The sequence below is a fragment of the Massilia sp. YIM B02443 genome, from assembly GCF_030411955.1.
Lineage (GTDB): Bacteria > Pseudomonadota > Gammaproteobacteria > Burkholderiales > Burkholderiaceae_D > Telluria.
Genome location: NZ_JASNRA010000024.1, coordinates 1 through 56,917, shown reverse-complemented (window position 1 = coordinate 56,917; position 56,917 = coordinate 1). Strand labels below are relative to the sequence as shown.

Annotated in this window: 50 protein-coding genes and 1 pseudogene (1 of these 51 cut by a window edge); 23 read left to right on the top strand and 28 right to left on the bottom strand. The window is 66.8% G+C overall.

Annotated features, from left to right (window positions below; genetic code table 11):
* Nucleotides 1-1,151: the final stretch of a pitrilysin family protein gene (locus QPK27_RS20555; RefSeq protein WP_290420041.1), read on the top strand. 1,708 nt of this gene lie to the left of the window's left edge; 1,151 of the gene's 2,859 nt are visible here — the last part of the coding sequence; the start codon falls outside the window, past its left edge; the stop codon is at nt 1,149-1,151.
* Nucleotides 1,152-1,403: 252 nt separating this feature from the next.
* On the opposite strand, the gene QPK27_RS20550 is transcribed toward QPK27_RS20555, so the two are convergent.
* The 3 genes from QPK27_RS20550 to QPK27_RS20540 form a co-directional block, all read right to left on the bottom strand.
* Complete coding sequence (locus QPK27_RS20550; RefSeq protein ID WP_290420040.1) at nt 1,404-3,653, bottom strand: hypothetical protein; 2,250 nt, start codon at nt 3,651-3,653, stop codon at nt 1,404-1,406.
* A gap of 290 nt (nt 3,654-3,943) precedes the next feature.
* Nucleotides 3,944-4,216 (bottom strand): hypothetical protein, encoded by a 273-nt coding sequence (locus tag QPK27_RS20545; RefSeq protein ID WP_374047096.1) that lies wholly within the window; start codon nt 4,214-4,216, stop codon nt 3,944-3,946.
* A gap of 35 nt (nt 4,217-4,251) precedes the next feature.
* Complete coding sequence (locus QPK27_RS20540) at nt 4,252-5,052, bottom strand: DNA/RNA non-specific endonuclease (RefSeq protein WP_290420039.1); 801 nt, start codon at nt 5,050-5,052, stop codon at nt 4,252-4,254.
* Between the two features lie 204 nt (nt 5,053-5,256).
* On the opposite strand from QPK27_RS20540, the gene QPK27_RS20535 reads away from it, so the two are divergent.
* The 5 genes from QPK27_RS20535 to QPK27_RS20515 all read left to right on the top strand — a co-directional run bounded on the left by QPK27_RS20535 (nt 5,257) and on the right by QPK27_RS20515 (nt 9,031).
* Complete coding sequence (locus QPK27_RS20535) at nt 5,257-5,658, top strand: hypothetical protein (RefSeq protein WP_290420038.1); 402 nt, start codon at nt 5,257-5,259, stop codon at nt 5,656-5,658.
* An 11-nt stretch (nt 5,659-5,669) separates the two neighbouring features.
* The gene (locus tag QPK27_RS20530) at nt 5,670-5,930 is read left to right on the top strand and encodes a DUF5985 family protein (RefSeq protein ID WP_290420037.1); all 261 of its coding nucleotides are present in this window, start codon (nt 5,670-5,672) and stop codon (nt 5,928-5,930) included.
* 3 nt (nt 5,931-5,933) lie between these two features.
* The gene (locus QPK27_RS20525; protein ID WP_290420036.1) at nt 5,934-6,203 is read left to right on the top strand and encodes a DUF5985 family protein; all 270 of its coding nucleotides are present in this window, start codon (nt 5,934-5,936) and stop codon (nt 6,201-6,203) included.
* 89 nt (nt 6,204-6,292) lie between these two features.
* A complete protein-coding gene (locus QPK27_RS20520) occupies nt 6,293-6,583 on the top strand; it encodes a hypothetical protein (RefSeq protein ID WP_290420035.1) in 291 nt (96 codons plus the stop codon).
* Between the two features lie 123 nt (nt 6,584-6,706).
* Nucleotides 6,707-9,031: an ATP-binding protein gene (locus tag QPK27_RS20515; RefSeq protein ID WP_290420034.1), complete on the top strand. Its 2,325-nt coding sequence runs from the start codon at nt 6,707-6,709 to the stop codon at nt 9,029-9,031.
* 164 nt (nt 9,032-9,195) lie between these two features.
* Here the strand turns inward: QPK27_RS20515 and QPK27_RS20510 are convergent, their stop codons facing one another.
* Together QPK27_RS20510 and QPK27_RS20505 are read right to left on the bottom strand one after the other, a co-directional pair.
* Entirely contained in the window at nt 9,196-10,368 is a 1,173-nt protein-coding gene (locus tag QPK27_RS20510) for a glycosyltransferase family 1 protein (protein WP_290420033.1), read from the bottom strand.
* Nucleotides 10,369-10,842: 474 nt separating this feature from the next.
* Nucleotides 10,843-12,096, bottom strand: a complete 1,254-nt coding sequence (locus QPK27_RS20505) for a hypothetical protein (RefSeq protein WP_290420032.1) — start codon at nt 12,094-12,096, stop codon at nt 10,843-10,845.
* Nucleotides 12,097-12,272: 176 nt separating this feature from the next.
* Between QPK27_RS20505 and QPK27_RS20500 the strand changes: the two genes are divergently transcribed.
* Nucleotides 12,273-13,565: an NCS2 family permease gene (locus tag QPK27_RS20500; protein ID WP_290420031.1), complete on the top strand. Its 1,293-nt coding sequence runs from the start codon at nt 12,273-12,275 to the stop codon at nt 13,563-13,565.
* Nucleotides 13,566-13,780: 215 nt separating this feature from the next.
* On the top strand, nt 13,781-14,590 hold the full coding sequence (locus QPK27_RS20495; RefSeq protein WP_290420030.1) for a YdiY family protein: 810 nt from the start codon (nt 13,781-13,783) through the stop codon (nt 14,588-14,590).
* A 112-nt stretch (nt 14,591-14,702) separates the two neighbouring features.
* Here the strand turns inward: QPK27_RS20495 and QPK27_RS20490 are convergent, their stop codons facing one another.
* The 4 genes from QPK27_RS20490 to QPK27_RS20475 form a co-directional block, all read right to left on the bottom strand.
* Nucleotides 14,703-16,037, bottom strand: a complete 1,335-nt coding sequence (locus QPK27_RS20490; RefSeq protein ID WP_290420029.1) for a VWA domain-containing protein — start codon at nt 16,035-16,037, stop codon at nt 14,703-14,705.
* Nucleotides 16,038-16,310: 273 nt separating this feature from the next.
* The gene (locus QPK27_RS25540; RefSeq protein ID WP_290420028.1) at nt 16,311-16,805 is read right to left on the bottom strand and encodes a GNAT family N-acetyltransferase; all 495 of its coding nucleotides are present in this window, start codon (nt 16,803-16,805) and stop codon (nt 16,311-16,313) included.
* Nucleotides 16,802-18,106, bottom strand: a complete 1,305-nt coding sequence (locus QPK27_RS20480) for an MFS transporter (protein WP_290420027.1) — start codon at nt 18,104-18,106, stop codon at nt 16,802-16,804. Before QPK27_RS20480 ends, QPK27_RS25540 begins: the two co-directional genes overlap by 4 nt.
* On the bottom strand, nt 18,103-18,423 hold the full coding sequence (locus QPK27_RS20475) for a thioredoxin family protein (RefSeq protein ID WP_290420026.1): 321 nt from the start codon (nt 18,421-18,423) through the stop codon (nt 18,103-18,105). The genes QPK27_RS20480 and QPK27_RS20475 overlap by 4 nt, the downstream gene beginning before the upstream one ends.
* A gap of 196 nt (nt 18,424-18,619) precedes the next feature.
* On the opposite strand from QPK27_RS20475, the gene QPK27_RS20470 reads away from it, so the two are divergent.
* From QPK27_RS20470 to QPK27_RS20455, 4 genes are all read left to right on the top strand, one after another.
* Nucleotides 18,620-18,799 carry a DUF3606 domain-containing protein gene (locus QPK27_RS20470; protein ID WP_290420025.1) on the top strand — a complete coding sequence of 60 codons (180 nt, stop codon included), beginning with the start codon at nt 18,620-18,622 and terminating at the stop codon, nt 18,797-18,799.
* Nucleotides 18,800-19,020: 221 nt separating this feature from the next.
* The gene (locus tag QPK27_RS20465; RefSeq protein ID WP_290420024.1) at nt 19,021-19,860 is read left to right on the top strand and encodes a glucose 1-dehydrogenase; all 840 of its coding nucleotides are present in this window, start codon (nt 19,021-19,023) and stop codon (nt 19,858-19,860) included.
* Between the two features lie 114 nt (nt 19,861-19,974).
* Complete coding sequence (locus tag QPK27_RS20460; protein ID WP_290420023.1) at nt 19,975-20,889, top strand: DMT family transporter; 915 nt, start codon at nt 19,975-19,977, stop codon at nt 20,887-20,889.
* Nucleotides 20,890-20,943: 54 nt separating this feature from the next.
* Nucleotides 20,944-21,528, top strand: coding sequence for a M23 family metallopeptidase (locus tag QPK27_RS20455; protein ID WP_290420022.1), 585 nt, complete (start codon nt 20,944-20,946; stop codon nt 21,526-21,528).
* On the opposite strand, the gene QPK27_RS20450 is transcribed toward QPK27_RS20455, so the two are convergent.
* Both QPK27_RS20450 and QPK27_RS20445 read right to left on the bottom strand, forming a co-directional pair.
* Complete coding sequence (locus QPK27_RS20450) at nt 21,470-24,028, bottom strand: transglycosylase domain-containing protein (protein ID WP_290420021.1); 2,559 nt, start codon at nt 24,026-24,028, stop codon at nt 21,470-21,472. The genes QPK27_RS20455 and QPK27_RS20450 overlap by 59 nt on opposite strands.
* Before the next feature lie 98 nt (nt 24,029-24,126).
* A complete protein-coding gene (locus tag QPK27_RS20445; RefSeq protein WP_290420020.1) occupies nt 24,127-26,934 on the bottom strand; it encodes an EAL domain-containing protein in 2,808 nt (935 codons plus the stop codon).
* A 155-nt stretch (nt 26,935-27,089) separates the two neighbouring features.
* Between QPK27_RS20445 and QPK27_RS20440 the strand changes: the two genes are divergently transcribed.
* Nucleotides 27,090-27,578, top strand: coding sequence for a MarR family winged helix-turn-helix transcriptional regulator (locus QPK27_RS20440; protein ID WP_290420019.1), 489 nt, complete (start codon nt 27,090-27,092; stop codon nt 27,576-27,578).
* A gap of 169 nt (nt 27,579-27,747) precedes the next feature.
* A pseudogene (locus QPK27_RS20435) lies at nt 27,748-28,724 on the top strand (IS1595 family transposase); the annotation flags it as partial.
* 9 nt (nt 28,725-28,733) lie between these two features.
* Here QPK27_RS20435 and QPK27_RS20430 read toward each other — a convergent pair.
* Nucleotides 28,734-29,858, bottom strand: a complete 1,125-nt coding sequence (locus QPK27_RS20430) for a YbdK family carboxylate-amine ligase (protein WP_290420017.1) — start codon at nt 29,856-29,858, stop codon at nt 28,734-28,736.
* Nucleotides 29,845-31,071, bottom strand: a complete 1,227-nt coding sequence (locus QPK27_RS20425) for a cation:proton antiporter (protein ID WP_290420016.1) — start codon at nt 31,069-31,071, stop codon at nt 29,845-29,847. Before QPK27_RS20425 ends, QPK27_RS20430 begins: the two co-directional genes overlap by 14 nt.
* 481 nt (nt 31,072-31,552) lie before the next feature.
* Here QPK27_RS20425 and QPK27_RS20420 point away from each other — a divergent pair, with 481 nt between their 5' ends.
* Nucleotides 31,553-32,317 (top strand): ZIP family metal transporter, encoded by a 765-nt coding sequence (locus QPK27_RS20420; RefSeq protein WP_290420015.1) that lies wholly within the window; start codon nt 31,553-31,555, stop codon nt 32,315-32,317.
* 3 nt (nt 32,318-32,320) lie between these two features.
* Here the strand turns inward: QPK27_RS20420 and QPK27_RS20415 are convergent, their stop codons facing one another.
* From QPK27_RS20415 to cyoA, 8 genes are read right to left on the bottom strand one after another with little or no spacing between them, the layout of a single operon-like run.
* On the bottom strand, nt 32,321-32,728 hold the full coding sequence (locus tag QPK27_RS20415; RefSeq protein WP_290420014.1) for a cytochrome c family protein: 408 nt from the start codon (nt 32,726-32,728) through the stop codon (nt 32,321-32,323).
* A gap of 20 nt (nt 32,729-32,748) precedes the next feature.
* Entirely contained in the window at nt 32,749-33,318 is a 570-nt protein-coding gene (locus tag QPK27_RS20410) for a response regulator transcription factor (protein WP_290420013.1), read from the bottom strand.
* Nucleotides 33,305-34,681, bottom strand: coding sequence for an ATP-binding protein (locus tag QPK27_RS20405; RefSeq protein ID WP_290420012.1), 1,377 nt, complete (start codon nt 34,679-34,681; stop codon nt 33,305-33,307). The genes QPK27_RS20410 and QPK27_RS20405 overlap by 14 nt, the downstream gene beginning before the upstream one ends.
* A 20-nt stretch (nt 34,682-34,701) precedes the next feature.
* Complete coding sequence (locus tag QPK27_RS20400; RefSeq protein ID WP_290420011.1) at nt 34,702-35,520, bottom strand: SURF1 family protein; 819 nt, start codon at nt 35,518-35,520, stop codon at nt 34,702-34,704.
* A gap of 8 nt (nt 35,521-35,528) precedes the next feature.
* The gene (gene cyoD, locus QPK27_RS20395) at nt 35,529-35,909 is read right to left on the bottom strand and encodes a cytochrome o ubiquinol oxidase subunit IV (protein WP_290420010.1); all 381 of its coding nucleotides are present in this window, start codon (nt 35,907-35,909) and stop codon (nt 35,529-35,531) included.
* Nucleotides 35,906-36,544: a cytochrome o ubiquinol oxidase subunit III gene (gene cyoC, locus QPK27_RS20390; protein WP_290420009.1), complete on the bottom strand. Its 639-nt coding sequence runs from the start codon at nt 36,542-36,544 to the stop codon at nt 35,906-35,908. Before cyoC ends, cyoD begins: the two co-directional genes overlap by 4 nt.
* Nucleotides 36,537-38,546 carry a cytochrome o ubiquinol oxidase subunit I gene (gene cyoB, locus QPK27_RS20385; protein ID WP_290420008.1) on the bottom strand — a complete coding sequence of 670 codons (2,010 nt, stop codon included), beginning with the start codon at nt 38,544-38,546 and terminating at the stop codon, nt 36,537-36,539. Before cyoB ends, cyoC begins: the two co-directional genes overlap by 8 nt.
* 2 nt (nt 38,547-38,548) lie before the next feature.
* Nucleotides 38,549-39,559, bottom strand: coding sequence for a ubiquinol oxidase subunit II (cyoA, locus tag QPK27_RS20380; RefSeq protein ID WP_290420007.1), 1,011 nt, complete (start codon nt 39,557-39,559; stop codon nt 38,549-38,551).
* Nucleotides 39,560-39,716: 157 nt separating this feature from the next.
* Between cyoA and QPK27_RS20375 the strand changes: the two genes are divergently transcribed.
* The 3 genes from QPK27_RS20375 (at nt 39,717) to QPK27_RS20365 (ending at nt 43,045) form a co-directional block, all read left to right on the top strand.
* The gene (locus tag QPK27_RS20375; RefSeq protein ID WP_290420006.1) at nt 39,717-41,060 is read left to right on the top strand and encodes an MFS transporter; all 1,344 of its coding nucleotides are present in this window, start codon (nt 39,717-39,719) and stop codon (nt 41,058-41,060) included.
* Nucleotides 41,061-41,306: 246 nt separating this feature from the next.
* The gene (locus QPK27_RS20370) at nt 41,307-41,819 is read left to right on the top strand and encodes a ferritin-like domain-containing protein (protein ID WP_290420005.1); all 513 of its coding nucleotides are present in this window, start codon (nt 41,307-41,309) and stop codon (nt 41,817-41,819) included.
* Between the two features lie 131 nt (nt 41,820-41,950).
* A complete protein-coding gene (locus QPK27_RS20365; protein WP_290420004.1) occupies nt 41,951-43,045 on the top strand; it encodes an IS1595 family transposase in 1,095 nt (364 codons plus the stop codon).
* A gap of 289 nt (nt 43,046-43,334) precedes the next feature.
* On the opposite strand, the gene QPK27_RS20360 is transcribed toward QPK27_RS20365, so the two are convergent.
* Together QPK27_RS20360 and QPK27_RS20355 are read right to left on the bottom strand one after the other, a co-directional pair.
* Entirely contained in the window at nt 43,335-44,255 is a 921-nt protein-coding gene (locus QPK27_RS20360) for a ZIP family metal transporter (protein ID WP_290420003.1), read from the bottom strand.
* A gap of 106 nt (nt 44,256-44,361) precedes the next feature.
* A complete protein-coding gene (locus QPK27_RS20355; protein WP_290420002.1) occupies nt 44,362-45,363 on the bottom strand; it encodes a manganese catalase family protein in 1,002 nt (333 codons plus the stop codon).
* Between the two features lie 384 nt (nt 45,364-45,747).
* Between QPK27_RS20355 and QPK27_RS20350 the strand changes: the two genes are divergently transcribed.
* Entirely contained in the window at nt 45,748-46,314 is a 567-nt protein-coding gene (locus QPK27_RS20350) for a hemerythrin domain-containing protein (RefSeq protein ID WP_290420001.1), read from the top strand.
* A 109-nt stretch (nt 46,315-46,423) separates the two neighbouring features.
* On the opposite strand, the gene QPK27_RS20345 is transcribed toward QPK27_RS20350, so the two are convergent.
* The 5 genes from QPK27_RS20345 to QPK27_RS20325 form a co-directional block, all read right to left on the bottom strand.
* Nucleotides 46,424-47,455, bottom strand: coding sequence for a patatin-like phospholipase family protein (locus tag QPK27_RS20345; protein ID WP_290420000.1), 1,032 nt, complete (start codon nt 47,453-47,455; stop codon nt 46,424-46,426).
* 73 nt (nt 47,456-47,528) lie between these two features.
* The gene (locus tag QPK27_RS20340; RefSeq protein ID WP_290419999.1) at nt 47,529-48,278 is read right to left on the bottom strand and encodes an LrgB family protein; all 750 of its coding nucleotides are present in this window, start codon (nt 48,276-48,278) and stop codon (nt 47,529-47,531) included.
* Nucleotides 48,271-48,636: a CidA/LrgA family protein gene (locus QPK27_RS20335; protein WP_290419998.1), complete on the bottom strand. Its 366-nt coding sequence runs from the start codon at nt 48,634-48,636 to the stop codon at nt 48,271-48,273. The genes QPK27_RS20340 and QPK27_RS20335 overlap by 8 nt, the downstream gene beginning before the upstream one ends.
* Nucleotides 48,637-48,887: 251 nt before the next feature.
* Complete coding sequence (hppD, locus tag QPK27_RS20330) at nt 48,888-50,006, bottom strand: 4-hydroxyphenylpyruvate dioxygenase (RefSeq protein WP_290419997.1); 1,119 nt, start codon at nt 50,004-50,006, stop codon at nt 48,888-48,890.
* 40 nt (nt 50,007-50,046) lie between these two features.
* On the bottom strand, nt 50,047-50,952 hold the full coding sequence (locus tag QPK27_RS20325; protein WP_290419996.1) for a LysR family transcriptional regulator: 906 nt from the start codon (nt 50,950-50,952) through the stop codon (nt 50,047-50,049).
* 193 nt (nt 50,953-51,145) lie between these two features.
* Here QPK27_RS20325 and hmgA point away from each other — a divergent pair, with 193 nt between their 5' ends.
* From hmgA to QPK27_RS20305, 4 genes are all read left to right on the top strand, one after another.
* Entirely contained in the window at nt 51,146-52,438 is a 1,293-nt protein-coding gene (hmgA, locus tag QPK27_RS20320; RefSeq protein WP_290419995.1) for a homogentisate 1,2-dioxygenase, read from the top strand.
* A gap of 132 nt (nt 52,439-52,570) precedes the next feature.
* Nucleotides 52,571-53,896: a hemolysin family protein gene (locus QPK27_RS20315; protein WP_290419994.1), complete on the top strand. Its 1,326-nt coding sequence runs from the start codon at nt 52,571-52,573 to the stop codon at nt 53,894-53,896.
* Between the two features lie 166 nt (nt 53,897-54,062).
* Nucleotides 54,063-54,788: an MBL fold metallo-hydrolase gene (locus tag QPK27_RS20310; RefSeq protein WP_290419993.1), complete on the top strand. Its 726-nt coding sequence runs from the start codon at nt 54,063-54,065 to the stop codon at nt 54,786-54,788.
* Nucleotides 54,789-54,810: 22 nt separating this feature from the next.
* On the top strand, nt 54,811-56,886 hold the full coding sequence (locus QPK27_RS20305) for a bifunctional diguanylate cyclase/phosphodiesterase (RefSeq protein ID WP_290419992.1): 2,076 nt from the start codon (nt 54,811-54,813) through the stop codon (nt 56,884-56,886).
* The last annotated feature ends 31 nt before the right edge of the window (nt 56,887-56,917 follow it).

The following is a 56,917-nucleotide window of genomic DNA, read 5'->3' as shown; positions in this document are numbered from 1 at the left end:
CGCTGCCGCTGCTGGTCGATCCGGGCTTCCGCGAAGAAGACTTCCGCCGCCTCAAGGACTCCCAGCGCAATGCGCTGGTGCTGGACCTGAAGGACAACAACGAGGAAGAATTCGGCAAGGAGCGCCTGCAAGCAAATGTGTTCGCCGGCACCCAGTACGGCCATCCGGTGCTGGGCACCGTGGCCGGGATCGAGGCCATCACCCTGGACGACGTGAAGGCCTTCTACCGCCAGGCCTACACCCAGGGCGCGGTGCGCGTCGGCATCTCGGGCGACGTCTCGGATGCCATGAACGCCTCGCTGCAAAAGGCGCTGGCGCGCCTGCCGCAAGGCGCCGGCCTGGCCGCCACCGCCACCCCGCGCGGCCGCATGCCGAACGGGCTGGAAGTCGAGATCGTCGAAAAGAACACGCGTGCCACCGCGATCTCGTTCGGCCTGCCGATCGAGGTCACGCGCAAGCATCCGGATTTTGCCGCCCTGTGGATCGCCAAGACCTGGCTCGGCGAGCACCGCGCCTCGAGCGCGCGCCTGTACCAGCGCATCCGCGAAGAGCGCGGCATGAACTACGGCGACTACGCCTATATCGAAGCCTTCCCGCGCGGTATGTTCCAGTTCTTCCCGAACCCGAACCTGGGCCGCAAGGCGCAGCTGTTCGAGGTCTGGATCCGCCCGGTGGCGCCGCAGAACGGCCACTTCGCACTGCGCGTGGCGCTGCATGAGCTGGGGCAGCTGGTCGACCAGGGCCTGTCGCAGGCCGATTTCGAGACCACCCGCGATTACCTGATGAAGAACGTGTTCGTGATGACGGCGACGCAGGACCAGCGTCTGGGTTACGCCCTCGATTCGCAGTGGTATGGAACGCCGGAGTTCACCGGCATGATGCGCGATGCGCTGGGCAAGCTGACCGTGGCCGACGTGAATGCGGCCATCAAGCGGCACCTGTCGGCCAGGAACCTGTCGGTGGTGATGATCACCAGGGATGGGGCGGCGCTGAAGGAGGCGCTGGTGAGCGATGCGTTCTCGGCGATCAAGTACGACGCCAACAAGCCGCAGTCGCTGCTGGATGAAGACAAGGCGATCGGGGGGATGAAGCTGGATATCAAGGCCGGAGCGGTGAAGGTGACGCCGGCGGCGCAGGTGTTTGCGAAATAAGTCTGCGTGGACTGCGTTGGCGCTGTCTGCACATGGTCAGCGTCTAACCATCCCCACTATCCTGAAAACCGTCGTCCCCGCGCAGGCGGGGACCCAAGTACGTCGCGTACCACTAAAGTCAACGAGAGTGGCTGTGCGAAGTAAACTTGGGTCCCCGCCTTCGCGGGGACGACGGTCTTCAAGCTGACTAAAATGCGATGGCGAGTGGTGTGCCGGCATTGCTCCGGCACTCCAGCGTATCATCCGATGCGCCTAGCGCATCATCCGATCCCACCCCGCGCGCACCGCCGACTTCATCTTGTCCCAGGTCGACTGCTCGGCCGGATAACGCGTATCCCAATCCGTGCGCAGGTCGTTCTCGACGTCGTTCCACTGGCGGCCACGGTACTTGTCGTTCTGCGCCATGGTCGAACCGTACGAATACGCCGGCTGGTAAGTGTCATACGACTCGCCACCCGCGCCGTACACCGAATTCCAGTGGTTGCGGTAGTAGAGGTCATCGTCGTCATTGGTCATGCGATCCCAGCCATGACGCACGGCGGCCTTCATCTTTTCCCAGGTCGACTGGCCGCCGGTCGAATAGCGGGTATCCCAGTCGCTGCGCAGGTCGGCTTCCACCGTGTCCCACTGGCGGCCACGGTACTTGTCGTCGCGCGCCATGCTCGAGCCGTAGGCGTAGGCCGGGCGGAATTCGTCGTACGAGCCGCCGGTGGCGCCGTAGGTCGAGCTGTAGTGGTTGCGGTAGTAGGCGTCGTTGTCATCGTCGTCCGTCATCTTGTCCCAGCCGTGGCGCACGGCGTTCTTGACGCGGTCCCAGGTCGACGGTTCGCTGCTGTCGCTGCCGGTGGTCGAGAATTCGCGGCGGCCGTCGATGCGGTTGTCCCAGCCCGAACGCAGGTCGGTCTCGACGTCGTCCCACGGACGATTGCGGTACATCTCGCTCTTGCGCATTTCGCTGCCGTACGAATAGGCCGGCTTGACGTCGTCGTACATTGCGCCGCTGCCCTCGTAGTTCGAGGTGTAGTGGCTGCGGTAGTAATCGTCGTCGTCATCGCCGGTGATGCGGTCCCAGCCGGCGCGCACGGCGTTCTTCATCTTTTCCCAGGTCGACTGGTCGGCGCTGGACGCGTTGCGGGTTTCCCAGTCGGTGCGCAGGTCGCTTTCGACGTCGTCCCAGGCACGGTTGGTGTAGCGGTCGCTACGGGCCGATTCGCTGCCGTAGCTGTAGGCCGGCAGGTAGTCGTCGTACTTGGCGCCTGAGGCGCTGTAGTTGCTGTCGAAGTGCTGGCGGTAGTAGCTGTCGTCGTCGATGCCCATGCCGGTCGACGAGCTGGCGGCCAGGCCCGAGGTCGGCTGGGAGGCCGGGGTCGAGGTCGAACCGAGTGCCGAACCCGACGAGCTCAGCGAGGTGCCGGTCGCATCCGAAGAGGCGCCCGAGACCGAACCGAGCGACGAGCCCGAGGTCGAGCCCAGCGACGAGCCCGAAGCGGTGCTCAGCGAGCTGTCGTTACGTTCGCGCGAGAAGATGCGGGTGCCGCTGCGCTGCTTGTCCAGGTTGCCCGAACCCGACAGCGAGCTGGAAGTCGAAGAAGCACCGCTGGTGCCCAGGCCAATGGTGTCAGTGCCGCCCAGCGCGGTATCGCGCTGCTGCGAGCCGGTGGTGGCTGCCGCCTGGCCCAGCGAGCTGCCGGCCAGCGGGCTGGTGCCGCTCGTGCTGGTGCTGCTCAGGGTGCCTTCCAGCGACGAGCCCTGCACTGCATTTTCGCGCAGCGTCGACGCTTGCAGCGAGGTGCCGCCGGTGGCGGTCAGGCCGCTCTGGCCCTGCGGCTCCTGGTAGGTGCCTCCCATCGGCTCGGCCTGGTTGATCGACTGCTGCTGGAACAGGCCGCGGTCGCCCGGATTGTCCAGTTCCGGGATCGAACCGGCCTGCACCGACGATGGCGAGGACGCGTTGGCCGAACCGGACAGCGACGACGAAGCCGAGCCCGAGCCCAGGTTCGATGCCGACTGCGCCGACATCGACGACGATTGCTGCATGCCCGCGCTTGCGCCCAGGCCCATGGCGCCGGCGCTCATGCCCATGCCGGGGGTGCCCGACGAGGTTTCGTCGATGTCGGTCGGACCGTAGCGCTCGACGATGTCGGCGGCGCGCTCGACTTCCGGCAGCGAGTCGGCGGTCAGGGTCAGCACGTGATGGCCGCGGTTGACCGCGCCTTCGTAACGGCTGGCGTGTTCGGCATTGTCCGAACCGAACAGGTCGGAGAAGAAATTCTTGATGCTGGCGGTGATGCCGGTGTCGCCGTCGGCGCTGCGGTCGAGGTCGGCCGCGCGGGTGGCGCTGATGCCGTCGCTGCCCAGGCTGCCGGTAGCGTTCAGGTCATCGGTGGCGTCGCCGGTGGAGAGGCGCACGTCGGTACGGGTGAAGCCCGACGACAGCAGTTCGTTCATGGCGCTCTGTGCGTCGGTGCGGTTGTCGAACACCGCTACAAGGGTATGTTGCATGGTCGTTCCTCCATTGAAATGGTCAGGCGCCTGCACGCGGCAAAAAGCCGCATCGTCTGGAGCGCTTTCGTGAACTAGATTACAACATTCCTCTTCAGGCTCGCGCACCATTGACTACCGACAATTAACTGGTGTTTGAGAGTGAAACGCCGCACACATGGAGGAAGAAAGAAGCCGGCGATGGCCGTCGCGGCATGGCCGGCACGGTTGAGCCAGCTCAAGGGGGAGTTAAAAAATTTGGGATATATCCAGCCGGCTACTGCCTTGCTAAAACAGCCGGCCGGACACCTTCAGGCGAAGGGATTGGCGATCGTCTGCACCTCCGGCGGCGGCAGCCGGTCCGGCAGCTCGCGCGCTTCCAGCGCGTCCACGACCTGGCCCAGCAGCGCGTGCAGGCGGCGCGCCTGCTCCAGGCCCGGCTTGTCGGCGGTCAGGTCGACGTCGCCCGAGATGGTGATGCGGTCGACCCGGTTTTCCAGCATCAGGTTGCCAATGCCGGCCACGTCCGCCTCGTTGGCGAACGGGGTGAAACTGTCGTTCTTCTTGCTCATCTTCTTGCCCATGTTAGCTCCAGTCTTCTGAGGTAGCGGCGATGCCGTTACGAGCGGTTCTTGCGCCCCTTGATCTTCGGCAGGCGCAGCATGCGTTCCTTCTGCTGCTGGCTGAGCGACGGCAGCAGTTCGATGCCGACGATGCGTTCCAGTTCGGCCACGGGAATCACATTGATCGGGGCGTCGCCGCGGTTCTCGGTGAACCAGGCGGCGGCCGCCTTCTGGCGCGGACTGTACACCACCTTGTACATGTGGCTCGGCACGATCACGTTGCCGACCTTCTTCAGGTTGGCGCCGAGGAAGGCCGGGCCGGTGATCACGTACAGCGAACCTTCCTTCTTGGCCATGGTGCGCACCGCGCCTTCGATCGGGGCCCAGATGTGGCGGTTATGGTCGCGGTCCTGCGGCACCATATTGGCCAGCGAAAAACTTTCGCGCTGGGTGCGGCGGTCGGGCATGTCGGCGTTGGGCGCCAGGTGGCCGCGGTCGAAGCCGCTGCGCGCATAGTCTGACAGCTCGGCGCGCTGCCCGCGCGGCAGCCGCCCTTCCGGATGGAATTTGTCGTCGCGGTCCAGGCCCTTGGCGCGGTCGAGGTTATCGGCGCGCAGGTATTCGGCCGACCACAGCGGGGTGCGGGTGACGCCGGAATGGACGATGCCGAACACGCCATAGCACAGCTCACGGGTGGCGGCATTCAGCTTCTGGTTGCGGATTTCGGGAGGGCGGCCGTCCAGGTAATGGACCGGGCAGCTGGCGGCCTGGGCGCCGGCGGCCGCGAGACTGGCCGCGACGAGCATGCCGGCAGCGGCTAAGCCGCTGGCCAGGCGGCGGAGGGTGTGACGAAACATGACTTAAGACAATATTTAAGAGACCCGGCATTTTAGCTGTTTGAGATTACTCAAGCATAAAAATTCCGGGACGTGCCCATGCACGCAGGCGTGGCCGCTATGCATGCCACACAGACGCGCACGATTGACTGGGCAGTTGGGCGCGCAATCGATTAAAATTGCCGTTTTCTCAAGTTGATTTTCCTTTTGGGAAACTAGTTTGTCGTGACCACCCCGCCGATTCCGGAAGACGTACGCCGCTTTGTGCTGACCAGCGTGCCTTCCGTCCCCTTCCTGGAAGCCTTGCTGCTGCTGCGCGCCGATCCCGGCTGCGAGTGGGACGGCACCATGCTGGCCGGCCGGCTGTACGTGCGCGAGCGCGTGGCGCAGGACCTGCTCGACGCCCTGTGCACCGCCGGCATGGCGCGCCGCTGCGATGCATCCGGACCGGGGACCAGACCCATCCTGTGCTGCTATGCGCCGGACGACGCGCTGCGCCAACGGATCGACCGCCTGGCCGAGGTCTACGCACGCCAGCTGGTCGACATCACCCACCTGATCCACTCTTCCCTTGACCGCAAGGCGCAGCAGTTCGCCGACGCGTTCCGACTGCGAAAGGACGCCTGAGGCGCATCCATATGGGCGAACTGATCTACACTCTCTGCATGCTGACCTCGCTGGCCTGCACCTGGCTGCTGCTGGCCAGCTACCGGCGCACGCGCTACCGCCTGCTGTTCTGGAGCGGCGCCTGCTTTGCGGTGATGACGCTGAATAATTTCCTTCTCCTGCTGGACAAGGTGGTGTTCCCGACCCAGGTCGACCTGCTGCCCTGGCGCCAGGCCAGCGCGCTGGTCGCCTGCCTGCTGCTGCTGTACGGACTGATCTACGAAAAGGAGTAGGCGATGAGCTTTCTGCTGGCCGGCGCGATCGCCATGGCTTCCCTGACCATCGCCCTGTTCTTCCTGCGCTTCTGGCGCAGCAGCGGCGACCGGTTCTTCCTGTATTTCGCGCTGTCGTTCGCGATCGAAGGCCTGCACCGGATCTATGCGGTGATGCGCGACGGCGGCGGCGAGGATTCGCCGCTGCACTACCTGATCCGGCTGCTGGCCTACGGTCTGATCATCTGGGCGATCCTGGAAAAGAACCTGCCGCGAAAGGAACGCGAGCGCTAGCCGCTGGTCGGCCGGGCTCGAACCGTGCGCCCGGCGGCCATGGCCTGGGACATAATCGCCACATGTCAAATCGTCATCAGGAGACCAGCATGAGCGATTCCAACCAGCAGAAATCCAGCCAGGGCGCGCAGCAAAAGGCGCCGCAGAGTCCGGATCAAGGCCAGCCGGCAGCGGGCGGCCAGGACAACCGTTCCGACAACCTGCTGCCGGGCGACGACGGCGCCGAGGACGGCCGCTTCGACGTCGCCGAAGAAGTCAGCCTCGACCAGAATTCGGACCAGGCGCGCAGAATCGGCCAGGCGCCGGACGGCATCGCCGACGCCCTGCCGGACGCCCTCAAGACCCCGCCGGCGACGCAGCCGGTGCCCGACAAGTCCTGAATCCCGGCAAACGGGCGTTGACAGCGCCCGTCCTGCGACATACATTGCCGCAATGTCCATATTTGCAGGCCCTTTCACTTTGCCGCGACCGATTTTCCTTTCCAGAGCGCCGGGCGGCGCGCCATGCTGAGCGGCCGCGGCAGCATCCTGTTCGTGTGCCGGCGCGAGATCGACGATCCGCTGCTGATGCAGGTGGCAAGCGAACTGGGGCAGACGGTCGAGCGCGCCTGGACGCTGGAGGAAGGCCTGGCCAGGATCGACGAGCGCGCGTTCGCGCTGATCCTGGTCGGTTATTCGGGCGACGCCCCGGGCATGCTGGCCGCGGTGCGCGCCCTGCGCGCCCATCCGCGCGCCCTGCACACTCCGCTGGTCGCGATCGGCCTGCCGCAGCCGGCGCCGTTCGACCAGGAGCAGCTGTACGAAGCGGGCGCGATCGCGGTGCTGCACGACCCGCTGTCGCCGACCATCCTGCGCGCCAAGGCGCGCTTCTACATCGACGCCTTCGACAGCCAGGTCGAGCGGCGCCGCGCCGAACTGGCGCTGGTGCAGACCCAGGCGCGGCTGGAAAGCATCATCGAGGCGGCCGAGCTCGGCGTCTGGACCTGGGAAGTCGGCGCCGACCGGGTCGACGCCGACATGCGCATGGCCGAACTGTTCGGCGTGCCCCACGACGCGCGCGGGCGGGCGCCGCTGGCCAGCTACCTGGCCGCGATCCATCCCGACGACGTCGGCGCCACCCAGGCCCAGATCGACCTCGCCGTCGCCAACAAGGGCGGCTATGCCTCGACCTACCGCGTGCGCCGTCCCGATGGCGGCTGGCGCTGGGTAATCGCTCGCGGCCATGTCGAGCAGCACGGCGCGGTGCACGAGCTGCGCGGCGTGGTGATCGACGCCACGCGCCAGCTCGAGGCCGAGCAGGAACTGGCCGCCACCGAAGAGCGCTACCGCACCGTGTTCGACTCGATCGACGAAGGCCTGTGCGTGATCGAGATGCTGTACGACGCCCACGGCAAGCCGTGCGACTACCGTTTCATCGAGGCCAATCCGGCCTTCATCAAGCACACCGGCCTGGTGGACGCGGTCGGCAAGACCATCCGCCAGCTGGCGCCGGGCCACGAACAGCACTGGTTCGACATCTATGGCCAGGTGGCCGAGACCGGCGAAGCGGTACGCTTCGAGAACGAGGCGCGCGCGCTGGGGCGCTGGTACGACGTCTATGCCGCTCGCCTGGGCGGCCATGGGCAGCGCCGGGTGGCGGTGCTGTTCAACGACATCACGGCGCGCCGCCAGTCCGAGGAAGCACTGCGCCAGATGGCGCACGACCTGGCCGAGGCCAACCGCCGCAAGACCGAATTCCTGGCCACGCTGGCGCACGAGCTGCGCAACCCGCTGGCGCCGATCCGCAGCGGCCTGCAGTTCATCCGCCGCGCGCCCGCCGATGCGCAAGGCACGGCGGCGGTGGCGCGGGTGCACGACATCATGGAACGCCAGCTGGGCCACCTGGTCAACCTGGTCGACGACCTGCTCGACGTGGCGCGCATCACGCGCGGCCAGATCGCGCTGCGGCGCGAACGGGTCGACCTGGCGGCGGTGCTGTCGGCCGCGGTCGAATCGAGCCTGCCGCTGATCGAAGCCGCGCGCCACGGGTTCGACGTGCGCCTGCCCAACGAACCCTTGACCCTGGACGCCGACCCGACCCGCCTGACGCAGGTGGTCAGCAACCTGCTCAACAACGCCGCGCGCTACACGCCCAAGGGCGGGCGCATCATGCTGGCGGCCGAGCGCGACGGCGACCAGGCGGTGGTGGCGGTGTCGGACAACGGCATCGGCATCGCGCCGGAAGCGCTGGAACAGGTGTTCGGCATGTTCACCCAGGTTGGCCAGACCCAGCAGCCGGGATCAGGCGGACTCGGCATCGGCCTGTCGCTGGTGCGCAGCCTGGTCGAGCTGCATGGCGGCACGGTGCGCGCGGAAAGCGCCGGGACCAATGCCGGCAGCGTGTTCACGGTGCGCCTGCCGCTGGCGCCGGCACTGCCGGGGGCGGCGCCGTCTTCGGCCTCCGGCGCCGCGCCCGAGCCGGCTGCGCGGGCCGGGCTGCGCGTGCTGGTGGTGGACGACAACCGCGACGCCGCCGAGACCCTGGCCGCCCTGCTCGGCCTGCTCGGCCACAGCGCGCCGGTCGCCAACGACGGCCACCAGGCGCTGCGCATGCTCGACAGCTTGAACCCGCAGGCGGTGTTCCTCGACCTGGGGATGCCGGGCATGTCGGGTTACGAAGTGGCGCAGAAGATCCGCGCGCAGCGGCGCTACGACGGCATACTGCTGGTGGCCCTGACCGGCTGGGGCGGCGAGGCCGACCGTGCGAAGACGGCGGCGGCGGGGTTCGATCGGCATTTGACCAAGCCGGCGACGGTGGAAGCGATCGAAGCGGTATTGGCGGCTATCTAGTTGTTTGAGGAGTGACGGCCGCGGTTATTTCGGTACCTTCAAAACGTCATTCCCGCGGAGGCGGGAACCCAGGTTCGTTGCATAACCACTTCGTCGAAACGTAGTGGCATGTGTGAAAACTTGGGTTCCCGCCTGCGCGGGAATGACAGTATGAGGGTGGTAGCTTAGCCGGCCACCGCCACCTTCTCCACCGGCGCCGCCACTTCCTGCTGGCTGGCGGCGAAGAAACGCTCGACCTTGTTGCTCTGCTCGGCGCTCTGGATCAGTTCGTGCATGCGCGAGGCGGTCAGGTCCCACGAGGTGCCGGCCACCACTTCGCGCATGCGCTGGGCCATGGTCTGGCGCGCGTCGTCGCTCAGGGCCAGCTGGCGTTCGCAGGCGGCGATGTAATCCTCGTACGATTCGGCGATCTCGACCACGTCGCCGTATGGCACCTTGACGTCGGTGATCGGGGTCGACACCGATGGCTTCTCGGCTGCCATGTATTCGAGCACCTTGGTCGGCGAGATGAACTTGGTCGACTCGTTCATCGCGAACGGCAGCAGGCAGACGTCCCAGCCGGCCAGGAATTGCGGCAGCTGGTCGTAGGTGCGCTGGCCCATGTAGTGCACGTTCGGCTGCTTCGGCAGCGAGGCCGGGTCGATCTTGACCACCGGGCCGACCAGCACGATCTGCCATTCCGGATGGGCGTCGGCCATGGCCTTGACCAGTTCGGTGTCGAAACGCTCGTCGATGACGCCGTAGAAGCCCAGGCGCGGATGCGGGATGTTGGCCTGTTCCGGGTGCGAGATCGATGCATCCTGCGCCTGGCGGAAGTGCTTGGCGTCGACGCTGCTCGAGAAGCAGTGGGCGTTGGCGTGGCGGTCGCGTTTCGACTGGTACAGGCTCGGGCCGCCGGTGAAGACGACGTCGGCGATGTTCAGCAGCGCGCTTTCGCGTTGCAGCAGCTGCTTCGGCGCGTTCTTGAACGCGGCCAGCTCGTCCATGCAGTCGTAGATGACTTTCGACGGCTTGAACAGCTGCAGCAGCGGCAGCGCCATCGGGGTGTAGAACCACACGATCGGCGACTCGTCTTCCGGCACCAGGTCGGCCAGCAGCGTCTGCAGGACCGGCAGCTGGTCGTCATGGAAGCCGAACTGCTGGATCGGGGTGTGCGGACGGCAGACGGTGATGTTCGCGGCGACTTGGTTTTTTTCCAGGCGTGCCTCGCCCTCGGTATGCATCGGCTCTTCCACGAAGAGGATGTTGTAGTGTTCGGCCAGACGGGTCATCAGGTGCTGGGGACGCTGGAACACGAAATCCCAACGCAGGTGGCAAAACACGATCAGGGTCGGCATGTTGATTTCCTTTCGCCTTGCTGGAGCTATAGTTGTTGGCAATGTGAAGCCGGGCCGGTTCTTCTCTCTCTGGACGCCGCTGCGGCGGCCGGTCGTGGACCGGGGCGCAGGACGGCGTGTCCGCTGCATGCGGGAACCTGGCCGACCTCAGAATCGTAACATGCAATTTTCCCAATATTTTCATTTATGCGAGGCAACATTGCAACAAAAGCAATTTGGAATGCGCTTCGTATGGATGAGCTTCATAGGGAGAGCCCGGCTCGTGTGCTGCACCATGTAGGGGGCTTCCTACACTCTGACGCGGAAAGCAACTACGAGAATTTGGCTTTTTTTTGATTTACCACCAGCCTCGGCCAGCCGGAAATGCCGGTTTCCGGCACTCCGGGCCGGATTCCGGCGTCGACCCTGTTGCCGAAGGGCAGCAAGAGCGCGCCAGACGGCGCGCCGGGACCGCCCGACAAAACCACGCGCGGATTACACCGCGTGGTACGGTTCCGCGCCTTCGGCGTGACCGTCTTCGCTGAAGCCGGTCGCCACCGACACCCCTTCCAGGCCGAGCGACAGCAGCGCGTCGCACAGTTCGTCGACCTCGTGCGCCAGGTCGGCCGCCAGGTCGACCGGCTTCTCGACGCTGCCCCATGGACGGCCGCCGTCGAGCGCGTACAGGTTGGCGCGCAGCAGCACGTGCTCGCCCATGTCGAGCGGGGCCACGGTAGCGTGCACCGCGTCCGGCGCCAGGTCCTTGGCCGCCAGCAGGCGCTTGGCCTCGGCCAGCAGGCCCAGCATGGCCAACTCGGCCACCGCCTGTTCCTTGGCGCCATAGAACAGGTCCTGGTACAGGAACGACAGTTCCAGGCGCTCGGGTTCCCGCGCCAGGCAACGCGCCAGCAGCGGCGCGGCCGATTCGGTCCACGCGCGATAGCGTTGCATGCGCGCTTCGAAATAGGCGTCGCTGCCGGCTTCGTCCTTCGGCACGCGATAGAACGGGTCGTCGTCGCGCTTGAGCGAGAAGCCGAGCAGGAAGCGCAGCTCGAGCGCGGTCTCGTCGGGCGCGACCGGCTCCCCGGTCCAGCCGCGCATGCTGGCCTCGATGGTCGGCGCCGGCTGCAGCTTTTTTTCCAGCAGCGACGCGGCCGCTTCGCGCAGCATTTCGTGCAGCGTGCCGTAGCCGATATGGTCGATCTCGGCCAGGTCGAAGGCGTGCTGCAGCAGCACCACTTTCGCCTTTTCGCTGTCCAGGCCGGCGCTCTGGAAGCTGGCCGCCAGGGCCCTGAACGCCGCCTCGTCCTGGAAGGTTTCCAGCGCCGCCAGGCCGCCGCGGCTGCGCACGAACAGCGGCACCAGGAAAGCGTCGATTTCGTATTCGACGTCCTTGCCGTCGGCGTCGCGCCGGAAGCGCCAGGTGGCGGCTTCTTCTTCGATGCGCGCGCGCAGCAGGCGGCAGGCCAGCGGGTCGGTGTAGCGGGCCAGCTCGATGGCTTCGTACAGCACCGCGTCGGCGCCCTTGCGGCCGCCCTTGCGCACCGCGCGCCGCACCGCGTGGGTCAGGGCGGCGTCCGGATCTTCGTCCTCGAGCGGGCCGAGACCGGCGGCCGCGGCGTCCTCGCGCTCGGCGATATCCAGGGCCAGGTCGGCCAGCTGGCGGGCCTGGGCATCGGTGTCCCGCTCTTGCGATTCGTCACGCGTGTTGTTCGAGGTGCGGGGAGCGGGACGCTTGTTCTTGGGCATGTCATACTTGAAGAAATTGATCGAGTTGGCATGGTATCACCGCGCGCCGCCCTTGCGAAACGCTCGGAAGGCCCGGGAACTTCCGAAGAGCCGCGCACGCGCCGCCTGCCGGAGTGATAAGCTTCGGGCCAAACATAACAACGTGGCGCCCAGCTGCGCGCTCAGCGACCGAATTCATGCTCGACCGACTCTTCAAACTCCGCGACAACCACACCGACGTGCGCACCGAACTGGTGGCCGGCCTCACGACGTTCCTGACGATGGTGTACATCATCTTCGTCAATCCCTCGATCCTGGGCGACGCCGGCATGCCGAAGGAATCGGTGTTCGTCGCCACCTGCATCGTAGCCGCGCTCGGCACCGCGGTGATGGGCCTGTACGCCAACTATCCGATCGCGATGGCGCCCGGCATGGGCCTGAACGCTTATTTTGCTTATGCCGTGGTCATCGGCATGGGCTTCACCTGGCAGGCGGCGCTGGGCGCCGTGTTCTTGTCGGGCTGCCTGTTCGTCGTGGTCACCCTGCTCGGCCTGCGCAGCATGATCGTGGACGGCATTCCACGCTCGATGCGGGTCGGGATCACGGTCGGGCTTGGCATGTTCCTGGCCCTGATCGCGCTGAAGAACGCCGGCATCGTGGTCGCCAATCCGGACACCCTGGTGAAAGCCGGTGACCTGCACCATCCGGCGGCGCTGATGGCTGCCGCCGGCTTCCTGGTTATCGTCGCGCTGGATCGCCTGCGCGTGCGCGGCGCGATCCTGATCGGCATCGTGCTGGTGACCGTGCTCAGCTTTTTCTTCGGCGGCAATACCTACCACGGCGTGTTCTCGGCGCCGCCGTCGATCGAACCGACCTGGTTCAAACTGGACATCAAGGCCGCACTGTCGGCCGGCATCCTGAACGTGGTGCTGGTGTTCTTCCTGGTGGAGCTGTTCGACGCCACAGGCACCCTGATGGGCGTGGCGCGCCGCGCCGGCCTGCTGGTCGAGGGCAAGATGGACCGCCTGAACAAAGCCTTGCTGGCCGATAGCGGCGCGATCCTGGCCGGCAGCGTGCTCGGCACTTCCAGCACCACCGCCTACCTCGAGAGCGCCTCCGGCGTGCAGGCCGGCGGGCGCACCGGCCTGACGGCGCTGACGGTGGCGGCGCTGTTCCTCGCCTGCCTGTTCATCGCGCCGCTGGCCGGCGCCGTGCCGACCTACGCCACCGCGCCGGCGCTGCTGTTCGTGGCCTGCCTGATGCTGGCCGACCTGGGCGAGATCGACTGGGGCGACACCACCGAGAGCATTCCGGCCGCGGTCACTGCGCTGGGCATGCCGTTTACCTATTCGATCGCGGAAGGGATTGCCTTCGGCTTCATCACCTACGCGGCGCTCAAGCTGCTGACGGGGCGCGCGCGCCAGGTCAAGCCGGTGGTGTGGGTGATCGCGGCGCTGTTCACTTTCAAGATCGCCTACGTGGGCACCTGACAGCGTGCTGGCAGCGTGACCGGAGTGTGACCTCAGAGTTACTCAGCAGCAAGCCAGGTGCGCACGAATCATGCCCGATTGCATCGCATCTCGCTGTCTTTGGGATACAATGTCCGCCAATCCGCGACGCCCTGGCGGCCGCGCAATTTCCACCAACGACGGGCCGGACCGCCCTCGCCTGAGGTTCCACGCGAACGGCGGCCGCACAGAAGCTGATGAAATCCACCCCGATCCCTGCGCTTGTCCTGGCCCTGGCCACAGGCGGCCTGCACGGCGCGGCATGCGCCTCCCCCGATCTTCCCCAAGTGATCGACGTCCACGCGCCGCTCACGGTGGTCAAGCCGCCAATTCCTGATGGCGGCTGGTTCACCTCGGCCGAGCTGGGCGCGATCAGCACCTCGGGCAATACCACCGGCACCTCGGTCACCGGCAAGATCGACGCGCGCCACGAGACGCCGCGCTGGAGCCATGAGTTCCTGCTCAGCGGCTACTTCAAGGAAGACGAGTACGACGACGAGAACGGCGAGCGCCAGCACGTGCGCTCGGCCGAGCGCTGGGCCACCTCGGCCAAGGCCTCGCTCAAGCTGCTGCGCGACGGCCGCCGCGCCTTCGTGCTGGGCAGCCACGTGAACGACAAGTTCGGCGCCTATACCCGCTACTCGACGCTGGCCGTCGGTTACGGCTCGCGTGTGCTGACGCGTCCGGACAAGAGCCTCGATGTGGAAATCGGTCCTGGCTATTTCGCCGGCGAACGCGAGACCGGCGAGGACGAAGATGGCCTGACGGTGCGTGGCGCGGCCCAGTTCCGCTGGCAGGTCAGCCCGTCGGCCTTCTTCGCCCAGACCGTCAGCGTCGAGAAAGGCACCTCGAACACCCACTCGGTGGCCGAGACGTCGCTCAGCACCAAGATCAATGGCACCATGCAGATGAAGGCCGGCTTCTCGATCCGCAACGATACCAGCGTGCCGGACGACAAGAAGAACACCGATACGCAGACCTCGCTGACGATGGTGTATTCGTTCTGACGTGCGGCAAGCCGTCCCCTGGCGCGCCCTGAAGCCCTCCGGCTTCCCGCCGATCGACTGCGGCGCCCATCGTCGATAAGCAACGCTGCGCCTGCCCTTGCCGCGATCCTGGCTAGCCGATCAGCCCGTGGCGCGATGCTTGCGCCACCCACTGCGGGTATTCGGTCATCAGCAAATCGTACAGGGCGGCGTCGGAATGTTCGTCCGGCGCCGCCACCGAGAAGAAGTCGGCGTTGTCGATCAGGCGCCCGTCGAGTTCGTCGAGCTTTTCCAGGAACGGGAAGTCGGAGTCGGCGAAGTTGGCCAGCGCCTTGCTCTTCGACTTGCGGCCCTTGCCGATGCCCATGAATTGCCAGAAGACCGGCTCGCGGCTGGCCCAGCGGATCTGGCGTTCGGTCAGCGGCTTGTCCGAGGTCGAGCCGTCGGTCACGAACATCACGTACACCGGCACCTGCGACTTGTGCGGCGTGTTGCGCGCGCCGCCGCCGCCATCCGGGAAATAGTGGCGGCGCACCGCTTCGATCGCGGCGCCGTAGCGGGTGTCGCCCTCGAGCGGATGGCGTTTGATCATCCGCTCGATGTAGTCCGACCAGTTCGACAGGCCCATCGGCGCGCCTTTGTGCACGTGTTTGCCGAACAGGAAAACGTCGATTTCGCCGTCGTCGTCGAAGCGGCAGCCCAGTGCCAGGATGCGTTCGGCGAAAGCTTGCACCGCCCCGCTGCGGTACAGCGCGCTCATCGAGCCGGAGATATCGAGCACCAGGCAGACCTTGGCGCGGTGCTCGGACAGGCCCGCTTTGGCCAGTGACACACCGGCGGATTTCACCAGGCTGACCAGCTTGGGAGCGGATTGCTCGACGCGCTTTTCCAGATTGATGCGGGCCGCGTTGCCTGCGCCTGGCGCGGAACGAGCCGGCGCTGCGGGCGGCGTATCGGCAACGGTGCCGCCGAAATGGCGTACCAGCGCGTCCAGCCCGCCGTTGAAACCCTGGCCGGCGGCCATGAAGCGCCATTGGCCGTCCTTGCGGTACACGTCACCCAGCATTACCGCCCGCTCCTGCGCGAAGTCCCTGCCTTCGAACGCAAACCGGGCGAACGCGCCGCCCGGTCCGTGCAGGCACAGGCTGCCGCTGCGTAGTTGCGACATCGCGGCGCCCTCACTGCTGGCGACGATGCTCACGCGTTCGACCCACGCCGGCAAGCGGCCGAGGTCGAAACGGAAGCCATCCCGATCGCCGCCGACCGCCGCCAGGGTCACGGCGCCGCATGGCGTGCCCGGCTGGTTGAAGAACGTCATATAGCGTTCGTCGGCCAGCTTGCCGCCGGCATCGAGTGCGAAACAGGCGAAGTCGAGATCCAGCCCCTGCGCCGGCAGGCCGACCTGCAGCATACCGCCCGGAACCTGTTGCGCCAACGGCAGGCGTTCGCCGCGCGAGAGTTGTTGCATGCTGCCTCCGGTTGCATCGTGGATGTTATTGGATGGGTATAAGCCGCTGCCCTCATTCTGGCTGATGAGTTCCCGGCCTTCAAGTTTTTTCGGTATCTCTGCTGGCACGCGTCTTCGCCCTTGCCTCTTTCCTGATGGCTTGTGTGGTGTGTGTTTGTGTTGTTTGAATTGTTAGCGGTGAATGAATCAGGTTGGGGAGATATTTATGTTGGTTAGTTACGTTTTATGAGATCGGACTAATGCACCATGGCTCCTTGCACCATCCTCATATCGTCATTCCGGTTGCGAATCGTCTGTCCATGCAAGCTCCAGGACATCGCCCTGATCCTGCACCAGTCCGAATCCGAGACGCGCATACAGTGTCCGTGCAGGGCCGTTATCGGCCCGCACCCGCAGCGCAATCGCGTCCTCTTCCCGCTGCAGGGTCGTCAGTACGGCCAGCGCCACGCCCTTCCTGCGCTGCCCGCCAGCGACTGCCAGGTCCACGACGCGCACGCCCGATGCTGCCCTTGCCAGCAGCACCCAGCCCAGCGGCCCCTCTTCGCTTTCCAGGAGCCAGGATTGCGCCTGAGGATAGCGCAACGCATAGTCGGCATCGCGCTGCCCCTGCTGGTGCCGCGCAATGGCGCTGATCACGCTGCGCGGCACCGGCAGCGCCCCCAGGTCCGGTCGGCAGGACAGGTACAGCTCGGCAAGGAAGCCCTCGTCCCGCTGCCCCGGCGTGCGCCCGGACAGCGCGCCGAAGCGCCTGGTCGCCGATGCGTTCACGCGGCCCGCGTCTGCTTGCCGGCGGCGACCAGCGCAAACAGGCTGATCAGCGCCGCCGCGCTCAGGTAGTAGCCGACGTATTCCAGCCCATAATTGCCCCCCAGCCACATCGCGATATACGGCGCCAGCGAGGCGCCGAGGATGCTGGCGAAGTTGAAGGTCAGCGAGGCGCCGGTATACCGCACCTCGGCCGGGAACAGCTCGGCCAGCAGCGTGCCCAGCGGACCATAGGTGAACCCGACCAGGCACATTCCCAGCACCATGAACAGGGTCACCGCGACCCAGCCGCCGGACCCGAACAACGGCCCGTACAGCAGGCCGAACACGGCGATCGCGCCGCTGACCAGCATCATCGCCGTGCGCCGTCCGCGGCTGTCGGCCAGCAGCGCCGACGGCGGAATCGTCAACGCGAAGAACAGCACCGCGAACAGCTGCAGCAGCAGGAACTGCTGGCGCGTGAAGCCCAGCTGCGCCGTGCCCCAGCTGAGCGCGAACACCGTCATCAGGTAGAACACGACGAAGGTGGCCAGCGCGATCAGGGTGCCCAGCACCAGCGCGCGCCGGTGGTCGCGCATCACCGCCACCATCGGCACCTTCACGCGCGCCTTACTGTCGAGCACCTTCTGGAAGTCGGGCGTCTCGGTGATCTTCAGGCGCACGTACAAGCCGACCGCCACCAGCAGCGCGCTGGCCAGGAACGGGATGCGCCAGCCGTAGCTGAAGAAGGCGGCGTCGCTCATCAGTTCGCCCAGCAGCAGGAAGGTGCCGCCGGACAGGAAGAAGCCGATCGGCGCGCCCAGCTGCGGGAACATGCCGTACCAGGCGCGCTTGCCGGGCGGCGCGTTCTCGGTGGCCAACAGCACCGCGCCGCCCCATTCGCCGCCCAGGCCCAGGCCCTGGCCGAAACGGCACAGGGCCAGCAGCAGCGGCGCCGCCACGCCGGCCTGGGCATAGGTCGGCAGCAGCCCGATCAGGACCGTGGACAGGCCCATGGTCAGCAGCGCCGCCACCAGCGTGGCCTTGCGGCCGATGCGGTCGCCGAAGTGGCCGAACACGGCCGAGCCGACCGGACGCGCGAAGAAGGCAATCGCAAACGTCGCCAGCGACTGCAGCACCGCCGCGCCGGGGTCGCCGGCCGGGAAGAACAGGCGCGGGAACACCAGCACCGCGGCGGTGGCGTAGATATAGAAGTCGTAGAACTCGATGGTGGTGCCGATCAGGCTGGCGAACAGTACGGTGCGCGGCTTGTTGGCCGGGACCGGATTCGCGCCCGGCGCCGGAGTCGATGATGCAACGCTCATGCGCCGGCCTTGGCCAGCGCTTCGCGCACCGCGTCGGCGCTGTCGGGCCGCACCACGCGCGCCACTTCCTGCCCGTCCTTGAGCACCACCACGCTTGGCCACAGCTTGATGCGGAACGAGCGTCCCAACGGACGTCCCGGACCGTCCTCGACCTTGATGTGGCGTGCCTGCGGATAGTCGGCCAGCCCCTGCGCGATCAGCGGCTCGCCGGCGCGGCAGTAGCCACACCAGTTGGTGCCGAAGTCGAGGGCGACGATGCCGGGCGTGGCGTCGATGCTGCTGCGTTCGGGCTGGGCGGTTTCATACGGTGCGGTCATGGCTCGGTCTCCTTTGTTATAGCTTCATCAACGCCATAAGCCTACCCGAAAACCGGCACGCCGGCACGGGCGCCGCACGAAGCGGACCGATCATCTCGAAGCGGGTCGAATGTGAGTCATCGGAATGTGAGGCAGCGTACGGAAGACGCCGCTTGCGGGTGGCACGCTGGACCCAGCTTATGCAAAGGAGATAGCCATGTCAGACAATCTGAACGACCGAGGCCAGCAGGACCGCTCGCGCATCAACGTGCACGAGGAATGGGAAGTGCGTCATTGGACCGAAGCGCTGGGCGTGAGCCGCGAGCAACTCGAAAGCGCGGTGCGCCAGGTCGGTCCGAGCGTGAACGCGGTGCGCGAGCATCTCGGCCGCCACTGATCTTCCCGCAGCAGGCCGGCGTGCTTTACAGCATTGACCGGTAGCGCGGCCCCGGCAGCTTGCCGCGGCCGCGCCTTCGATTTTTACGGCGCTCTGGCACCAGAACCGGCACCAGCCTGCCGCGGTCTACACCACATTCCCCGGGGCGCGAGCCTGAGACTGCGCGCTCCGTTCCCTGCAGCATCCCAACCAGCAATCAACCAGTGACAAGGAGCGATTGAATGAACATGCCCAAGCAACAGCAGCAGCCACCCGGTAGCGAGAAGGAACTGACCCCGCAGGCCGACCACGGCGAGTCCAGCTACCGCGGCTCGGGCCGCCTGCAGGACAAGGCCACCGTGATCACCGGCGCCGACAGCGGCATCGGCCGTGCGGTGGCGCTGGCGTTCGCGCGCGAAGGCGCCGACGTGCTGATCTCGTATCTGAACGAGCATGACGACGCCAGGGAAACCGCGCGCCTGGTCGAGGAAGCCGGCCGCAAGGCGGTGCTGGTGCCGGGCGACCTGGCCGATCCGGCCCACTGCCGCGCCATCATCGACAAGGCGGTGCAGGAATTCGGCCGCATCGACGTGCTGGTCAACAATGCCGCGTTCCAGATGTCGCACGAGTCGATCGAGGACATCCCGGACGACGAGTGGGATTACACCTTCAAGGTCAATATCAGCGCCATGTTCCATACCTGCAAGGCGGCGGTCAAGCACATGAAGCCGGGTTCGTCGATCATCAACACCACCTCGATCAACTCGGACAAGCCGGTGCCGACCCTGCTGGCCTATGCCACCACCAAGGGCGCGATCGCCAACTTCACCGCCGGCCTGGCCCAGCTGCTGGCCGAAAAAGGCATCCGCGCCAACTCGGTGGCGCCGGGCCCGATCTGGACCCCGCTGATCCCGTCGACCATGCCGCCCGACCAGGTCGAGAGCTTCGGCAGCCAGGTGCCGATGAAGCGCGCCGGCCAGCCGAAGGAAGTCGCGCCGGCCTTCGTGATGCTGGCCTCGGACGAAGCCAGCTACATCTCGGGCGCGCGCATCGCCGTCACTGGCGGCACACCGATCCTGTAACACGCTCCCCCGCGGCGCGCACGCGCGCGTCGCCCGCGCTTGTCCTGCGCCCTCCCTTAACGGGCGGCGCCGGGCGTGGCATACTGACCAGATCATCAGACTGGAAGCGCCACCATGAACCAGCAAGCGCGCTCGCCGCAACCCGCCACGGACGCCGGGCGCGAGCAACCTCCCCTGCCCGCCCTGCTCCCCGTGCTGACCTGCGTCGCCATGCTGGCCTTCGCCGGCAACTCGCTGCTGGCCCGCCTCGCCTTCCAGACGACCGGCATCGACGCCGCAGCGTTCACCGCCATCCGCATCGTCGCCGGCGCGCTGACGCTGCTGGCGATCCTGCGCTTCCAGCGCGGCAAGCTGGCCGTCGGACGCAACGCATGGTGGTCGGCGGCGCTGCTGTTCACCTACGCGGCGGCGTTTTCCTTCGCCTACCGCGACATCGGCACCGGCGCCGGCGCGCTGGTGCTGTTCACCTCGGCCCAGCTGGTGATGATCGGCTATGGCCTGGTCAAGGGCGAGCGGGCCAGCATCGCCGGCATGCTGCTGGCGCTGGGCGGCATGGCCGCGTTCCTGCTGCCTTCGGCCTCGGCGCCGTCGCCCGGCGCCGCCCTCCTGATGGCGCTGGCCGGCGCCGCCTGGGGCGGCTTTTCGCTGCTGGGGCGCTCGGCCGGGCCGCCGGTGCTCAATACCGCCGTCAGCTTTTTGCTGGCGGTGCCGCTGGCGCTGTTGCTGTTGCTATTGCTGCTGCCGGCCGCACGCGACGCACCCGTGTTCGACCCGCCCGGCGCCGTCTACGCAGTCGTCTCCGGGAGCATCACCTCGGCGCTCGGCTACGCGGTCTGGTACTGGGTGCGCAGCCGCCTGAGCGCGATCGGCGCCGGCGCGGTGCAGTTGTCGGTGCCGGTGATCAGCGCGGTCATGGGATTGCTGTTCCTGGGCGAACGGATGAGCGCATGGGGCATACTCGCCGGGCTGGCGACGCTGGCCGGCGTGGCCTGGGTCATGCTCAGCGCGAAGAAGGCGCCGCCGAGGTAGCAATCGGGACAAGCGTCCCCATGTGCCTTGCATGACCATCGTTACCGATACGCCATGCGAACCTTCATGCGCAGTCTTGTTGTTGCGGTTTTCCTGATCCTGGGCTGGGGCCTGCTGGAACCGGCCGTCGAACGCGCCATGTACACCGCGCGCCTGCTGGCCATGCCCGTGCCCGAGACGCTGGCGATGCCGGTCGAGGGCGTGCGCCGGCGCGAGCTGCGCGACACCTGGCACGGCGCGCGCAGCGAAGGCCGCAAGCACGAGGGCATCGACATCTTCGCCAAACGCGGCACGCCGGTGAAATCGAGCACCCAGGGCATCGTGGCGCGGGTCGGCACCAACCGCCTGGGCGGGCTGGTGGTGTGGGTGCTCGGCCCGGGCGGCCAGCGCCATTACTACGCCCACCTGGAGCGCTACGCCGGCGTGTCGCCGGGCATGCGCATCGAGGCCGGCCATGTGCTGGGCTACGTCGGCAACAGCGGCAATGCCGCCGGCACGCCGCCGCACCTGCACTACGGTGTTTACGAAGCCGGCGGCGCGATCAATCCCTACCCGATGCTCAAGGCCGAACCGGAAAGCGTCAGAACAGGTCTTCGCGCCGCAGGCGCGGCGTCTCGCCCGGGACCGGAACCGGGATAGCCGCGGGCGCAGGGGCAGGTGCCGGAGCAGGCTGCACTTCCAGCGGCGGCGCCGGCGGCGGCACGTCGACCGGCTCGAACGATTCGACCGGCTCGCTCGATTCGATTGCTGGTGGCGGGGTGACTTCCTCGAACGACTCGTCGTCGGCGAATTGATCGGGCACCTCGTACACTTCTTCCGGCGCTTCCTCGTAACGGCGCGGCTCGGGCTTGCGCGCGCCAGGGAACCGAGCTTGCGCATCGATACTGCCGCCATCCAGCGCGCTCTTGAAGAAGTCGCCCACCAGCAGCGCCGCATTGTGGCCGCCCTGGCCCCAGTAGGTGCTGCGAATCGCCACGCGGTTGTCGTTGAAGCCGACCCAGGCCCCGGCCACCAGGTTCGGATGCATCAGGATGAACCAGCCATCGGTGTTGTTCTGGGTGGTGCCGGTCTTGCCGGCGACGTCGCCATAGATGCCGAAGCGGTAGCGCACGCCGCCGCCGGTGCCGCGGTTGACCACCCCGCGCAGCATGTCGATCAGCGCCAGCGCCGACGCCTGCGACATGGCGCGCTCGGGCTGGCCGGTGCTGAAGTCGGCGACGATCTGGCCGTCGCGGTCTTCGATGCTGCGCACGATCACGGGCTTCCTGTACTGCCCCTCGGCCGCGATGGTCGAATAGGTGCTGACCATCTCCAGCAGCGTCACCGGGCTGGTGCCCAGCGCCAGCGACGGCACCGCTTCGAGCCTGCTCTGGCGGATGCCCATGCCCTGCGCCAGGCGCACCACCGGCCCGACGCCGACTTCCTGCATCACCTGGGCGGTAATCGTGTTCTTCGAGAACACCAGGCCTTCGCTCATCGGCATCATGCGTCCGCTGTTGCCGCTCATGTCGGTCGGCTTCCACACGCTGCCGCCGGCGCCGCGGAATTCCTGCACCACGTCGCGGTAGGCCTGGTCGGGCGGGATGCCGCGTTCCAGCGCGGCGCCATACACGATCGGCTTGAAGGTCGATCCCGGCTGGCGCGCGGCCTGGGCCACGTGGTCGAACTGGTCGCGCTCGAAGTCGCGGCTGCCGACCCAGGCTTTCACCTCGCCGCTGGTCGGATCGACCGCCACGAAGCCGGCTTCCAGGCGCGACTTGGCGCTCTTGAGCGTGCGCATGAACTGGCGGTCGCCTTTGAGCCGCTTGAGCGCCGCGGCCGGCGCCTCGCCCTGCTCGACTGCGTTGCGATATTCGCCGCTCTCGCGCACGAAGGCGTCCAGGATCTGCGGGTGCGAATTCCAGTAGTACCTGAACGGCTCCAGGCTCTGGCGCATGGCCGTGTACATGCCGGTCGAGGTCGAGCGCGCCACGCTCGGCAGCGCCCACTCGACGTCGGCGATCGCCTGCAGCGTATTCGCCTGGCGCTCGACCGCGCGCTCGGCCGCGGCTTGCAGATTGCCGTCGAGCGTGGTGCGCACCACCAGGCCGTCCAGCTGCAGGTCGTAGTCGTTGTCGTCGGCCCACTCCTGCAGCCACTTGCGCACGTAGGCGGTGAAGTGGTTGTCCTTGCCGCTGCGGTCCGGAAGGCGCGCGAAGCGCAGGCGCAGCGGACGTTTCACCAGCGCCCGGTAGCGCGCTTCGCTCAGCACCTCGTGCTTGCGCATCTGGCCCAGTACCACGTTGCGGCGCGCCTTCGAGCGTTCCGGCTTGGTCACCGGATTGTAGTAGTGGGTGCCCTTCAGCATGCCGACCAGGGTGGCCGACTCCAGCACGTCGAGCTTGAGGGCGGGTTTACCGAAATAGGTGCGCGCCGCCATCTCGATGCCGTAGGCATTGTACAGGAACGGCACGGTGTTCAGGTAGGCTTCCAGGATCTCGGTCTTGCTGTAGGTGTTCTCGATCTTGATCGCGGTGATCAGCTCCTTCATCTTGCGGTTGATGCTGCGGCTGCGCCCGATCTCTTTCGGGAACATATTGCGCGCCAGCTGCTGGGTGATGGTCGAGCCGCCCTGCGAGTCGCCCTTCAGGGTGGCCCAGGCGGCGCCGGCCACGCGCCGGAAGTCGACGCCGTGGTGGCGATAGAATCGGTGGTCTTCGGTGGCGATCAGGGCCTCGATCACGCGCGGCGAGATCTGCGACAATTTGACGCGCTCCTGCAGGCCCTGCTCGAAGGTGCCGAGCTTCTTGCCGTCGCTTGAGAGGATCACGGTCGGGCGCGAGGAACTGGCCTGCTGCAGGTCGTCGATGCCGGGCGTGAGTGGGATCAGGACCAGCAGCCAGGCCAGGAACAGCGACAGGCCGGCGGCCACCGTCCACAGCGACAGCAGCGCCAGTTTCACCGGCAGCGGGCGGCCATGCAGCCGTTGGCGCGCCCCGGCATGCACCGCCCCAGCGCGGTGCGAGGCCGATGCAAACAGGCGGCGCCCGAGCCGCAGCGCCCGTTCCTTCAGCGATTCCGGGCCGCTCGCGCCATCGGCGGCGCGCGCATGCGCTGTCTGTTCCTGGTCGGTGTTCTTGTTCTCCTGATGCTGGTCCACGCGTGTTCCTTGCCTGCGAATTCGTCAATATTCGGCAAGTATAGCCGACCGGCCGCGCGTCCACGGCACGGCTCGGCGGCGCGGCGTGCGGCCGCGCTTCAGGCAGTCGGCGCCGGCTCCACGCGGCGCGCGCGCAGCAGCGGTTCCAGCGCCTCGACCGGCTGCGGGCGGCCGTAGATGTGGCCCTGTACCTCGTCGCAGCCGCAGCCGCGCAGGCAGTCGAGCTGCTCGAGCGTCTCGACGCCCTCGGCGATCACGCCCATGCGCAGGCCGTGCGCCAGCGAGACGATCGCTTCCACCAGCGCCGCGCCGTCGGCGCTGCCGGCGATGTCCTGCACGAACGAGCGGTCGATCTTGAGCACGTCCACCGGCAGGCGCTTCAGGTACGACAGGCTCGAGTAGCCGGTCCCGAAGTCGTCGATCGACAATTTGACGCCCATGCGCTTGAGGCACAGCATGGTCTGGATCGCGGCCTCGACGTCGTTCACCATCATGCTCTCGGTCAGCTCGATCTCGAGCGAATTGGCCGGCAGCCCGGTTTCGTCCAGCACCTGCGCCACCGTCGCCACCAGGTCGGGCTCGGCGAACTGGCGCGCCGACAGGTTGACCGCCACCCGCAGCGGCCCGAAGCCGGCGCGCTGCCAGCGCCGGTTCTGCTGGCAGGCGGCGCGCAGCACCCAGGCGCCGATCGGCACGATCAGGCCGGTCTCCTCGGCCAGCGCAATGAAGCGGTCCGGGCGCACGCTGCCGAGCAGCGGATGGCGCCAGCGGAGCAGCGCCTCGGTGCCGACCACGGTGCCGCTGGCCAGGTCCACCTGCGGCTGGAAGTGCAGCTCGAACTGCCCGGCCTCCAGTGCATGGCGCAGCGCGCCTTCCAGCGCCAGGCGGTCGAAGGCGTGGGCGTTCATGTCCGGCGCGTAGAAGCGCACCCCGTTGCGGCCGATGGTCTTGGCGCGGTACATGGCGATCTCGGCGTGCTTGACCAGGGTGTCGGCGTCGCCGCCGTCGGCCGGCCAGGCGGCCACCCCGGCGCTGCAGCCGAGCACCAGGGACTGCCCCTCGAGTTCCAGCGGCAACGCCACCGCGTCGCGCACCTGCTGCACGCGGGAGGCGGCCTGGCGCTCATCGGCGCAGCCGGCCAGCACCAGCACGAAGTCGTCGCCGCCGACCCGCGCCGCGGTATCGCTCGGACGCAACGCACCGATGATGCGCACGGCCAGCGCGCGCAGCGCGGCGTCGCCGGCGCGCCGGCCCAGGGTGTCGTTGATCAGCTTGAAGTGGTCGATGTCGAGCGCCACCGTCCACACCGGCAGCGCGCCGGCGTTCGCGATGGCGCGTTCGAGGCGGTCGGTGAGCAGCGCGCGGTTGGGCAGCCCGGTCAGGGTGTCGTAGTGGGCATGGCGTTCCAGCTCGGCCTCGTAGCGCCTGGCGGTGGTGACGTCGTACACGATCACCACGAAGTGCGTGGTGAGGCCGGCAGCGTCGCGCACCGGCGCCACGTACACGTCGCTCACCAGTTCGGCGCCGTCGCGGGTGCGCTGGGCCACCAGCGCATGGCCGGCGCGCTGCTCGTCCAGCGCCTGGCGCAGCTCGCCCAGCGCGGGCAGGTCGGCATCGAGCCCGGCGACGGTGCGCAGCGGCTGGCCCGCCAGCTCGGGCGCGGGAATGCGGAACACCTGCTCGCAGGCCGGGTTGACGTATTCGATCGGATACCCGGACGAACGCGCATCCACCAGCAGGATCGGATTGACGGCCGCGTCCATCGCCTGGCGGTACAGCCGCAGCGCGCCGCTGGCCCGTTCCAGCGCCGCGGTGCGCTCGCCGACCAGCGCTTCGATGCGGCGCGTGCGCCGCACCCGGCCCTGCACCAGCGCAGCGGCGGCAAAGCTCAGCACCAGGCCCAGCGCCAGCGTGGTCAGCTCGGCGGTGTGGCTGGCCAGCGGCGGCGGCGGCTCCTGGACCACCAGCTGCCACGGGCTGCCGGCGATATTGAATTCCTCCACGTGGCGCAGCCCTGCGCCGCCCAGCAGCGCATCCCAGCGCCCGCCCGGCGCGGCCAGGCTGCCATGCTGGTAGGCGGTGACGATATTGCCGTGCATGTCGGGCGCACGCAAGGACATCGCCACCCCGTTGCCGTCGAGCAGACGCACCGCCGACAACGTGCCGCCGACCAGCAGGCCGACGTCGAGCACCACGGCAGTGTCGCCGACGACGCTCGCGCGCCGCTCGGCCATGGTCGTGGGGAGCGCGCCGGCGCGGTACACCGGCAACACGATCAGCAGGCCCTGGCGCCGGCCGCCGCCCTGCAGCAGGGTCATGATGCTGCTGGCGGCCGGCTCGCCGCTGTCGATCGCGCGCCGGGTGAAAGCGCGCTGCTGTTCCGACGACCAGGCGTCGTAGCCGTAGGTGACCTCGTTGCCCTCGATCGGCGCCACGTAATCGTTGACCAGGTAGCGCTCGCGCCTGGCGGCGCGCACCAGTGGCCCGGCGGGGCCGCGCTCCCGGATCGCGAAGCCGGGCCAGTCGCGCGCGCGCTCGGCCTCGAACGCGGGGCGCTCGGCGTCGCTGACGAAGCGGTGGAAGGCCAGCGCCAGCAGGTAGTCGTGGCGCGCCGCCAGCGGTGCGGCGAAGGCATCGAACTCGGCGCGGGTCACGTTTTTCGACGCCCGCAGGAACAGATTCACGGCGCGCAGCGACTCGGTCGCCTCGCCGAAGGCGCGCGTCACGCCCGCCACCCGTACCGCGGTGCGCTGCGCGAATTCGGCGCGGGTGCGGTCCGCCTCCATCGTGCGCACCGCGCCGCACAGCAGCGCCGTCAGCGCCAGGCCGAGCGCACACGTGGCCAGCGCGGCCCGCGACAGGTCGCGACTACGGTGCAGCAGACGGCTGGCGAATGCGTGTCGCATGGAGGCGATGCTAGCGCATATCCGGGCGCTCCGGCGAACCGCACGCCAACTGCGCGCATGCAAAACCGTAACGCCTGAAGGTGCGGACTGGATCCGGCCCGGCCGTCACTCGACCGCATGCTGCGCAGCGCGCGCCGATCGTTTATCATCTCGCCATGCCGCCCGATTCCCTCACCTTGCCCAAGGACGCACCGCCGCAGCGCGTGCTGCGCCAGTTCCGCATTGTCTTCAATGCCGTGAAAACCCATTTTCGCCAGCTCGAACGCGAGTCCGGCCTGGGCGGGGCCCAGGTGTGGGCGCTGTCGGTGATCGACAGCCAGCCCGGCATCGGCGCCACCAGCCTGGCGCGCGCCCTCGACATCCACCAGTCCACTGCCAGCAACCTGGTGCGCGGCTTGGTCGAGCGGGGCTACGTGGGCGCCGCGCGCGAAGGCAGCGACCGCCGCAGCGTGGCGCTGCGCATCCTGCCGCCAGGGAAGGAAATCCTGCTGCGCGCGCCGGCGCCGCTGGCCGGCGTATTGCCGAACGCCCTGGCCAGCCTCGACGACGAGACGCTGCTGCGGCTGGAGCACGATCTGGCGCGGCTGATCGCGCAACTCGACACCGACGAATCGGCCGGCAAGATCCCGCTCGCGCAGTCGTAAAGCGGCGCGGCGCTCAGGCGCAACCGATGCTGCGCTCAGGCGCAACCGAAGCTGCGCCCTCGTCCCGATCCAATCGTCAAGGCGCTGTACTCGTTAGCTGTGGATGAGGATTGAACTGCTGAGTTGATCCGCGGTCCAACTCCGGTCGTCGTTCCCCGGGGAGAGGATCATGAAAGCGCCGCGCTTTGCCAGGCTGTTTGCCCAACTGCCCTCGCTGAACCAGCCCCAGCGGCTGCAGGTGCTCGCGGCCCTGCATCCTGCTGCCGGACTGGATCGCATCATCGGCCTCATCCACGAGATCCGGTCGGTCGGGCGTCACTGCCCGCACTGCCGATGCGACAAACTGGTCCGGCATGGCCATGCCAACGACCTGCAACGCTTTCGCTGCCGCCGGTGCGGCCGCACCTTCAACGACCTCACCGGTACGCCGCTGGCGCGGCTGCGGCTGCGCGCCAAATGGCCGGACTACCTCGATGCGCTGCTCGCGGCGAAGCCGGTGCGAAGTGCCGCCAGGCGCGTCGGCGTGCACCGCAACACCGCGTTTCGCTGGCGCCACCGCTTCCTCGACCGGGTCAAGCATGACCGCCCGGCGCAGTTGAGCGGCATCGTGGAAGCCGACGAGATGTTCCTGCTCGAATCGCAAAAAGGGGCGCGCAACCTCGATCGCCCACCGCGCAAACGTGGCGGCGCCGCGCCGCTGCGCGGCGTTTCGCGCCACCTGGACTGCATCCTGGTCGCGCGCGACCGCAGCGGGAACACCATCGACGCCGTGACCGGCCGCGGCGCCTTGAAAGCGACGCAGCTGGTGCGGCATCTGCTGCCGAAGCTCGCGCCGCAAGCGTTGCTGGTGACCGACGCCAACGCCGCCTACCGCGCCTTCGCCCGTGAACAGCGTATCGCACACCAGGCCGTCAATCTCCAGGCCGGCGAGCGGGTCCGCGCCAGTACGGCCGGCGCCATCCATGTCCAGAACGTGAACGCCTACCACCGGCGCTTGCGGGAGTGGCTGGCGCATTTTCACGGCGTCGCCTCGCGCTACCTGCCCAACTACCTGGGTTGGCATTGGGCGCTGGATGCTGGGCGGGTCACTTCCGTCGAACAATTGCTGCGCATCGCAATCGGAGTCATCCATACCTTACGGTGACAGCGCCATCGTCAATCGTCGGCGCCGCGGAAGCGCCGCAACGCCAGGTTGACCAGCGATTCCACGCTGCCTTCACGCTCGTGCACCGCGCGCAGCCGCCAGGCGTCGCCGCCCTCCTTCGCCACCCGCGCCAGATGGGGCAGCGCGGCGCCCGCGCCGAGCCGCTCGGCATGCGGCGCGATGCGTTCGAGGGTGGCCAGGATGTCGTCGCGCAACAGCACCGACTCGTGACTCTGCGGCAGCACGATGGTGCCGTCCAGCCCGAAACGGCAAGCCTGGAAGCGGTTGTAGTTGTAGACCAGGTAGTCGTCCTCGCGCGCAGGCGGCTCATTCTCTTCCAGCAGATAGCTGCACAGCGCCTGCAGGTAGGCCGCCAGCGCCGCCGCGTGTTCGACGGTGAGCGGAGTGTCGCACACGCGCAGCTCGATGGTGCCGTATTCGGGCTTCGGGCGCAGGTCCCAGTAAAAGTCCTTCATGCTGCGCACGATGCCGGTGTCTTCCATGCGCTTGAAATAGTCGCGCTCGAAGTCTTCCCACCTCAAGAGAAATGGCGCGCGGCCCGACAGCGGGAAGGCGAACACCGAGTTCAGGCGCGCCGACTGGAACGCCGTGTCGCTGCCCTGCAGGAAGGGCGACGAGGCCGACAGCGCGATGAAGTGCGGGATGTAGCGGTTCAGCGCGTGCAGCAGGAACAGCGCCTGGTCGCCATTGCCGCAGCCGATGTGCACGTGCTGGCCGAACACGGTGAACTGCTTGGCCAGGTAGCCGTACAGGCTCGACACTTCCTTGAAGCGCGGCTTCTCATAGATGCGGCGCTGCGACCATTGCTGGAACGGATGGGTGCCGCCGCCGGCCAGGCCGACGTTCAGGCGGTCGCCGGCAGCAAGCAAGGTATCGCGGATCAGGTGCAGCTCGTCCACCAGCGGCGCGTAGCCGGTATGCACGCTGCTGTTCACCTCGATCATGCTCTGGGTGATCTCCGGCGTCACCGCGCCGGGGAAAGGTTTACGGTTCAGCAGGTCGAGCATGTCGGGCGAGGCCGGCGCCAGATCGAAGTCGGACAGGCCGACCAGCTGCAGCTCGAGCTCGACGCCCATGGTGAGCGGAGAGGATGCGGCGAATTCAGGCAGTGGCATCGTGTTTTTCCTTTGGCTTGTTCGGCGGCAGCGCCGGGTGCTGGCTCGACTCCTTGGCCTGGGCCAGCGCGCGCTGGGTCAGCACCGGCGCCAGCACCTCGGCCAGGATCGCCATCGCCGCCAGCGGCGCCAGGCTGTCGAACAGGTCCACTCCCAGGCGCCGGGTCTGCTCCACCATCACGATCGTGAACACCGCCATCGGCATGATCGCGACGCCGGTCAGCGCGCCCTTGCGCGCCGAGATGCCCGAGGCGCGCGCGGTGGCCGTGCACGCCGCCACCTTCACCAGCGCGCGCACCAGCAGCAGCAACAGGCCGAGCATGAAGCCGTCGAACACCGAGCGCCATTCGACCGTGGTGGCCACGAAGAAGAACAGCAGCACCGCCAGCAGGTCGCCCAGCGCGCCGAAATTGCGTTGCGCCGGGCTGAGCGTGATGCGGCGGTGGCGCGCCACCAGGCCGAAGGTCAGCGCCGCCAGCACCGGCGACAGGCGCAGCTCGTGGGTCACCGCCACCAGCAGGAACACGGCCACCGCAAAGGTCAGGGTGGCGTCCGCGCGCGCATGACCCACCAGGCGCTGCCACAGCGGCACCAGAAAGCCGAACGCCGCGCCCAGGCCGCTCGAGGCGGCCAGCACCACCAGCCCGGTCCAGCTGGCGTGCACCACGTCGCCCGAGGTCTGGAACACGCCGACCCCGACCGTGACGTTGAACACGAACACCGCCAGCACGCAGTTCATGGCGGTCAGGTGCATGGCGCGCTCGGTCACCTGGCCCGCCCCACCCTCTTCGTTGATGACGCGTAGCAGGCCGGCGGGCGAACTGGCCATCGCCAGCGCGGCGAGCAGGCAGCTCGACAGCGGCGCCACGTTGCAGGCGCGCGCCACCAGGTAGACGGCAATCCAGGTCAGTGCGGATTCGAGCAGCGCGGTGAGCGGCAGCCAGGGATTGGTGCGCAGCCAGCGCAGGTTGATGCGGTAGCCGAGCTCGAACAGCATCAGGCCGAAGCCGAGGTTGGCGAGCATCAGGAAGGCGTCGGCCTGGGCCGGCGGCAGGTAGCCGCTGGCGAGATTGCCGAAGATGAAGCCGCACAGGCCATACACCGCGATGCGCGGCACCGAGGCCCAGCGGTACAGCAGTTCGCCGGCCATCCAGGCCAGCGTCAACGCCAGCGGCCAGGCCAGGGCGTCGGTCAGGGACAGCAGTTCACGCATCGATGGCATCCAGGTGAATGCGCAAGCGCGCGGCGGGTGGCCGCACGGCGCGGTGGTCCGGCTGGCGTGAACGCGGCGGGTGGCGCCATATCAGGCCAGGGTCGCGGCATGCTGCGGCAAGCATGGCGGCGGCACGGCGACCGTCGAAAAAATGTCCCCCGGCGAACGCCTGGGGGACGAAAAGAAACGGTGTGAGCCGCCTCATCGCTGATCGGGCAACCGGAACTGCGGGCCGGTCGCCACTCAGCTATATTGCCTCAGAAATATAACGAAGGCAACCCTATTTGTGGAAATGTGTTTACGTCCGTCGCAGCGCCCCGCGGTGCGATGCAGCAATTTTGCATTGATATCGCGACCGTAGCCGGCGCGAAGCCGTATCTTGCGGCGCAGCATCGTGTCGTGCGCTTTGACAGTTTTTGTAAGGTGCGGGCATGTTCTTGAGCTCGACAATATCATCCAGGCCATCGACAAGGAGAAACGTATGGACGCACTACCCGGTTGGCTGCAGGCGGGACTGTGGGGTTTGCTGGCCGGCGGCGCCCTGCTGCTGGGCGCCTTCGCCGGCGTGCGCTTCGCGGCGCCGCAGCGCCTGGTGGCTGCCGTCATGGCCTTCGGCAGCGGCGTGCTGATCTCGGCGCTGTCGTTCGAGCTGATGGACGAGGCGATCGCGACCGGCGGCTTTGCCGCCACCGCCGCCGGCTTCCTGATCGGCGCCGTGATCTACACCGGCGCCAACTGGCTGCTGGCGCGCCAGGGCGCGCGCCACCGCAAGCGCTCCGGGCCGCACCAGCCATCGGAACGGGAGGATGGCGGCAGCGGCACGGCAATCGCCATCGGCGCCCTGCTCGACGGCATTCCGGAATCGATCGTGATCGGTTTGTCGCTGCTGGGCGGCAAAGGCGTGAGCATGGCAATGGTGGTGGCGGTGTTCCTGTCGAACCTGCCGGAAGGCTTGTCGAGCGCCTCGGGCATGAAGCATGCGGGCCGCTCGCCGGCCTATGTCTACGGCATCTGGAGCGGCATCGCCCTCGCCTCCGGCGTCGCCGCGATGCTGGGCTACACCGTGTTCGGCGACCTGCCGCCCGCGATGCTGGCGGCCACCACCGCGGTGGCGGCCGGCGGCGTGCTGGCGATGGTGGTCGACACCATGATTCCGGAGGCGTTCGCCGAGACGCACGACTTCGCCGGCCTGATCACGGTGACCGGCTTCCTGGCGGCGTTCGCGCTCAGCAAGCTCGGTGGTTGAGCGCTACTTGCGCGGTGCGGATGCTGGCGCTGCCGCCGGCCTGGCCGGCGCCGCGGCGATGGCCGGATTGGCGCGCAGGAAGACCATCAAATCATCCAGCTGGCGCTGGCTGAAAAAGCCGAAGAAGCGCATCTTGTTACCCGGGACCACGTCGTCGGTATCGCGCAGGAAGGCGGCCAGGTTGCGTTCGTTCCAGACCACGCGCGAGGCCTTCATCGCCGAGGAATAGGCGTAGCCGGGCACGCTGCCGGCCTGGCGACCGAGCACGCCGTTAAGCTGCGGCCCGAACACGTTGCGCGCATTGGCGCCGACCTCGTGGCAGTTCAGGCAGCGCGCGAACACGCGCTTGCCCGCCTCCACCCGGTCGGCCGCCTGGGCCGCGCCCTGCAGGCTCGCGAGCAGGCCCAGCATCGACAAGAGCGCCCGCATCCTTATTTGACCCGCTGCTTCTCGAGCTTGCGCGCCAGCGTGCGCCGGTGCATGCCGAGCCGGCGCGCCGCTTCCGAGATATTGAAATCGGTCTCGGCCAGCACGGCGTGGATGCGCTCCCATTCCAGGGTCTTGATCGAGGTCGAGCGGTTGGTGACCTCGATGTCGGTGCTGCCGGCGATGTGGCCGAACGCCGCCTCGATGTCGTCGGCGTCCGACGGCTTGGCCAGGTATTGCACCGCGCCCAGCTTGATCGCCTCGACCGCGGTGGCGATGCTGGCGAAGCCGGTCAGCACCACGATCAGCATGTCCGGATCGTGCTCGTGCAGCAGGTTGACGCAGGCCAGGCCCGAGGTATTGCCCTTGAGCTTGAGGTCGACCACGGCGTAGCCGGGCGTATGGTCCTGCAGCAGCGCCGCCGCTTCGTCATGGCCGGTGGCGGCGATCACGCGGTAGCCGCGCCGCTCGAACGAGCGGCTCAGGGTGCGCGCGAACGCTTCATCGTCCTCGATGATGAGCAGCAGCGGCTGTTCGCCGCCCAGCTCGAGGGGGCCGGGTTCACGCTTGTCCATCGCTCAATTCCTCTTCCAGTTCGATCGCCGACATCGGCAGGGTCAGTTGTACTTCGGCGCCGCCACGGTCGCCCGGGTCGCCGCTCTCGCCCGGTCCGCGGTTGCGCGCCGTGACCGCGCCGCCGAGTTTGCGCGCCACGTTCACCGCCAGGAACAGGCCGAGGCCGCCGCCGGGACGGCCCTTGCTCGACTGGTACGGTTTGCCCAGCTGGGCCAGCATGGCAGGCGCGAAGCCGGGGCCGCGGTCGCGTACCGTCACCACCAGGTTGCCGTCGGAGATGTAAGCGTCCAGGCTGACCCAGTTGGGCGACGCCTCGAGCGCATTGTCGAGCAGGTTGTCGATGGTCTGGCGCAGCGCCGAGTCGGACGCCACCGGCAGGTCGTCGGCGACGCGGTTATTGTAGGTGAAGGTGCGCACCGGACGGCTGGCCTGCCAGCCCTCGACCACGCCGTCGAGAAAGGCGCGCACCGTGGTGCGCTCGGCCGATTCGCCGCGCGCCTCGCCGGCCGACAGCAGGATGCCGCTGACGATCGACTTGCAACGCTTGAGCTGGGTCTGCATCTCGGTCAGTTCGCCCAGCAGTTCCGGGTTGTCGCGAAACGGCGCCATACGCTTCCAGTCGCCCAGGATCACCGAGACCGTTGCCAGCGGCGTGCCCAGTTCGTGGGCCGCGCCCGAGGCCAGCAGGCCCATGCGCACGATATGTTCTTCCTCGGCGGCGCGCTGGCGCAGCGCAGCCAGTTGGGTCGCCTTGTCGCGCACCGTGTCCGAGATGCGCGAGATGAACAGCACCAGCAGCGCCGCATTCAGCGCGAAGCACACCAGCAGGCCCTGCACGTACAGGCTGGCCATGCCGCGCGCGTGGTCGAACGGCAGCGCCAGCGGCTGGGCGTACACCGCCAGCCCGGCCATGCAGGCGATGGTGATGGCCACGATCGACCAGGTCCACAGCACGTCCAGCAGCACCGCCGAGATGATCACCTGCAGCAGGAACAAAAAGGCAAAGGGATTGGTGGTGCCGCCCGACAGGTACAGCAGGACGGTCAGGCTGAACACGTCCACCAGCAGCGCCAGGAACATCTCGCCGTTCGAGACCGGGCGCCGTTCGTGCCAGCGCAGGTGGCTGGCGACGTTGAAGGCGATCAGGCAGGCCAGCACCTGCAGCATGTGCACCAGCGGCAGCGCGATGCCGAACAGGCTGATGGCGGCGGCGATGGTGGTGATCTGGCCGACCACGGCGATCCAGCGCAGCTCGATCAGCTGCAGCATGTTCTTGTGGCCGGCCGCGAACTCCACGTTCGCGGCGGCGGCGGACGGCGACAGGCGCGCCGCCCGGGCAAAGAAGTCCAGCGGTGATTGCATCGGAACCCGTTAATCAGTCTCTAGTCGTCGGTGCGGCGCACGCCGTGGCGGACGATCCACCACCATGCGCCCGCGACCATGAGCGCGAGAGCATACCAAGTGAGCGCGTAAACGAGGTGATTATTTGGGAAAGAAATGACGGTCAGGCCGCCGACCGGCTGGTCGGGCGCGCCCTGTGGGTCCTGGCCTTTGGCCGCGTCGACGAAATACGGCGCCACGCGCGAGGGGTCGAAGCCGCGCGCGGCGGCGAGCGCCGCGACGTCGCGCGAATACCAGCGGTTGTTGGCGGGGTCGTTATCGCGCAGGAAGCCGCCCTTCGGTTCGGGCAGGCGCAGCAGACCGGTGAGCGTGACGGGCGCAGCGCCGCCGGCGACACAGGCGTCTGCCGGCGCCCTGGTGCCCGGATAATCGGCCGCGACGGTCCCCCTCGAAGGGATGAAACCGCGATTGACAAGGATGATGTGGCCCTCCGCCGTGCACAGCGGCGTGAGCAGCCAGAAGCCTGCGCCGAGTTCCGATAAAGCCTGGACCGGCGCCGTATAGGCATACAGATAGCGGCCCGACAGGCGCACATGCCTGTATTCGTCGGACTCGCGGGAGACTTGCGGCCATTGCGCCACCGCGGGCGGCGCAACGGGATCCGCGTGCACGCGTGCGTCGACGCGTGCGATCAGGTCCAGCTTCCATTGCAGGCGAACCACCTGCCAGGTGCCGAGACCGGCGAACAGCACGAACAGCAACAGGGCCAGCACCCCCGCCAGGCGCCGCGCGAAGGCGGAGCGTGGTTGGTGGTTTTCTACTGGCGCCGAACCCTGCGGCGGTACGTGCGTGTTCGCCATTCAGAACATCAGGTCATGGTGTGGGTGCTGTTCGGACCCATGCCAGGCATCATGTTCTCGTTCATGTGATGCATGACCCAGATCGAGCCCGACATCACGATGACCAGGATGACGACGGTCAGCAGCAGCGCCATCATGTTCCAGCCGCCTTCCGACTTCGAGCTCAAGTGCAGGAAGTAGATCATCTGGACGATCAGCTGCACGGCAGCGAAACCGAGGATGACGTAGCGGGTGGTATCCGGCGCCAGCACGTTGCCCATCACCAGCCAGAACGGGATGATGGTCAGGATCGCCGCCAGCACGAAGCCGGTCAGGTAATCCTTGGTGCTGTAGTGCGTCACGTGGACGTCATGCCCGTGGGCGTCATGATCGTGGTGGTGGTCGCTCATGGCAGCACTCCCATCAGGTAGACAAAGGTGAAGACGAAGATCCAGATCAGGTCCAGGAAGTGCCAGAACAGCGACAGGCACGACAGGCGACGGAAGTTCTCCGGGGTCAGGCCGTGTTTGCCCAACTGGAAGAACAGGGTCACCAGCCAGATGATGCCGAAGGTCACGTGCAGGCCGTGGGTGCCGACCAGCGCGAAGAACGCGGTCAGGAAGCCCGAACGCTGCGGACCGGCGCCGATATGGATCAGGTGATGGAACTCATACAGTTCCACGCACAGGAAGGCCAGGCCCAGGATGCCGGTCACGACCAGCCACAGGCGGGTCTTGGCCAGGTTCTTGGCCTGGGCCGCGATCATCGCGAAGCCGAAGGTCAGCGACGACACCAGCAGGAACGTGGTGTTGAGCGCGATCAGCGGCAGCTCGAACAGCTCGGCGCCGGTGGGACCACCGGCATACGAGCGGCCCTGCACCGCATAGGTGGCGAACAGCGACGCGAAGATCAGGCAGTCGCTCATCAGGTAGAGCCAGAAGCCCAGCAGCGTGCCCTGCTCCGGATGGTGGTCGCGGGAGATGTAACGCCCGCTCACGTCGTCGGCGATGCTGCCGCCGGTGATGGTTTGCTTAATTTCAGACATGGCTTTCCAGCATACGGGTACGCGCTTCTTCGGTCCGGGCGACTTCGTCGGCCGGGATGTAGTAGTCACGCTTGTAGTTGAAGGTATGGATGATGATCGCCGCCATCATGGCCACGAACGACACCACGGTGAACGCCCACATGTGCCAGATGATGCCGAAGCCCACCGCGCACGACAGTGCCGAGATGATGATGCCGGCGCCGGTGTTCTTCGGCATGTGGATCGCCACGAAGTCCTTCAGCGGACGACGGTAGCCGTTCTTCTTCATGTCGGCGAAGGTGTCGTTGTCGAACACCACCGGGGTGAAGGCGAAGTTGTAGTCCGGCGGTGGCGACGAAGTCGACCATTCCAGGGTACGGCCTTCCCACGGGTCGCCGGTGAAGTCGCGCAGGCGTGCGGTGTTGCGGTCGCGATAGCTGACATAGATCTGCATCAAGAGCGCACCGATACCACCGGCGATCATCAGGGTGCCCAGGAACGAGATCTGGAACAGCCACTGCACCGACGGATCATCGAAGTGGCTCACGCGGCGGGTGTAGCCCATGAAGCCCAGGATGTACGGCGGGGTGAACGCGACCCAGAAGCCGATCGACCACAGCCAGAACGAGACCAGGCCCCAGAAACGGTCCAGCTTGTAGCCGAAGGCTTTCGGGAACCAGTAGTTGATACCGGCGAAGATACCGAACACCACGCCGCCAATGATGACGTTGTGGAAGTGCGCGATCAGGAACAGCGAGTTGTGCAGCACGAAGTCGGCCGCCGGAATCGCCAGCATGACGCCGGTCATACCGCCGATCACGAAGGTCAGCATGAACGACACGGTCCACATCATCGGCAGTTCGAAGCGAATCTTGCCGCGGTACATGGTGAACAGCCAGTTGAAGATCTTGGCGCCGGTCGGGATCGAGATGATCATCGTGGTGATGCCGAAGAACGCATTGACGCTGGCGCCCGAACCCATGGTGAAGAAGTGGTGCAGCCACACCAGGTACGACAGGACCATGATGACGCAGGTCGCGTACACCATCGAGGTGTAGCCGAACAGGCGCTTGCCGCAGAAGGTCGAGACGACTTCGGAGAAGATACCGAACGCCGGCAGGATCAGGATGTACACCTCGGGGTGGCCCCAGATCCAGATCAGGTTCACGTACATCATCGGGTTGCCGCCACGGTCGCTGGTGAAGAACGCGGTGTCGAACAGGCGGTCCATGCCCAGCATTGCCAGCACGGCGGTCAGGATCGGGAAGGTGACCACGATCAGGATGTTGGTGCACAGCGAAGTCCAGGTGAACACCGGCATCTTCATCAGGTCCATGCCCGGAGCGCGCATCTTGATGATGGTGACGATCAGGTTCACGCCGGACAGGGTGGTACCGACGCCCGCCACCTGCAATGACCAGATGTAGTAGTCGACGCCAACGCCCGGACTTGCCAGGATGCCCGACAGCGGCGGGTAGGCCAGCCAGCCGGTACGGCCGAATTCACCGACGAACAGGGAAGCCATCACCAGCACGGCGCCCATGGTGGTCATCCAGAACGAGAAGTTGTTCAGGAACGGGAAGGCCACGTCGCGCGCGCCGATCTGCAGCGGCACCACGTAGTTCATCAGGCCGGTCACGAACGGCATCGCCACGAAGAAGATCATGATCACGCCGTGGGCGGTGAACACTTGATCATAGTGGTGAGGCGGCAGGAAGCCGGCGTTGTCGCCAAAGGCGATCGCCTGCTGGGCGCGCATCATCAGGGCGTCGGCGAAGCCGCGCAGGAACATGACCAGGCCCAGGATCATGTACATGATGCCGATTTTCTTGTGGTCGATACTGGTAATCCAGTCGCGCCACAGGGTGCCCCACAGACGGAAGTAGGAGATCAGCCCGAACAGGGCCAGACCGCCGACGATCACGCCTGCGAAGGTAGCGATCAGGATCGGCTCATGGAAGGGAATCGCATCCCAGCCAAGCCGACCGAAGATAAACTTCGTCAAGTCGAAAGAGTCTTGCATGGTTACTTCTTCACAGTATTAAAAGGGGCGACACACATTTCGATCGCTTCGGCCAGCACGGATTTGCTGCCGTCCTTCGGCAGCTGGCGGATCGCCGCGGCCATCTGGTTGCGCTTGGTGTCCTCATGCATCTGCTGGTTCATGCACATCGAGCCTTCGGCCACGCAGCGGTTCACCACGCGGTTGAACAGCGCAGGCTCGACCTGGCCGTAGTGGCGCACCGGCTCCTTGGCGCTCGGCTTTTCCAGCACCAGGTAGTCGGCGCGGTCCAGCACGCCCGGGTTGTTTTTCATCTCGGCGACCCAGGCGTCGAACTCGCCGGCGGTCACGCCCTTGTAGGCAAACTTCATGTGCGAATAACCGTCGCCGCTGAAGTTGGCCGACAGGCCCTGGTAGTTGCCGGTCTTGTTCAGCACCGCGTTCAGTTCCGTTTCCATGCCCGGCATTGCGTAGATCATGCCGGCCAGGGTCGGGATGTAGAACGTGTTCATCACGGTCGAGGCGGTGATCTTGAAGCGCACCGGCACGTCGATCGGGGTCACCAGGTGATTCACCGAGGCGATGCCCTGTTCCGGATAGATGAACAGCCATTTCCAGTCGAGTGCCACGACCTGCACTTCGAGCGGTTTGACCGATGCCGAGATCGGACGGTTGGCGTCGATGCGGTCGAGCGGACGATAAGGATCGAGCTTGTGGGTGCTGACCCAGGTAATCAGGCCCAGCACGATGATGATCAGGAGCGGCGCGCCCCAGATGATCAGTTCGAGCTTGGTCGAGTGGTCCCAGTCGGGTTCGTACTTGGCATTGGCGCCACTACGGTAGCGCCATGCGAACACGACGGTAAAAATCATCACCGGAATAATGATGATCAACATCAGCCAGACCGACACGGCGATCAGGTCGGCCTGCTGCTTCGCGATATCGCCGGTAGGATTCATCACGACCGTGTTACAGCCGGACAGCACTGCAGCAAGGAGTAATGGGAGTCCGCGGCGGACAATTTTAGGAATCATGCTAGGTATCTAACGTTACATGGAATGAGAACATGCTACTTTAGCGTCAACGGTCGCCGAAGAACATTGGACAGTTTGTCCCACCCTTTGCTCTAGTGCAATTTTAACAACGGTTTGAACCAAACCAGCGACCGTGAACACCACTTGGAGAACATATATGCAAAGCACGACAACATACGGCGGCGCAGGGGCCGCTCCAATCACAAGCCCGAACAGCGGGGCCCGCAACATCAACGCCCGCGACGCGCACGTTTCCCCAGGTGACATCGCCGTCGGTGTGGTGGTCGGCCGTTCGGCCGAATACTTCGAATTCTTCGTGTATGCCATCGCTTCGGCCCTGGTGTTCCCGTCGATCTTCTTCCCCTGGGCCGATCGTCTTGACGCGACCCTGTATTCGTTTACGATATTCGCGTTGGCATTTGTAGCGCGCCCGCTTGGGACCGTGATCTTCATGGCGATCCAGAAACGCTGGAGCCGCGACATGAAACTGCTGATCGCCCTGTTCATGATGGGCACCAGCACCGTGGCCATCGCGCTGATCCCGACCTATGCCGAAATCGGCGCCACCGCCATCGTCGTGCTGGCCCTGCTGCGCATCGCGCAAGGCGTGGCGCAAGGCGGCTCGTGGGACGGCCTGCCGTCGCTGCTGGCGCTGTCGGCCCCTGAAGGCAAGCGCGGCTGGTACGCGATGCTCGGCCAGCTGAGCGCGCCGCTCGGCTTCCTGATCGCGGGCGGCGTGTTCGCCTTCCTCACCGCCAACCTGACCCAGGAAGAGTTCCTGACCTGGGGCTGGCGCTTCCCGTTCTTCGTCGCCTTCGCCATCAACGTGGTCGGCCTGTTCGCCCGCATGCGCATCATCTCGACCACCGAGTACGCGAAACTGCTGGACGATCACCATTTCGATCCGGCCCCGGTCGGCGAACTGGTGAGCAAGCAAGGCACGAATATCGTCATCGGCGCCATGGCCGCACTGGCCAGCTACGCCCTGTTCCACCTGATCACGGTGTTCCCGCTGTCGTGGATCCAGCTGTACGACACCCGTCCGATCGAAGACTTCCTGCACATCCAGCTGTGGGGCGCAGGCCTGGCCATGGTCGCCATGCTCGCTTCCGGCGTGATCGCCGACAAGGTCGGCCGCCGCACCACGCTGGGCACGCTGGCGGCCCTGATCGCGCTGTTCTCGGCCTTCGTTCCGACCCTGCTCGACGGCGGCACCGCCGGCCAGAACACCTTCATCCTGATCGGCTTCGCCCTGCTCGGCCTGTCGTACGGCCAGGCCGCCGGCGCCACGACCTCGAACTTCCAGAAGCAGTTCCGCTATACCGGCGCGGCGCTGACCTCGGACCTGGCCTGGCTGGTCGGCGCGGCCTTCGCCCCGGTGGTGGCACTGGGCCTGTCGGCGCACTTCGGCCTGGGTTATGTCAGCCTGTACCTGCTGTCGGGTGCGGTCGCCTCGCTGGCGGCGCTGAGCCTGAACCGCAAGCTGGAGATTCGCGAGTAAGCAATCTGCATGTGTTCATGAAAATGGCCCTTCGGGGCCATTTTTTTTCCAGCGTGCGCTAGGCGTCGACTTCGTGCCTCGCCTGCTTCGGGACTTATTACGCACCAGTGTGTATCACTTAACAAACGTCGAGCCCGAAGTCTGCGAAGGTAGTACCAGGAAGCGCACTCGCCCGGGCACGGCATGGCACTGCTGCTGCCGCCCGCTCCTGCTGCGTTCATCACCAACCAACCTGACGGAGGAAACATGTCGACTTCTGCAAATGACAACCTGAACGACTGGCTGCGCGACGCGCACGCGATGGAACAGCAAGCCGAAACCATGCTCAAGGCCCAGGCCGAGCGCCTCGAACACTATCCGGACCTGCGCGCCCGCATCGTCCAGCACATCGAGGAAACCCGTGGCCAGCAAAGCATCCTGGACGAGATCCTGGCGCGCCGCGGCGTCAGCAACTCGGTGCTGAAGGACCTGGGCGGCAAACTGGCCGCCTTCGGCCAGGGCGTCGGCGGCATGATGACCAGCGACGAGGTGGTCAAGGGCGCGATGGCCGGCTACGTCTTCGAGAACCTGGAAATCGCCAGCTACACCTCGCTGATCGCCGCTGCAAAGGCCGTGGGCGACAGCGCCACCGCCGCCTCGCTGGAACAGATCCTGGTGCAGGAAAAGGCGATGGCCGCGTGGCTGCTGGAGCACCTGCCGCAAGTCACCCAGGCCTTCCTGGCGCGTTCGGCGACGCCGGGCGTGGAAGCCAAAGTCTAAGCTTTGCCCGATCCAGTCAAGTGGCCCTGCGGGGCCATTTTTTTGGCGCTGTCACCGTTAGCTGTGGATGAGCACTGAACTGTCGAGCTGCCTCGCGGTCCAATCCGTATCGACACTGAGACGGAGCGCGCATGAAAGCCCCCGGTTTCAAGAAGTGGTTCGCGCGTTTGCCCGCGCTCAACCAGCCGCAGCGCCTGCGGGTATTGCACGCGCTGCGGCCGGCGGCCGGCCTGGCGCACATCGTCGCACTCATCGAGCAGGTCAGGTCGGCCGATCGTCGCTGCCCACGCTGCCAGAGCGTGCACTGGCAGCGGCATGGCCACGCCAACAACCTGCAGCGCTATCGTTGCCGCGACTGCGGCCGTACCTTCGACGACTTGACCGCCACGCCGCTGGCACGCCTGCGCCTGCGCGAAAAATGGGCCGATTACCTGCAGGCGCTGCTGGCATCGAAGCCGGTACGCGGCGCGNGCGACTGCGGCCGTACCTTCGACGACTTGACCGCCACGCCGCTGGCACGCCTGCGCCTGCGCGAAAAATGGGCCGATTACCTGCAGGCGCTGCTGGCATCGAAGCCGGTACGCGGCGCGGCCGACCAGGCCGGCGTGCACCGCAACACGGCGTTTCGCTGGCGCCACCGCTTTCTGCAGCGGGTCAAGGACGACCGGCCGCGGCGGCTATGCGGCATCGTCGAGGCCGACGAAATGTTCATGCTCGAATCGCAAAAAGGGTCGCGCCAGCTCGACCGGCCGGCACGCAAGCGCGGGGGCGCGGCGCACAAGCGCGGCATCTCGCGCGAGCTCGACTGCATCCTGGTCATGCGCGACCGTGCCGGCCAGACCGCCGATGCCGTTACCGGACGCGGGCCCTTGACACTGCGGCAGGCCGAGCGCCACCTGCTGCCGCTGCTCGAGCGTCAGGCGCTGCTGGTGACGGACGCCAATGCCACCTACCGCAGTCTGGCGCGCAAGCACGGCATCGCGCATCAAGCGGTCAACCTGCGTGCCGGCGAGCGGGTACGCGCCGCCAGCGCGGGCGCGATCCACGTGCAAAACGTCAATGCCTACCACCAGCGCCTGCGCGAATGGATTGCCCGCTTTCACGGCGTCGCGTCGCGTTACCTGCCCAATTACCTGGGATGGCGCCGGGCGCTCGATGGTCAGCGTATTGCTTCTGCTGAACAATTGCTCTGTATCGCAATCAAACCCATCAATAGCTTACGGTGACAGCGCCATTTTTTTTGTCGGGCGCCCTCGCGGCTGTCAATTCCCGTCACACGGCACGGCCATTAGCGCGCTGCTGGAAGCCAACAGGCCACATCGCAGCGCCGGACGCGCGCGGCGAGCTGGCGCTGCGGGCGTTTGAGAGCGTCAACTTCGATGTGACGGTCAGCAAGCTGGTACGACGCTCGCAGAATGGCTTTGTGCTCGCTGGCAACGCCCAGGCATCCAGCCCGCGCACCAACGAAAACGGCGCCTCGCGGCGCCGTTCGTCAATCCAGCCCTGCACCCGGGTTCAGGACAATGCCGTATCCAGCACCGTCATCAGGATGAACCCCGCCACCAGCGCGATACTGGCCTGGGTGCCGTTGCCGGCCTGCTGCGACTCGGGAATCACGTCGTGCACGATCACCAGCAGCATGGCGCCGGCGGCGGCGGCCAGGGCGAACGGCAGCAGGCCGGCCGAGATGCCGATCAGCGCCACGCCGAACACGGCCGCGATCGGCTCGATCAGGCCCGACATCACGCCCATCGCGACCGCGGTCAGGCGGCTGTAGCCGACCGTGTGCAGGGCCAGCGCCACCACCAGGCCTTCCGGCACGTCCTGGATCGACACGCCGGTGGCGAGCGAGGTCGCCTTCTCGACGTCGATGCCGGCGTAGGCGACGCCGATGGCCAGGCCTTCGGGCAGGTTGTGCAGCGCCACCGCCCACACGAACAGCCAGGCGCGGCGCAGCGATTTGTTCTCTTCTTCGGAGGTCAGGATGCCCTCGGTGCGCACCGCGCGGCCGAGCAGCAGGATGGCGCCGGCGCCGGCCATGATGCCGGCGCCTGCCATCAGGCTCGCTTCCCAGTTGCCGGCGCCGGAGGCCTTGGCTGCCGCCAGGGCCGGGATTACCAGCGAGAAGGCGGTGGCGCCCAGCATGACGCCGGCGCCGAAACCGAGGAAGCAATCATAGGTGCGCTTCGTGAAATTCTGTGCGAACAACACCGGCAAGGTGCCGAGCGCGGTGGCCGCGGCCGCCGTGGCGCCGCCCATCAGGGCCGCCATCATCTTGGGATTGGCGTTCATGAGTTGCTCGACCATGCTGCCGAGCAGGACCAGGAATCCGACCGCGCAGATGCCGAAGCCGAGTGCGCGGCGCGGGGTCAGCCAGCTGGGCGCGAAGCGCGAGGCCACACGGGTATCGTCGGCTTTATCTGTACGAAAATTCATGCAAATCCCTGTGCGAACGCCGCGCCGGGGCCGCGAGGATGGCGACGCCTTCGGCGCGGCAACGTGGCCGAAGCCACGGTAGAACCACTATCGGTTCAGCGGACCATCACTTGAATGGCTTGCCGCTGCCCATCGGGTTGCCCAGGCCGGTATCGTCGAGCGGACCGCCCTTCGAACCGACGTTGGCGTCGCCCATCGCATTGCCGCTGGAAGCACCCATCGTACCACCAGTCGCCGATTGCAACATGCCCAATTCCGAGCCGGTGCGCGGGGTGGCGTTCGGATCCGACATCGTGCGCATCGCCATCTGTTTCAGCACGTCGATGTCGCCGTCCGGCAGGGCCACTTCGGCCTCGCCCGAACCGCCGTCGACCGCCATCTGCTTCTCGCGGTCGCTGACGAAGTCCCAGTCGCCGCCCTGGTTCCACGGGCCGCGCATTTCGCCCGGGCCCTGCGACATGTTGAAGTAGACGCTGGCGAAGCGCGGGTCCACCGGCATTTTGCCTGGCGGGAAGTTCGGCTCCATCGAGTACAGCGCTTTCTCGAACGATTTCATGTGCGCCACTTCGCGCGTCATCAGGAAGCCCAGCGCTTCTTTCACGCCCGGATCGTCGGTCAGCGCGATCAGGCGCTCATAGACGATCTTGGCGCGCGCCTCGGCGGCGATGTTGGAACGCAGGTCGGCGGTCGGCTCGGTGATCGAGTCGATATAGGCGGCGGTCCACGGCACGCCGGCCGAATTGATCAGTGGAGTGCCGGCCCCGTACAGCACTTGCGTGATGTGGCTGTCGTTGCCGGGGCCGGTGATCGACTTGTACATCTCGGCTTCGGTGTCCACCGCTTCGGCCAGGCGGCCCTTTGCGCCCTTGTTCAGCATGGCAATGATGTGGCCGATGACTTCCAGGTGGCTCAGCTCTTCGGTCGCGATGTCGAACAGCATGTCCTTGCGGCCTGGATCGTCTTCCGATACGGCCTGGGTGAAGTAGCGCATGGCGGCGGCAAGCTCGCCTTGCGGCCCACCGAACTGTTCCAGCATCAGGTTCGCGAGGGCCGGATTGGGCCCGGCGACACGGACTGTGTATTGCAACCGCTTGTTGTGTGCAAACATGACAGGGTTCTCCGATTTGGTTGGTTATCCAGGCGTGACGCGTCAAGCGCTCACTGCCTGCGAGGTAGCTACCGCCGGGAACGGCAGCTCGATGAGTCCATGTTGGCAGTAGGACGATGACTAGTCATCAGGAGCTTGCGCCGTGCGCTTGTAGGACTAAAGTGACAATCTGCTATGCCAAGTTAACAATTCAAAATGGCAATAACCCTTTTATCGGAAGTGCCATCCCAGATACGCGGCACAGGACGATCTTCGCTGACAGCCGCCCGGCACGGCGTCCTACAGTAAAGCCGAGCCGGCGCGCACTACCATGTTGGTCAAACAACCACGAACGGGGGTATTACCATGTTTAACCTGAAACAACTGAGCCCAACCATTACCGACATGATCCGTTTCGATCACTCGCACGTGATGGTGACCTTCCACCAGTATTCCAAGGACAAGAGCCCGCGCGTCAAGAAGGCGCTGGCCGACACCATCTGCGACGCGCTCGAGATCCACGCCACGCTGGAAGAAGAAATCTTCTATCCGGTGATGCGCCAGCGCGACGCCAAGGAGCCGTTCATCCACGAAGCCGAGCCCGAGCACGATGAAATGCGCCGCATCATCGCCGAGCTGCGCCGCACCAGCGGCGCCGACCCGCGCCATGACGACCTGGTGATGGAACTGATGCGCGACGTGATCCACCACGTGGCCGACGAAGAAACCACGCTGCTGCCGCAGGCCGAAGCGATCCTGGGCAAGCAGCGCCTGTCCGAGATGGGCGCCGACATGAACGTGCGCCGCATGCAACTGCTGGGACCGAAGGCCGGCAAAGTGGCCAAGGAACACGTGGTGGGGTTCTCGGGCAGCACCGCCGCGATGGTGGTGGGCGCAGCCGGGGCGCTGCTGGCGGCGTTTGCGCTGGTGCCGAAGAAGGAGACGTGGAAGTCGAAACCGGCGTCGGTGTAATGCCACGTGCGCGTTGATCGCGCACCCTCAAGAGCGTCATTCCCGGACCAGGCGTCCGGGAATGACAGCTTTACGGATCGCGGTATCGAGATTTATCGCGGACAAGCACTTACCGCTGGTCCGCAAAAAACACCGGCTGAATATCCAGCGTCGACTTCACCCCGACATTCCCGCCCTGCTCCTTCAGCCAGCGATCCGCTGCCGCAAAGCCCTGGTCGTGCAGCATCTGCAAGAACGGCATCTCCGCATTGAACTTGGCCGAAATCCCGTGGTCCTGCAGCTGCTCGTTGCCGCTGATCAGGTGCAGCCGCATCGTGTTCGGCATCATCCCCGCCCCGCGGCTTTCTTCCGGCACCCCGTTCAGGTACTGCAGCGCGCTCACCTCGCGAATGAAACTGATGTTGAACGCAATCTCGTTGGCCCGGTTGGCGATGTCGGCCATGGTGCGCGGCATGTCGCTGCGCGCGATCGGGTTGTTCTGGACGATGATCAGGTCGCCCGCAGCCGAATGTTCCAGCAGCGGCGCCAGCGGCGGATTGGCGACGTAGCTGCCGTCCCAGTACATCTCGCCCTCGACCTCGACCGCCGCGAACACGGTCGGCAGGCAGGCCGAGGCGACCAGGCGCTGCACGTCCATCTCTTCGCGCCGGAACAGCTTGCCCATGCCGGTACGGACATTGGTGGCCGCGATGATCAGCTGCAGCTCTTCGCAGTCGCGCACGCGTTCGAAGTCGATGGTGGCAGAGAGAAAATGGCGAAGCGGATTGAGCGTCACCGGCCCCTCGCGCACCGGCCCGGCCAGCGCACCGGCCAGTTCCAGCAGGTGGTAGACCGGCGAGAATTCCATGGTGAAGGTCGGCGCCATGCGGTCGAGCGGCGTGCGCTGTAGCGGACTCAGGGTGGCGGTGCTGCCGAGCGCGCGCCAGAACTTGTCGAGCGCCTTGCGCGCGCCCGCGCGCCCGCCGCCGCGGGCGTAGCCGTCGGCCACCACCACCGCGTTGATGGCGCCGGCGCTCGAGCCGCTCAGGGCGTCGAGCGCCAGGTCGTCCTGCTGCAGCAGCCGGTCCAGCACGCCCCAGCCAAAGGCGCCGTAGGTTCCCCCGCCCTGCAGGGCAAGGCTGATTGTCTTGAACGTGGTCACGGTAACTCCTTGGGTAGATGGCCTCAGCCTACCCGGAGATGCCGTTTTATGTCGCAGCGCACAATTCAGGAGGTTACGCGGTCCAGGCCAGCACCAGCGGCACCAGCCACGGCGCGAACAGCGCCGTCAGCGCCCCATTGAGTCCCATCGCCAGGCCGGCGAAGGCGCCCATTTCGGGGCTGAGCTGGAAGGCGCGCGCGGTGCCGACGCCGTGCGCAGCCAGGCCGAGGGCGAAGCCGCGCGCGGCGTCGTGGCGGATGCGCAGCAGCTCGAACACGTAACGCGAGACGATGGCGCCGAAAATCCCGGTGCCGATCACCAGCGCCGCCGTCAGCGCCGGAATGCCGCCCAGGCGCTCGGAGACCGCCATGGCGATCGGCGAGGTGGCCGACTTCGGGCCCAGCGTGGCGGCCAGCTGCGGCGTCGCGCCCAGCCAGGCGGCAAGCGCCACCGCCGACACGATCGCCGTCACGCAGCCGGCCAGTAGCGCCAGCGTCAAGGGCAGCCACGAGCGGCGCAGGCGTGGCAGCTGGCGCACCAGCGGCACCGCCAGCGCCACCGTGGCCGGCCCCAGCAGGAAGTGCACGAACTGGGCGCCGGCGAAGTAGCGCTGGTACGACATGCCGGACAGCCACAGCACGGCGCCGATCAGCACGATCGAGATCGCCACCGGATTGGCCAGCGGCGAACCCTTGCAGCGCACAAAGATCCACTGCGCCGCCAGGTAGGCGCACAGCGTCATGGTCAGGCCGAGCAGTGGTGAAGCGGAGAGATAAACCCAGAAGTGGCTGAAATCCGGACCAAGCTTGCTCAGGTCAAGCATCGCCATCCTTCGCCTTGGCCTCGTCTGCGCCGCCAATGCCGCGCAGGATCAGGCCGGTCACGGCCAGGGCCAGGATGGTGCTGACCGCCACCGAGACCAGCATCGCCAGCCAGTGGCCGCTGCCGCTGGCGGCGGCGACGATGATGCCGACGCCGGCCGGCACGAACAGCAGCGACAGGTGCGACAGCAGCGTGTTGGCGGCGGACTCGACCAGCGCCTGCAGTTTCGGCAGCGCGATCAGCGCGCTACTCAGCAGCAGCATGCCGGCCACCGGGCCGGGAATGGGCAGGCGCAGCACAAAGACCACGGCCTCGCCCAGGCATTGGAACAACAACAGGACCGCAAACGCAGCCAGCATGACTTCTCCTGAACAGTGCGCGCGAATTGCAACTCATCCGATTGCAGAAAACGTCAGCGTGCCACCCTGACGCCATCTGTAATTCATGGAGTTGCGGAACGCGTCGGCGGCGGAGCCGCCAACCCTACGAACCGCAACTCTTGGAATTACGGGAAGGGAAAACGTATTTGCTCTCCCGTAGGGTTGGCGGCTGGGCCGCCGACGCGTCCAACCGGCGCTGGAAAACCGTCAGGATAGCAAATTCGGCAAAATCAGGCTTCGGCCGCCGCCGGCGCCGCGTTCGCCGCGCCCGGAATCGCCCCACGCTTGAGCTGGTCGCGCTCGATCGACTCGAACAGCGCCTTGAAGTTGCCTTCGCCGAAGCCGTCGTCGCCCTTGCGCTGGATGAACTCGAAGAACACCGGCCCCAGCTGCGCCTCGCCGAAGATCTGCACCAGCAGGCGCGCGCTGCCGTCTTTGACCGAGCCGTCCAGCAGCAGCCCGCGCGCCTTGAGCGCGGCGGCATCCTGGCCGTGACCCGGAATGCGCTCGTCCAGCATCTCGTAATAGGTCTCCGGCGGCGCGCTCATCAAGGGCACGCCGGCCGCGCGCAAGCCGTCCACGGTCTGGATCAGGTCGTCGGTCAGCAGCGCGATGTGCTGGATGCCTTCGCCGTTGAACTGCATCAGGAATTCTTCGATCTGGCCGCCGCCGGCCTTGCCTTCTTCATTCAGCGGAATCCGGATCATGCCGTCCGGCGCCGTCATCGCCTTCGAGGTCAGGCCGGTGTATTCGCCGGTGATGTCGAAGTAGCGGATCTCGCGGAAGTTGAACAGCTTCTCGTAGAAGCCGGCCCAGTAGCTCATGCGGCCGCGGTAGACGTTGTGGGTCAGGTGGTCGATGATCGACAGCCCGTGGCCTTTCGGATGGCGCTCGACGCCCTCGATGAATTCGAAGTCGATGTCATAGATCGACTTGCCGGTCGTGTCGCCTTCGTCAAAGCGGTCGATCAGGTACAGCGGCGCGCCGCCGATGCCCTTGATCGCCGGCAGGCGCAACTCCATCGGGCCGGTCGGGATCTCGACCGCCTGCGCGCCCAGCTCGAGCGCACGGGCGTAGGCCTGGTGCGCGTCGCGCACGCGGAACGCCATGCCGCAGGCCGACGGGCCGTGCTCGGCGGCGAAATAGGCCGCGTGGCTTTTCGGCTCGTTGTTGACGATGAAGTTGATGCCGCCCTGGCGGAACAGCGCCACGTCTTTCGAGCGGTGGGTCGCCACCTTGGTGAAGCCCAGCCTGGTGAACACGTCTTCCAGCAAGCCCGGCACGGGCGAGGCGAACTCGACGAACTCGAAGCCCATCAGGCCCATGGGATTGTCAAACAGGTCTGCCATTATCGTCTTCCTCTATTCTCGGTTGTAATGTAACTGTCGTTCATTCGGCGAACACGTCGGCCAGCAGGCCGCGCAGCCAGGCGCTGCCCGGATCCTGGTTGAAGCGGCGATGCCAGAAAATATGCGTCTGCAGCGGCGGCAGGTCGAGCGGCGGCGCCACCCACTCCAGGCCGAACGGCGCCGCCGCGCGCTCGGCCAGCTTTTGCGGCACCGTCACCACCAGGTCGCTGCTGCCGACGATGTAGGGCACGGCGGTGAAATGCGGCACCCGGAAGCGGCTGTCGGCCTTCACGCCGGCGCGCAGCAGCACCGCGTTGACGCGGTCGTACGGACTGTCGGCGGCGTCCACCAGCAGGTGCTCGGCGCCCACGAAGCGCTCCGGCGTGAGCGCGCCGCGCCCGAGCGGATGGCCCTTGCGGAACATGGTCACGAACGGCTGGCGGAACAGCTGGCGCTGGTATAACGCCTCGGACACGTCCTCGAACGGCCCCACCGCCAGGTCGACCCGCCCGCCTTCCATCTCTTCCTTCAGCTGCGAACTCGCCACCCGCAGCGAACTGAGCTGCACCTGCGGCGCCAGCTGGCGGCAGCGCTCGATCAGGGCCGGCATGAAATAGATCTCGCCGACGTCGGTCATCGCCAGGTTGAAGCGGCGGTTGCTGGTGGCCGGGTCGAAGCGGCTGCGCTGGTTCAGCGCCAGCGCCACCTGCGCCATGGCGGCGCCGATCGGCTCGGCCATCTGCGCCGCCAGCGGGGTCGGCTGCATGCCGCTCGCGGTGCGCACGAACAGCTCGTCGCCGAAGCTGCGCCGCAGGCGCGCCAGCGCATTGCTGACCGCCGACTGGGACAGGCCCAGGCGGCGGGCGGCGGACGAGATCTGGCGCTCCCGGTAGACTTCCTGGAACACCGACAGCAGGTTCAGGTCGATGGCGTGCGGCTCGATCATGGGGTTCTCTTGGCGGCGCGCCGTGACATCGGCGGCGCGAACGGCATTGTCCGCGCCCGCCCTGTCCAGCGAACAGCAATATTGATGATATGAATAGTCTACATTTTGCTATTCATCTCGTAAAACACGATTGGATATTCTAGAGTGGCGCCAACAGACTATCGCCGTCGTTACAGAATAGGGAGAACTCCGCATGATCCAGTCCGGCTACCAGTCCGGCTTCGGCAACGAATTCGCCACCGAAGCCCTGCCCGGCGCCCTGCCCCAGCACCGCAATTCGCCGCAGCAGGTGGCGTACGGGCTGTACGCCGAGCAGATCTCGGGCACCGCCTTCACCGCCCCGCGCAGCCACAACCGGCGCTCGTGGCTGTACCGGATCCGCCCGGCCGCGGTGCACGGCAGCTTCGAGGCGATGGACAGCGGACGCATCGTCGGCCGTTTCGACGCCCCGGCGCCGCCCAACCAGCTGCGCTGGAGCCCGCTGCCGATGCCGCACGCGCCGGCCGATTTCGTCGACGGCTGGGTCACCATGGCCGGCAACGGCTCGAGCGAAGCGATGAACGGCTGCGCGATCCACCTGTACGCGGCCAACCGCTCGATGGACGGGCGCTACTTCTACAACGCCGACGGCGAACTCTTGATCGTGCCGCAACAGGGCCGGCTGCGCATCGCCACCGAACTGGGTGTGCTGGAGGTCGAGCCGCAAGAGATCGCCGTCATCCCGCGCGGCATCCGCTTCCAGGTGCAATTGCCGGATGGCGCGGCGCGCGGCTACGTCTGCGAGAACTTCGGCGCCCTGCTGCAGTTGCCGGACATGGGGCCGATCGGCTCCAACGGCCTGGCCAACCCGCGCGACTTCCTGACGCCGGTGGCTTCCTACGAAGACATGGAAGGCGACTTCGAGCTGGTCGCCAAGTTCGGCGGCCGACTATGGCGCGCACCGATCGGCCATTCTCCGCTCGACGTGGTGGCCTGGCACGGCAACTACGCCCCCTACAAGTACGACCTGCGCCACTTCAACACCATCGGCTCGATCAGCTACGACCATCCGGACCCGTCGATCTTCCTGGTGCTGCAGTCGCCTTCGGACACGCCGGGCGTGGACAGCCTCGACTTCGTGATCTTCCCGCCGCGCTGGCTGGTCGGCGAGGACACCTTCCGCCCACCCTGGTTCCATCGCAACGTCGCCAGCGAGTTCATGGGCCTGATCCACGGCGCCTACGACGCCAAGGCCGACGGCTTCAACCCGGGCGGCGCCAGCCTGCACAACTGCATGAGCGGGCACGGGCCGGACGCCGCCACTTTTGACAAGGCCAGCGCCGCCGACACCAGCCGCCCGCACAAGGTGGCGGACACGATGGCCTTCATGTTCGAGACCCGCACCCCCTTGATGCCGACCGCCCAGGCGCTGGCCTCGCCCCAGCTGCAGGCCGACTACCAGCAGTGCTGGGCCGGCATCCGCAAGTTCTTCCGCCCCCAGCCTTGAGCTGTACTGGCGCACCGTGCCGTGTACCGTGATTTCGTCGGATATGCCATGATGCGCCGTACGCCATCCTGGCGTACCCGGCCACGGCCCGGATAGACCGGCGCACGGGCTGCGGCCCCGTTTCATCCACCTATGTCCGACATACTGATCATCCTCGTTCTCATCCTCCTGAACGGGGTGTTCGCGATGAGCGAACTGGCGCTCGTGTCCGCCAAGCGCCTGCGTCTGGAGCGGCGCGCCGAAGAAGGCAGCCGCGGCGCGCGCACCGCGATCGCACTGGCCGACAGTCCCAGCCACTTCCTTTCCACCGTCCAGGTCGGCATTACCCTGATCGGCATCTTCACCGGCGCCTTCGGCGAAGCTTCGCTGGTGCAGCGCCTGAGGCCGCAGATCGAGGCGATCGGCATTCCCGCCGACTACGCCTATCAGGTGTCGCTATTTATCGTCGTGCTCGGCATCACCTTCGTCTCCATCGTCCTCGGCGAACTGGTGCCCAAGCGCATCGCCATGCGCTACCCGGATGCGATGGCGACCCTGATCGCCCCGCCGCTCAGCCTGCTCTCGAAGATCATGGCTCCGTTCGTCAAGATCCTGTCCTTCAGCACCGAGGTCATCGTACGCCTGCTCGGCATCCGCGAAGCCAAGGAAGAAGCGCCGACCGAGGAAGACATCACCGGCATGATCAAGGAAGGCGCCGACACCGGCCTGTTCGAGAAGACCGAATACGACATCGTCTCGCGCGCGCTGCGCCTGGACGACCGCCATTTAAAGGCCCTGATGACGCCGCGGGTCGACCTGGTGCTGATCGACCTAGACGCCGACCGCCGCGAGATCCTGGAACTCGTCGCCGACAACACCTACAGCCGCTTTCCGGTGTACCGGGGCGATCGCGCCCAGATCATCGGCTTCATCTCGGTGCGCGACCTGCTGGCCCAGGCGGTCAAGCACGGCTCGCTCGAGGCGGTCAACATCGACGCCGCCATCCAGCCGCTGCTGTACGTGCCGGAGACGGTGAGCGCCATGGTGCTGCTCGAATCGTTCAAGAAGAACAGTTCCGAACTGGCCCTGATCGTCGACGAGTACGGCGACATCCAGGGCATGGTCACGCTGTCGGACGTGATGAGCGCCCTGGTCGGCGACGTCACCGTGATCGGCGAGGAGCACGACCCGGACGCGGTGCAGCGTCAGGACGGCAGCTGGCTGCTCGACGGCGGCATCGACCTGGACCGCTTCCGCGACCTGATGGGCAGCGGCCTGCGCTTCCCCGACGAAGACAACGGCGCCTATCACACGCTGGCCGGCTTCGTGCTCTACCAGCTCGGCTACATCCCGAAACCTTCCGAATTCTTCGAGTGGGGCGAGTTCCGTTTCGAGGTGGTCGACATGGACGGCAACCGCATCGACCGCATCCTGGTGGCGCGAATGGCGGCCCAGGAACCGGCACAGCCGGCAGCCTGACGGTCACCGGGCTGCGCGCACCAACAAGCGATGCCGGAGGCCGCACGCGGCCCGCGCCGTGCATCAAAACCACACATATTTCCTGTTCACAATGTGAACGGCGGCTGCGTACTTTCCTCACAAACACACTTGTGGTACAACTTTGGCCGCACCGAGGAGCAACTGCATGCAAGTCAATCCGATCCAGCTGTTCGACGCCGAGTCGTCCACCTTCACCTACATCCTGGCGGCGCCCGACAGCCGGGACGCCGTCATCATCGACCCGGTCGACCGCCACGTCGAGCGCGACCTGGCGCACCTGGAGCGCCTCGGCCTGCAGCTGACCCACGTGCTGGAAACCCACGCCCACGCCGACCACGTCACCTCGGCCGGCCTGCTGCGCGAGCACACCGGCGCCAAGGCCTGCGTGCCGAGCGGCTGCGGCATCGCGCCGGCCGAGATGCAGCTGCAGGACGGCGACGTGCTCACCTTCGGCCTGCGCGAGCACATCGCCGTGATCCATACGCCCGGCCACACGGCCGGCAGCATGTGCTACCTGTGGCGCGGCAACCTGTTCACCGGCGATACCTTGCTGATCGACGGCTGCGGACGCACCGATTTCCAGAGCGGCAGCGCGGCCGACCTGTACGACAGCGTCACGCGCAAACTCTTCACGCTCGACGACGCCACCCGGGTCTGGCCAGGCCACGACTACCGCGGCCAGTCGGTCTCGACGATCGGCTGGGAGCGGCGCCACAACAAGCGCCTGGCGCATCGCGAACGGGGCGACTTCATCGCGCTGATGGCGGCACTCGACCTGCCGCGTCCCAAATTGATGGACGTGGCGCTGCCGGCCAACCGCCAGCTCGGCCTGCCCGACGGCGCGCCCGGCGTCGTGTCGCACCGCGCCTGATCTCCCGCAGAACCAGCACAGCATGCCGACGCTACAGGACCGCACCGAGACCGCCAGCGCCAGTGCCAGTGTGCGCCCGGCCGAGCTGCAGCGGCGCCTGGACGGCCTGCTCGAGCACCTGCCGGCCGGCGTCATCGTGCACGGCGCCGACGGCCGCATCGTCTCGGCCAACCGCCTGGCCTGTACCCTGGTCGGGCTGGACGAGCCGCAGCTGCTCGGCGTCGAGGCCAGCGACGAGCGCTGGACCCTGCTGCGCGGCGACGGCAGCGTCATGCCGGCCGGCGAATTCCCGGTCAACCAGGTGCTGGCCAGCGGCGCCAAGCTCACCGACATGGTGATCGGCCTGCCCGACATGGCCGCGGCGCAGCCGGTGCGCTGGATGCTGGCCAACGCCTATCCCGAATTCGCCCCGGACGGGCGCCTGCAACAGGTGGTGGTCTGCTTCACCGACTGCACCGCGCTCAAGGACGCCGAACGCTCGCTGCAGAAGTCCGAAGAACGCCTGCGCCTGATCGTGCAGGGTTCGAGCGATGCGCCCTGGGACTGGGACCTGGCCGGCGACGAGATCTATTATTCGGAGCGCTGGTGGAACATGCTCGGCTACCACCCTGGCGAAGTGGCGCCCGACAGCGAGGCCTGGCGCCGCATGACGCACCCGGAAGACCTGGCCAGCGTGCTCGGCTTTTTACAGTCGCTGCTGGACGGCCCGCGCCAGACCTACAGCGTGGAATTTCGCCTGCGCCACCGCGACGGCTACGCGGTGCCGATCCTGTCGCGCGGCTACGTGCTGCGCGACGCCGCCGGCAAGGCGCTGCGCATCTCGGGCCTGAATACCGACCTCACCGAACGCAAGCTGGCCGACCAGCGCATCCACGAACTGGCCTATTTCGACCCGCTCACCGGCCTGCCCAACCGGCGCTACCTGACCGAACAGCTGGCCGAGACGCTGGCCCACAGCGCCCACAGCGGCGAATTCGGCGCGCTGCTGTTCATCGACCTGGATAATTTCAAGCTGCTCAACGACACCATGGGCCACGCGGTGGGCGACCAGTTGCTGCACCAGGTCGCGCAGCGCCTGCGCCAGGCGGTACGGGGCGACGCCTGCGGCGAAGGGTTCGACGAGATGCGCTGCGACGTCCATGTGGCGCGCCTGGGCGGCGACGAATTCGTGGTGGTGCTCGAACACCTGGGCGCGGTGCGCATTGAGGCCATCGCCGCCGCCAGGGCCGTGGCCGAGCGCCTGCTGGCGACCCTGGGCCGCCCGTTCCAGCTCGGCGCGCACAGCGCGCGCAGCACGCCCAGCATCGGCGTCACCCTGTTCGACGGCGACTGCACCGGCATCGAGGCCTTGTTGATGGAGGCCGACCTGGCCATGTACCGCGCCAAGGCCGACGGCCGCAACACCGCGCGCTTCTTCGAGCCGGCGATGCAGTCCGAAGCCGAACGGCGCGCCACGCTCGAAGCGCAACTGCGCCTGGCTCTGGAGCGGCGCGAGTTCGTCCTGCACTGCCAGCCGCAGTTCGACTGCGCCGGCAAACTGGTCGGCGCCGAGGGCCTGGTGCGCTGGCGGCGCGACGACGGCACGCTCGGCATGCCGGGCGCATTCATCGGCCTGCTCGAAGACACCGGCCTGATCGTCGCGCTCGGGCTGCAGCTGATCGAACAAGGCTGCGCCGCGCTGGCGCGCTGGGCCAACGATCCGGTGCTGGGCTCGATCAAGCTGGCGGTGAACGTCAGCGTGCAGCAGCTGCGCGACCCGCGCTTCCTGGAGTCGGTGGCGGCGGTGCTGGTCGAGAGCGGCGCCAATCCGGCGCGCCTGCAGCTGGAGATCACCGAAAGCGTGTTCGCCGAGGACCTGGCGATCACCGCCGAGCGCATGTATGCCCTGCGCGCCCTGGGGCTGGAATTCGCGCTCGACGATTTCGGCACCGGCTATTCGTCGCTGGCGTATTTGAAACGGCTGCCGCTGTCGACGCTCAAGATCGACCGTGCCTTCGTCAAGGATGTGGAAGCCGATCCGCACGGGGCGCCGATCGTGGAGGCGATCGTGGCGCTGGCACGCAAGCTGGGGCTGTCGACCGTGGCCGAAGGGTTCTAACAGTTAGCGAGGAACTCATTCGAACATATGC

Bases quoted from the DNA above. Each gene is read 5' to 3' on its own strand.
- QPK27_RS20480 (WP_290420027.1), bottom strand. From the start codon at position 18,106: ATGAGCGTTGCATCATCGACTCCGGCGCCGGGCGCGAATCCGGTCCCG.
- QPK27_RS20340 (WP_290419999.1), bottom strand. From the start codon at position 48,278: ATGCTTGACCTGAGCAAGCTTGGTCCGGATTTCAGCCACTTCTGGGTT.
- QPK27_RS20375 (WP_290420006.1), top strand. From the start codon at position 39,717: ATGCAAAGCACGACAACATACGGCGGCGCAGGGGCCGCTCCAATCACA.
- QPK27_RS20415 (WP_290420014.1), bottom strand. From the start codon at position 32,728: ATGCTGGGCCTGCTCGCGAGCCTGCAGGGCGCGGCCCAGGCGGCCGAC.
- QPK27_RS20305 (WP_290419992.1), top strand. From the start codon at position 54,811: ATGCCGACGCTACAGGACCGCACCGAGACCGCCAGCGCCAGTGCCAGT.
- QPK27_RS20355 (WP_290420002.1), bottom strand. From the start codon at position 45,363: ATGTTTGCACACAACAAGCGGTTGCAATACACAGTCCGTGTCGCCGGG.
- QPK27_RS20460 (WP_290420023.1), top strand. From the start codon at position 19,975: ATGAACCAGCAAGCGCGCTCGCCGCAACCCGCCACGGACGCCGGGCGC.
- QPK27_RS20315 (WP_290419994.1), top strand. From the start codon at position 52,571: ATGTCCGACATACTGATCATCCTCGTTCTCATCCTCCTGAACGGGGTG.
- QPK27_RS20455 (WP_290420022.1), top strand. From the start codon at position 20,944: ATGCGAACCTTCATGCGCAGTCTTGTTGTTGCGGTTTTCCTGATCCTG.
- QPK27_RS20470 (WP_290420025.1), top strand. From the start codon at position 18,620: ATGTCAGACAATCTGAACGACCGAGGCCAGCAGGACCGCTCGCGCATC.
- QPK27_RS20405 (WP_290420012.1), bottom strand. From the start codon at position 34,681: ATGCAATCACCGCTGGACTTCTTTGCCCGGGCGGCGCGCCTGTCGCCG.
- QPK27_RS20310 (WP_290419993.1), top strand. From the start codon at position 54,063: ATGCAAGTCAATCCGATCCAGCTGTTCGACGCCGAGTCGTCCACCTTC.
- QPK27_RS20495 (WP_290420030.1), top strand. From the start codon at position 13,781: ATGAAATCCACCCCGATCCCTGCGCTTGTCCTGGCCCTGGCCACAGGC.
- QPK27_RS20430 (WP_290420017.1), bottom strand. From the start codon at position 29,858: ATGCCACTGCCTGAATTCGCCGCATCCTCTCCGCTCACCATGGGCGTC.
- QPK27_RS20520 (WP_290420035.1), top strand. From the start codon at position 6,293: ATGAGCGATTCCAACCAGCAGAAATCCAGCCAGGGCGCGCAGCAAAAG.
- QPK27_RS20530 (WP_290420037.1), top strand. From the start codon at position 5,670: ATGGGCGAACTGATCTACACTCTCTGCATGCTGACCTCGCTGGCCTGC.
- QPK27_RS20350 (WP_290420001.1), top strand. From the start codon at position 45,748: ATGATCCGTTTCGATCACTCGCACGTGATGGTGACCTTCCACCAGTAT.
- QPK27_RS20510 (WP_290420033.1), bottom strand. From the start codon at position 10,368: ATGCCGACCCTGATCGTGTTTTGCCACCTGCGTTGGGATTTCGTGTTC.
- QPK27_RS20505 (WP_290420032.1), bottom strand. From the start codon at position 12,096: ATGCCCAAGAACAAGCGTCCCGCTCCCCGCACCTCGAACAACACGCGT.
- QPK27_RS20400 (WP_290420011.1), bottom strand. From the start codon at position 35,520: ATGGCGAACACGCACGTACCGCCGCAGGGTTCGGCGCCAGTAGAAAAC.
- QPK27_RS20360 (WP_290420003.1), bottom strand. From the start codon at position 44,255: ATGAATTTTCGTACAGATAAAGCCGACGATACCCGTGTGGCCTCGCGC.
- QPK27_RS20425 (WP_290420016.1), bottom strand. From the start codon at position 31,071: ATGCGTGAACTGCTGTCCCTGACCGACGCCCTGGCCTGGCCGCTGGCG.
- cyoC (WP_290420009.1), bottom strand. From the start codon at position 36,544: ATGTCTGAAATTAAGCAAACCATCACCGGCGGCAGCATCGCCGACGAC.
- QPK27_RS20325 (WP_290419996.1), bottom strand. From the start codon at position 50,952: ATGATCGAGCCGCACGCCATCGACCTGAACCTGCTGTCGGTGTTCCAG.
- QPK27_RS20515 (WP_290420034.1), top strand. From the start codon at position 6,707: ATGCTGAGCGGCCGCGGCAGCATCCTGTTCGTGTGCCGGCGCGAGATC.
- QPK27_RS20540 (WP_290420039.1), bottom strand. From the start codon at position 5,052: ATGTTTCGTCACACCCTCCGCCGCCTGGCCAGCGGCTTAGCCGCTGCC.
- QPK27_RS20370 (WP_290420005.1), top strand. From the start codon at position 41,307: ATGTCGACTTCTGCAAATGACAACCTGAACGACTGGCTGCGCGACGCG.
- QPK27_RS20500 (WP_290420031.1), top strand. From the start codon at position 12,273: ATGCTCGACCGACTCTTCAAACTCCGCGACAACCACACCGACGTGCGC.
- QPK27_RS20440 (WP_290420019.1), top strand. From the start codon at position 27,090: ATGCCGCCCGATTCCCTCACCTTGCCCAAGGACGCACCGCCGCAGCGC.
- cyoD (WP_290420010.1), bottom strand. From the start codon at position 35,909: ATGAGCGACCACCACCACGATCATGACGCCCACGGGCATGACGTCCAC.
- hppD (WP_290419997.1), bottom strand. From the start codon at position 50,006: ATGGCAGACCTGTTTGACAATCCCATGGGCCTGATGGGCTTCGAGTTC.
- QPK27_RS20465 (WP_290420024.1), top strand. From the start codon at position 19,021: ATGAACATGCCCAAGCAACAGCAGCAGCCACCCGGTAGCGAGAAGGAA.
- QPK27_RS20335 (WP_290419998.1), bottom strand. From the start codon at position 48,636: ATGCTGGCTGCGTTTGCGGTCCTGTTGTTGTTCCAATGCCTGGGCGAG.
- QPK27_RS20445 (WP_290420020.1), bottom strand. From the start codon at position 26,934: ATGCGACACGCATTCGCCAGCCGTCTGCTGCACCGTAGTCGCGACCTG.
- QPK27_RS20490 (WP_290420029.1), bottom strand. From the start codon at position 16,037: ATGCAACAACTCTCGCGCGGCGAACGCCTGCCGTTGGCGCAACAGGTT.
- QPK27_RS20545 (WP_374047096.1), bottom strand. From the start codon at position 4,216: ATGGGCAAGAAGATGAGCAAGAAGAACGACAGTTTCACCCCGTTCGCC.
- cyoA (WP_290420007.1), bottom strand. From the start codon at position 39,559: ATGATTCCTAAAATTGTCCGCCGCGGACTCCCATTACTCCTTGCTGCA.
- QPK27_RS20420 (WP_290420015.1), top strand. From the start codon at position 31,553: ATGGACGCACTACCCGGTTGGCTGCAGGCGGGACTGTGGGGTTTGCTG.
- hmgA (WP_290419995.1), top strand. From the start codon at position 51,146: ATGATCCAGTCCGGCTACCAGTCCGGCTTCGGCAACGAATTCGCCACC.
- QPK27_RS20475 (WP_290420026.1), bottom strand. From the start codon at position 18,423: ATGACCGCACCGTATGAAACCGCCCAGCCCGAACGCAGCAGCATCGAC.
- QPK27_RS20525 (WP_290420036.1), top strand. From the start codon at position 5,934: ATGAGCTTTCTGCTGGCCGGCGCGATCGCCATGGCTTCCCTGACCATC.
- cyoB (WP_290420008.1), bottom strand. From the start codon at position 38,546: ATGCAAGACTCTTTCGACTTGACGAAGTTTATCTTCGGTCGGCTTGGC.
- QPK27_RS20550 (WP_290420040.1), bottom strand. From the start codon at position 3,653: ATGCAACATACCCTTGTAGCGGTGTTCGACAACCGCACCGACGCACAG.
- QPK27_RS20410 (WP_290420013.1), bottom strand. From the start codon at position 33,318: ATGGACAAGCGTGAACCCGGCCCCCTCGAGCTGGGCGGCGAACAGCCG.